The 47,769-nt window shown below is 35.4% G+C and carries 44 protein-coding genes and 4 pseudogenes; 6 read left to right on the top strand and 42 right to left on the bottom strand.

Going from position 1 to position 47,769, the window contains the following annotated elements; genetic code table 11:
• Nucleotides 1–597 (top strand): annotated as a pseudogene (locus V192_RS21370) (SDR family oxidoreductase); the annotation flags it as partial.
• Nucleotides 598–774: 177 nt separating this feature from the next.
• On the opposite strand, the gene V192_RS0118370 reads toward V192_RS21370, so the two are convergent.
• From V192_RS0118370 to V192_RS0118310, 13 genes and pseudogenes are all read right to left on the bottom strand, one after another.
• A complete protein-coding gene (locus V192_RS0118370) occupies nt 775–2,718 on the bottom strand; it encodes a BglG family transcription antiterminator (RefSeq protein WP_158001115.1) in 1,944 nt (647 codons plus the stop codon).
• 31 nt (nt 2,719–2,749) lie between these two features.
• Entirely contained in the window at nt 2,750–3,793 is a 1,044-nt protein-coding gene (locus tag V192_RS0118365) for a tyrosine-protein phosphatase (protein WP_025873722.1), read from the bottom strand.
• A 1-nt stretch (nt 3,794) separates the two neighbouring features.
• Nucleotides 3,795–4,619, bottom strand: coding sequence for a PTS system mannose/fructose/sorbose family transporter subunit IID (locus V192_RS0118360; RefSeq protein WP_025873721.1), 825 nt, complete (start codon nt 4,617–4,619; stop codon nt 3,795–3,797).
• Entirely contained in the window at nt 4,616–5,398 is a 783-nt protein-coding gene (locus V192_RS0118355) for a PTS mannose/fructose/sorbose/N-acetylgalactosamine transporter subunit IIC (RefSeq protein WP_025873720.1), read from the bottom strand. The genes V192_RS0118360 and V192_RS0118355 overlap by 4 nt, the downstream gene beginning before the upstream one ends.
• Complete coding sequence (locus V192_RS0118350) at nt 5,398–5,865, bottom strand: PTS sugar transporter subunit IIB (RefSeq protein WP_025873719.1); 468 nt, start codon at nt 5,863–5,865, stop codon at nt 5,398–5,400. Before V192_RS0118350 ends, V192_RS0118355 begins: the two co-directional genes overlap by 1 nt.
• Nucleotides 5,852–6,280, bottom strand: coding sequence for a PTS sugar transporter subunit IIA (locus tag V192_RS0118345; RefSeq protein WP_025873718.1), 429 nt, complete (start codon nt 6,278–6,280; stop codon nt 5,852–5,854). Before V192_RS0118345 ends, V192_RS0118350 begins: the two co-directional genes overlap by 14 nt.
• Nucleotides 6,281–6,520: 240 nt before the next feature.
• The gene (locus V192_RS0118340; RefSeq protein WP_025873717.1) at nt 6,521–7,399 is read right to left on the bottom strand and encodes a triphosphoribosyl-dephospho-CoA synthase MdcB; all 879 of its coding nucleotides are present in this window, start codon (nt 7,397–7,399) and stop codon (nt 6,521–6,523) included.
• 19 nt (nt 7,400–7,418) lie between these two features.
• The gene (locus V192_RS0118335) at nt 7,419–8,501 is read right to left on the bottom strand and encodes an acyltransferase family protein (RefSeq protein WP_025873716.1); all 1,083 of its coding nucleotides are present in this window, start codon (nt 8,499–8,501) and stop codon (nt 7,419–7,421) included.
• Nucleotides 8,502–8,524: 23 nt separating this feature from the next.
• Nucleotides 8,525–9,115 carry a malonate decarboxylase holo-ACP synthase gene (locus V192_RS0118330; protein ID WP_025873715.1) on the bottom strand — a complete coding sequence of 197 codons (591 nt, stop codon included), beginning with the start codon at nt 9,113–9,115 and terminating at the stop codon, nt 8,525–8,527.
• Nucleotides 9,116–10,797, bottom strand: a pseudogene (mdcD, locus tag V192_RS20695) (biotin-independent malonate decarboxylase subunit beta).
• Entirely contained in the window at nt 10,787–11,086 is a 300-nt protein-coding gene (locus tag V192_RS0118320) for a malonate decarboxylase subunit delta (RefSeq protein ID WP_025873714.1), read from the bottom strand. Before V192_RS0118320 ends, mdcD begins: the two are co-directional and overlap by 11 nt.
• 16 nt (nt 11,087–11,102) lie before the next feature.
• Nucleotides 11,103–12,748 (bottom strand): annotated as a pseudogene (gene mdcA / locus V192_RS20690) (malonate decarboxylase subunit alpha).
• An 8-nt stretch (nt 12,749–12,756) separates the two neighbouring features.
• On the bottom strand, nt 12,757–13,662 hold the full coding sequence (locus V192_RS0118310; RefSeq protein ID WP_025873713.1) for an ACP S-malonyltransferase: 906 nt from the start codon (nt 13,660–13,662) through the stop codon (nt 12,757–12,759).
• 121 nt (nt 13,663–13,783) lie between these two features.
• On the opposite strand from V192_RS0118310, the gene V192_RS0118305 reads away from it, so the two are divergent.
• Entirely contained in the window at nt 13,784–14,671 is an 888-nt protein-coding gene (locus V192_RS0118305; RefSeq protein WP_025873712.1) for a LysR family transcriptional regulator, read from the top strand.
• 102 nt (nt 14,672–14,773) lie between these two features.
• Here V192_RS0118305 and V192_RS0118300 read toward each other — a convergent pair whose 3' ends face one another.
• The 15 genes from V192_RS0118300 to V192_RS0118215 form a co-directional block, all read right to left on the bottom strand.
• Nucleotides 14,774–15,865 carry a M42 family metallopeptidase gene (locus V192_RS0118300; RefSeq protein ID WP_025873711.1) on the bottom strand — a complete coding sequence of 364 codons (1,092 nt, stop codon included), beginning with the start codon at nt 15,863–15,865 and terminating at the stop codon, nt 14,774–14,776.
• A gap of 1,138 nt (nt 15,866–17,003) precedes the next feature.
• On the bottom strand, nt 17,004–17,348 hold the full coding sequence (locus V192_RS22490) for a hypothetical protein (protein ID WP_025873709.1): 345 nt from the start codon (nt 17,346–17,348) through the stop codon (nt 17,004–17,006).
• Between the two features lie 310 nt (nt 17,349–17,658).
• Nucleotides 17,659–18,399 (bottom strand): hypothetical protein, encoded by a 741-nt coding sequence (locus V192_RS0118280; protein ID WP_025873708.1) that lies wholly within the window; start codon nt 18,397–18,399, stop codon nt 17,659–17,661.
• A 10-nt stretch (nt 18,400–18,409) separates the two neighbouring features.
• Nucleotides 18,410–19,363: a DUF5067 domain-containing protein gene (locus V192_RS0118275; protein ID WP_025873707.1), complete on the bottom strand. Its 954-nt coding sequence runs from the start codon at nt 19,361–19,363 to the stop codon at nt 18,410–18,412.
• On the bottom strand, nt 19,356–21,989 hold the full coding sequence (locus V192_RS0118270) for a YfhO family protein (protein WP_025873706.1): 2,634 nt from the start codon (nt 21,987–21,989) through the stop codon (nt 19,356–19,358). The genes V192_RS0118275 and V192_RS0118270 overlap by 8 nt, the downstream gene beginning before the upstream one ends.
• Nucleotides 21,990–22,012: 23 nt before the next feature.
• Nucleotides 22,013–22,729, bottom strand: coding sequence for a signal peptidase I (gene lepB / locus V192_RS0118265; RefSeq protein WP_082266076.1), 717 nt, complete (start codon nt 22,727–22,729; stop codon nt 22,013–22,015).
• 21 nt (nt 22,730–22,750) lie between these two features.
• On the bottom strand, nt 22,751–23,458 hold the full coding sequence (lepB, locus tag V192_RS0118260) for a signal peptidase I (protein ID WP_025873704.1): 708 nt from the start codon (nt 23,456–23,458) through the stop codon (nt 22,751–22,753).
• 24 nt (nt 23,459–23,482) lie between these two features.
• Nucleotides 23,483–24,154, bottom strand: a complete 672-nt coding sequence (locus V192_RS0118255) for a hypothetical protein (RefSeq protein WP_025873703.1) — start codon at nt 24,152–24,154, stop codon at nt 23,483–23,485.
• A gap of 22 nt (nt 24,155–24,176) precedes the next feature.
• The gene (locus V192_RS0118250; RefSeq protein ID WP_025873702.1) at nt 24,177–25,277 is read right to left on the bottom strand and encodes a WxLIP family cell surface protein; all 1,101 of its coding nucleotides are present in this window, start codon (nt 25,275–25,277) and stop codon (nt 24,177–24,179) included.
• 90 nt (nt 25,278–25,367) lie between these two features.
• The gene (locus V192_RS0118245; RefSeq protein WP_025873701.1) at nt 25,368–26,132 is read right to left on the bottom strand and encodes a WxL domain-containing protein; all 765 of its coding nucleotides are present in this window, start codon (nt 26,130–26,132) and stop codon (nt 25,368–25,370) included.
• A gap of 34 nt (nt 26,133–26,166) precedes the next feature.
• Entirely contained in the window at nt 26,167–26,973 is an 807-nt protein-coding gene (locus V192_RS0118240; protein WP_025873700.1) for a WxL domain-containing protein, read from the bottom strand.
• Entirely contained in the window at nt 26,970–27,266 is a 297-nt protein-coding gene (locus V192_RS0118235; RefSeq protein WP_082266077.1) for an LPXTG cell wall anchor domain-containing protein, read from the bottom strand. Before V192_RS0118235 ends, V192_RS0118240 begins: the two co-directional genes overlap by 4 nt.
• Nucleotides 27,267–27,336: 70 nt before the next feature.
• Entirely contained in the window at nt 27,337–30,432 is a 3,096-nt protein-coding gene (locus tag V192_RS0118230; protein WP_025873698.1) for a pectate lyase-like adhesive domain-containing protein, read from the bottom strand.
• A gap of 300 nt (nt 30,433–30,732) precedes the next feature.
• Nucleotides 30,733–31,425, bottom strand: a complete 693-nt coding sequence (locus V192_RS20685; RefSeq protein ID WP_025873697.1) for a winged helix-turn-helix domain-containing protein — start codon at nt 31,423–31,425, stop codon at nt 30,733–30,735.
• 266 nt (nt 31,426–31,691) lie between these two features.
• Complete coding sequence (locus V192_RS0118215; protein WP_025873696.1) at nt 31,692–32,786, bottom strand: tyrosine-type recombinase/integrase; 1,095 nt, start codon at nt 32,784–32,786, stop codon at nt 31,692–31,694.
• 799 nt (nt 32,787–33,585) lie between these two features.
• On the opposite strand from V192_RS0118215, the gene V192_RS21590 reads away from it, so the two are divergent.
• On the top strand, nt 33,586–33,732 hold the full coding sequence (locus V192_RS21590; RefSeq protein WP_158001114.1) for a hypothetical protein: 147 nt from the start codon (nt 33,586–33,588) through the stop codon (nt 33,730–33,732).
• Between the two features lie 4 nt (nt 33,733–33,736).
• Nucleotides 33,737–33,853, top strand: a complete 117-nt coding sequence (locus tag V192_RS22785) for a hypothetical protein (protein ID WP_128080845.1) — start codon at nt 33,737–33,739, stop codon at nt 33,851–33,853.
• 35 nt (nt 33,854–33,888) lie between these two features.
• Here the strand turns inward: V192_RS22785 and V192_RS22680 are convergent, their stop codons facing one another.
• The 8 genes from V192_RS22680 to V192_RS0118175 all read right to left on the bottom strand — a co-directional run bounded on the left by V192_RS22680 (nt 33,889) and on the right by V192_RS0118175 (nt 37,415).
• On the bottom strand, nt 33,889–34,017 hold the full coding sequence (locus V192_RS22680) for a hypothetical protein (protein WP_275574559.1): 129 nt from the start codon (nt 34,015–34,017) through the stop codon (nt 33,889–33,891).
• Nucleotides 34,018–34,206: 189 nt separating this feature from the next.
• Nucleotides 34,207–34,365 carry a hypothetical protein gene (locus V192_RS21585; protein ID WP_158001113.1) on the bottom strand — a complete coding sequence of 53 codons (159 nt, stop codon included), beginning with the start codon at nt 34,363–34,365 and terminating at the stop codon, nt 34,207–34,209.
• 26 nt (nt 34,366–34,391) lie between these two features.
• Nucleotides 34,392–34,655: a hypothetical protein gene (locus tag V192_RS0118200; protein ID WP_025873695.1), complete on the bottom strand. Its 264-nt coding sequence runs from the start codon at nt 34,653–34,655 to the stop codon at nt 34,392–34,394.
• Nucleotides 34,656–34,670: 15 nt separating this feature from the next.
• A complete protein-coding gene (locus V192_RS0118195; RefSeq protein ID WP_025873694.1) occupies nt 34,671–34,982 on the bottom strand; it encodes a hypothetical protein in 312 nt (103 codons plus the stop codon).
• A gap of 19 nt (nt 34,983–35,001) precedes the next feature.
• Nucleotides 35,002–36,360 (bottom strand): Tle-like phospholipase domain-containing protein, encoded by a 1,359-nt coding sequence (locus V192_RS0118190; protein WP_025873693.1) that lies wholly within the window; start codon nt 36,358–36,360, stop codon nt 35,002–35,004.
• Complete coding sequence (locus tag V192_RS0118185) at nt 36,347–36,802, bottom strand: hypothetical protein (RefSeq protein WP_025873692.1); 456 nt, start codon at nt 36,800–36,802, stop codon at nt 36,347–36,349. The genes V192_RS0118190 and V192_RS0118185 overlap by 14 nt, the downstream gene beginning before the upstream one ends.
• Before the next feature lie 221 nt (nt 36,803–37,023).
• Nucleotides 37,024–37,173 (bottom strand): hypothetical protein, encoded by a 150-nt coding sequence (locus tag V192_RS21580; RefSeq protein WP_158001112.1) that lies wholly within the window; start codon nt 37,171–37,173, stop codon nt 37,024–37,026.
• A 2-nt stretch (nt 37,174–37,175) separates the two neighbouring features.
• Entirely contained in the window at nt 37,176–37,415 is a 240-nt protein-coding gene (locus V192_RS0118175; RefSeq protein WP_128080844.1) for a hypothetical protein, read from the bottom strand.
• Nucleotides 37,416–37,709: 294 nt separating this feature from the next.
• Between V192_RS0118175 and V192_RS0118170 the strand changes: the two genes are divergently transcribed.
• Nucleotides 37,710–38,750, top strand: coding sequence for an ATP-grasp domain-containing protein (locus tag V192_RS0118170; RefSeq protein WP_025873691.1), 1,041 nt, complete (start codon nt 37,710–37,712; stop codon nt 38,748–38,750).
• Here the strand turns inward: V192_RS0118170 and V192_RS0118165 are convergent.
• Nucleotides 38,747–41,125, bottom strand: coding sequence for a hypothetical protein (locus V192_RS0118165; RefSeq protein WP_025873690.1), 2,379 nt, complete (start codon nt 41,123–41,125; stop codon nt 38,747–38,749). The genes V192_RS0118170 and V192_RS0118165 overlap by 4 nt on opposite strands.
• 90 nt (nt 41,126–41,215) lie before the next feature.
• On the opposite strand from V192_RS0118165, the gene V192_RS0118160 reads away from it, so the two are divergent.
• On the top strand, nt 41,216–42,121 hold the full coding sequence (locus tag V192_RS0118160) for a tyrosine-type recombinase/integrase (protein ID WP_025873689.1): 906 nt from the start codon (nt 41,216–41,218) through the stop codon (nt 42,119–42,121).
• Nucleotides 42,122–42,709: 588 nt separating this feature from the next.
• Here V192_RS0118160 and V192_RS0118155 read toward each other — a convergent pair.
• From V192_RS0118155 to V192_RS22485, 5 genes and pseudogenes are all read right to left on the bottom strand, one after another.
• Nucleotides 42,710–43,462 carry a hypothetical protein gene (locus tag V192_RS0118155; RefSeq protein ID WP_025873688.1) on the bottom strand — a complete coding sequence of 251 codons (753 nt, stop codon included), beginning with the start codon at nt 43,460–43,462 and terminating at the stop codon, nt 42,710–42,712.
• 68 nt (nt 43,463–43,530) lie between these two features.
• The gene (locus V192_RS0118150) at nt 43,531–45,111 is read right to left on the bottom strand and encodes a J domain-containing protein (protein WP_025873687.1); all 1,581 of its coding nucleotides are present in this window, start codon (nt 45,109–45,111) and stop codon (nt 43,531–43,533) included.
• A gap of 932 nt (nt 45,112–46,043) precedes the next feature.
• Nucleotides 46,044–46,257: pseudogene (locus V192_RS22780) on the bottom strand (aldo/keto reductase); the annotation flags it as partial.
• Nucleotides 46,258–46,259: 2 nt separating this feature from the next.
• Nucleotides 46,260–46,640, bottom strand: coding sequence for a hypothetical protein (locus tag V192_RS0118145; RefSeq protein WP_025873686.1), 381 nt, complete (start codon nt 46,638–46,640; stop codon nt 46,260–46,262).
• Between the two features lie 3 nt (nt 46,641–46,643).
• A complete protein-coding gene (locus V192_RS22485; RefSeq protein ID WP_025873685.1) occupies nt 46,644–47,687 on the bottom strand; it encodes a hypothetical protein in 1,044 nt (347 codons plus the stop codon).
• Nucleotides 47,688–47,769 lie beyond the last annotated feature (82 nt).

Below are 47,769 nucleotides of genomic sequence, written 5' to 3'. Positions count from 1 at the left end.
AAAAATATTTAATCTGGAAATTAAATATTTTTTTGGTGATGGTCTAGGTATGATAATCAAGGAAAAAGGTGCTAAAATCATTTATACTTACCAAAATGATCGTATGAAAAAACAAGCCTTAAAATCGGCTGAACCAACATGTTTATTAGTTGAATGTGATGTTGCTTCTGATGACTCTATCGCTCAAGCCTTTCAGACAATTCACAAAAAGTTTGATAAAATCGATGGCGTTTTCCATGCGATTGCCTTTGCCAATAAAGAAGAGTTAGATGGCAATGTCATCGACATCAGTCGCTCACCACACCATTCTTAAATCCTGGTTCTGAAATCGTTAAGATAACTTATCTAGGCTCAGAAAGAGCCATTCCTAACTACAACATGATAGGAATCACAAAAGCTTCTTTAGAGGCGGCTGTAAAAGATCACGGTCAGCTAATCAAATTATCTGAAGGCCGCACGCCAGATAAAGCCGGTGTTACTATCGAAGAAGTTGGAAATACCTGTGCTTTCTTAGTAAGTGCATTAGCAGCCGGTATCGTAGGTGGTATTATCTACGTTGATAGAGGGTTACCTGAGCAGCTACAAAAAACGTTGTAAAAATACAGACGGTAACAGACTTCTCGGAATCCTAATGTGGCTTCATTGTACAAAATAGCTTCAGCGTTTAGCTTAAATTGCGGTCTCGTCTCACATCACTCCCAGTGATATAACGATACCTAAAGAACAGCAATATAAAATCAACCGATGATTTTATATCGCTGTTCTCTGTGGATGCTATAAGAAAAAATTAGTATAGCTGTCTGTTTTTTCATGACAGAAGCGGATGAGCTTTTCGCGATCTTCCGCTAAGCTATTAATGATATTTAAAAACATTCGCAGCTTTTGTTTATCCTCTTCTATCGCTAAGTGTAACAATAGATAGTATTCTTTCCCACCCAGCGATTGGTCTTCTGTTTTAGGAAAAGAAAAAAGCTGGAAGCTTTCTGTCTTAGCAGAAAGATCGAAGTAAATATGAATTTGCGTGTGTCCTTTTAGCTTGATGTGTTCATAGGTGCTTCCTTCTTGAAAATACTCCTCAATCGGAAAATGCTTAAACTTATACTTTTGATCCATTTCAATAAAAGCAATACTCGGCATGACTTTATCGTAGTCAAAAGCATCTAAAAAAATATGGCGAAAAGAATCTACATATTCAAATTCAGTCATGTCCTCTTCGGCAAAATAAATTGGTGCATAGTTGATATTCATATTTTTCCCATAATTTGAGCATAAATAATAATCGTAGGTTTGTTCATTCAAAAAATCCAATTCGTAGAGAACCCGTGTTTCAATTTTCTCAATGTATGCGGAAAAGTGATGCTGCAGATTAAACTTCAATTGCTGCGTCCCAAGTCGACCATCTATAGCGATAATCGCCAGTTTAAGCTTACGATGCTCCAAAATAATCCGATTAAGTGTGCCTAAAAAGGTACTAAACAGAATATGCTGTTCTCTAACAGAAAACTTATAGCCGTATTTTAAATAAAATTCATCACACAATTTCAGCATATAATGCTCTAATACAGGCTCGTTTTCATAATCTCGGATATTTTCATAGCCTAGATCGATACTGTCAGAGACTTTTAACTTAATTTTCAAGCTGATTGGCAGCATGATTTTCAGTAAGTCTTTAATGCAAGTATAATCGTCAAAAATATCGATTTGTAGATACTGCGAAAGATTTTTTAATAAAAAATTCCTCGTTTCTTCCGCTAATTCCAAAAGACTACCGTAATTTTCTTTGGTGCAATCTTTAAAACGATAAAGATCGGTACTGATAATTGCTAGATACGTCAAAAACTGAATGATTTTTTCGGAAAATTTAAAATCTGAAAATTGATTTCTTAATTTTTGGATAATCTCAACGACTAACGCATATTCTTCGGTATCCCTATACTCAAAATCCAGCTCTGGAAAACCCAAGTCGCTACTCTCCAGCTCAGCATTGTTGTTTCTAAAATAAATCAGATAGACAAAAAAACGCTCCGCGTTGATGTCAGAAAAAACTACTCTAGATTTAATCATGGTTCGATAAAATACTTTCCTGATTTTTTCTTTTTCCTGCTGATGACAAAAAAACAACTCATTGTATTCCGGTATCCCAAAATCTGGATTTGCAACTTTGTTGAAATGCTTATACACTCGAATAGTCAGCATCACTTTTTTAAACGCAGCGCCTTGAATCAGCATCCCATAATGAGGTCGAACCATCAACGTCAAGTCATAATCTGTCAGCAGTTCTTTCACTCGCTGAAGCTCTTTACTTAACGAATTGCTGGTATTGCTGTTTAGCTCTTTTTGAAGAGCTTCCATTTTGACTGGCTCTTTAGCAATCAACAAACGTCTTAAAATATATTGAACTCTCGTATCAAATTCACTATCAATCGTAGTGGATTGATAAATTTGATAAAACTCCTTAATGCTGTTTTCATACTCTTTATCGGTAATTTTTAGCTTATACCCTTTAGATCTTTTAGAGATAACTGTGATGTCAATTTGTGCTAGTTCGTCTTTTAATGATTGAATATCTGTCTTGACCGTTCGTGACGTCACCCCAAGCTCATCTGCTAAGCTGTCGCTTTTAACATAATCTTCCGAACGAAGCAGGAGCAAAAAGAGTGCTTTAAACCTAGCTTTGTTCTCTAGAAATTCCATGGTCTTTGATAGTCCCGACTTCATCTCTGCCCCTCCGTACATTCGTTTTTTATGCTTACTCCAAATATTGATCTTTCATCGATTCAATCATTTCATTCGTTAAACCCAGTTCTGCTACAGCATAGTCTCTAATCGTTCCGTAGCTTTTTTCAATTTCATTAATAGACTCTTCGATAAACTCTGCTCTTGTTTCAATCAAGGAATATAAATAATTTAAAACATCTGGATCACTAGTTAGCTTTTTATAAGCCGTCATCTTCACCTGATTTCGCTCGACACGATTCGTATACGTCAGCATATAATCAGCGATTAAATCTTCTTTAGCAACACCGAGAACGCCTAAAACCAGCATCGCGCCAAAACCAGTCCGATCTTTTCCACCACGGCAATGCTGCACCATCGCCGGCGTTTTCGGATCAGCAGTTATTTTTAACAAACTACTGAAGGCTTCTTTCGATTTTTCTTTATTGACAAAGTTTTTATATTGCTCCATCACGATGTCATAGCGGCTAACTAATTGACCATTTTCTTTTTGTTCGATAATTTTATTAATTAAACTGCTGTCTTCATTATCTTTCGATGATGTAAACTGCGCCGACAACTCGGCCGCATGTGCATTGGGATCAAGCTGAAACGTGTTGACCTCATCTGTAATTTTTTTATTCGGGTATTTTTCAATTTCTTCATCGCTACGATAATCGATAATCGTTTTGATATTTAATTTCTGTAGGTAGCGGATACCACTTTCCTTTGCGTTATGAATATGGTCTGAGCGATACAACATGCCCCATTTTACTGTTTTACCACTATCTGTTTCGTAGCCGCCCATATCTCTAAAGTTATTCATTCCGTCAACTGGAAGTGTTCTTTGCGCAACTATTTTCTCAGTATTCTCACCTTTCAATAAAAAGTACGGACGAAAGTCAATTTCGCCGACATTCACTTCAATAGGATTTTCAGCAGTCTTCAATAAAAATTTTGGCTGATTATCTGTCGGTGTTTTCTTTAAGTATACCTCTATTTCACCACTTAAAAAAGCTGGTTTTTCAATGATAAAAAGATTCTCTTCTGATTGCGTTACTGTATATTCTGCTGTCATATCATTTGCCCAATACGCCAACCATCGTCAAGAGAATAGAAATAACCATAATCCCTAAAATCAACAGCGGTGCGTGCTTTCCATTGGTTTTCTTCAAAATTTTATAAACGACGATAATGACTAATAAGCTAAATAATCCCGGCATAACTTTATCAAACATTTCCTGGAATTTAATGACATTTTCCCCAGCTGAAATTTCTGCAACAATATTTACTTTCACTACCGAAGCAATCAATGCGCCGATAACCATTAAACCTACTACATTAGCCATGTTTGATAGACGTTGTAGGACATTCCCGCCAGCGCCATTAATCATTTCCATCCCTTTAGAATAGCCTAAATGAATACCATAATATTTAGAGCCAACATTCACAACATTATAAAGTAAAAACATCAAGACGGGACCTAGTAGACTACCATTTAAGGCTAAAGAGGCACCGATACTTCCACAAATCGGTAGCCAGGTGAATTTCAAAATACTATCGCCAATTCCGGCTAGTGGTCCCATTAAACCTGTTTTTATCGCTGTAACAGTTTCTTTTTCGTCTTCTGTCGTGGTTTCTTCAACTGCTGCTGCCACTCCTAAAATCAATGCATCCGCATTCACATGACTATTAAAAAATTCAAGATGTCGTTTCATCGCTTTTTTCTTCAGCTCATCTGGCTCATCAGCATATAGCCGTTCTAAAACAGGTGTAAAGCTAGATAAAAAACCAATCGCCTGCATTGACTGAAAGTTATTCGTTACATTTAATAGCTGCATCCGCCAAAATACGCGATTTAAATCTTTTTTCGTTATTTTATTCGTTACGTCTAAATCGTTCATAGATCGTAGTCCTCCTCATCATCACTCATATCTCCACCAGCATTTGCTTGAACAGTGACAACTTTTTCTTGTGTTGCCAAGTCATAAATCAACGCAATCGGCAAGGCGATTAGTGTAATCGGCAATACGGATAAATCTAAATACACGGCTAAAGTAAAACCAGCAATCAAGAATGTCCATAGCTCACCTTTTTTAAGCATCATTAACATTAACAAGCCAATCCCAACTGAAGGAATGATTGAGCCTGCCACGCTTAAGCCGTTCATAATTGACTCTGGCAAAGCTTCTACGATTTTATCAATTGCTCCGGCACCAAAATAGATTGCTAAGAATGTCGGTACTGCACGAATCATGAATGCAATCATCATCGGAATATAATTTATCTTGAACACTTTTTTGAAATCACCAGTATTGGCAATTTTATCTGCGATTGGATTTAAATAAACGATCCCTGATCTGTATAAAATCAATAATTGCTGTGCAAGTAAAGACGTCGGTACAGCCAATGCAACAGCTGTCGCTGTCCCACCAGATGCGATTCCAAGAGCTGTTCCAATCGCTGTTCCTGAGATAATATCTGGAGCTGAATAGGCACCAACATTTCCGACACCCATCCACATAACTTCCAAGGTTGCACCAATCACCAAACCTGATTTAACATCTCCCATGATAAAACCAACTACCGTCGCAATTAACAACGGTCTTCTGATCATCTGGGTCCCAATATCATCGATGGCACAAATTCCCGCCCAAGCGGCAACAAGTAATGCTGTCAGCATCAGATAACCTCCTTTAAATCAACTTTGTCATCGTTCGGTACCATTTGAACTGTAATTTCCATTCCTTGATCCAGCAAGCCTTTAAACGCTTCTTTCTCTGTCGGCGTAACAGCTAAAGCTTTGGTCAATCGTTCTCTACCTTCTTGATAACGCATACCACCGATATTTAATTTATCGATTGGAACTCCTGCATTCACAGCTGTTAAAACGTCGACGCTTGAAGAAAACAGCAGCATCGTTCTTCTCGTTATTTCTGTGGTCTTGATTATTTCACCAAATTTTTCAATTGGAAACGCTTTGACCTTAATGCCTTGCGGCGCTGCCATCGCTAAAATATTTTTCTGTGTTTTATCGTTAGCGATCTTATCGTTTAAAACAATTATTTGTTCGATATTGTACATATTGACCCATGTAGTTACTACTTGACCATGAATTAAACGGTCATCTATTCTGCTAAAGCAAATCATCTTCATCATCTTCCTTTTCTAAGTCTTTATTTGTTCTGATCGTAACCCCTTGCTCATAAGCTGCCATAATAATTGCATGAAGCTCATCCAAGGTTTTATGACGATTCATCAGCACTTCAAGTAAAATAGGTAAGTTCATTCCTGAAACAAGCATCGTTTCTTCTTTAGCAAGTAAATATCCCGCTAAATTTGCCGGTGTACCGCCGATAATATCCGTTAGTATCAATAACCCTTTAGTTGTATCTAGGCTTTCAACCTTTGCTAACATTTCCTCTTTTAATGCATCTACTTGATCTACTACAAAAACGCTAAGTGTTTCATAATTAGTTTGTGTTCCAACAATCAACTGGGCACTTTCAATTGCCGCTTTACCGTAATCGCCATGACTCATAATCATAATACCTAAATCATTCATTTCACTTTCTCCTTTCACTTAAACGACTGTGCGTTTATTATGTTTTCATTTTAGTTTCAATGAAAAGCGTTTTCAAGTTCATTTTTTTCACCATATATAGTGAAATCACATAGAGGTGTTAGCTTATTTATGCTATATTTTCAATATACAAGACACAGCGTCTTGTTCTTTCTATTTTTAAGTTAGTTTAAATTTAATACCAAAAAAGCAAAAAAAAACTGCGTAAGCACCTCTTTATGATTAGCTACTTATGCCGTTTGTTTTTTTATTAAGCATCTCTAAAATAATTTGATCTTCTTTCAATGATTGGATAAACATGCTGGCAGCTAATAAATCAGCACTGCCCCCTGGGGAAACATGGCGCTCTTCACAAAAATCAACCAACTGAAGGAAGGCTTGATTAGGCAATCCTTCCTGATTTGCATTCTTAGCTAAAGCTTGAATTTTTTCCAAAGAAGCTTGGTCGCTTCGATACAAAATACACGTATCATCAAGCGAAGCAATAATGGCTAAAAGCATATGCAAATAACGGTTTTCAGGCACTTCTGACGAATGCTTTCGATACTCTTTCAACGCTATTTGAACATGCGGATACCCCGCCAGCGCTTCTCCGTAAGCTCCTGATACATTAAATTGCTTTTTCACTTTCAAGCCATGAGTTTCTTCTTTTTCATGATAGGCTGTATCAGGTAAAGCGGCTAATTTAGCCACTTCCGAGAAAAAACACTTCCTATCAAGCTGAGTTTGTATACTGAATTGATTCGCAGCAACGCTAACTAGTAAGCCCAGTGCCCAAATAGCCCCTTTGTGCGTGTTGACCTGATTTGTTGCTTGATACATCGCAGCCTCAGCTTTGCGACCAATTTTAGCAATTGCTTCTCTTAGCCCTTGATTCAATGGACGGTTCCAAGCGGCTTTCGCCATTTCATAAAAATAAGGTGTCAGACTATGAGCGGATTTAATAAATAGCGCATAGTTCATATCATCATGCGCCCCGCTATTTTGACGATCTACTAAGCCCGGTTTCGGTGTTAAGCTGGCTTCTTCAATCAACGCTTTTTCCACCATTTTGGCTAACAGCCAGCAAATAGATTCACTTTTTTCACTAGATACACTCATTGTCAGAACGCCTTCTTTTTTATTTTTTAGCTAAGCCTTTGATCCATGACCAGACGCTGTGCAGTAGGTAGCTGAGTAAAAAGGCACAAGCAGCCGTCGTTAGATAGGCTAAAACAATCATAATTCCTGATGGTAGTTTCAACCAAGTATCTTTAAATAGTAGCAATAACGTTTGAAAAACAAACACGTTGGCCAAATAGGTCCGATACGCATAGGTTGACAGCCATTTGAAAACAGGTAAGCTGGGTGAATTTTTCAAAATCATTTTTGAAGCAAATAAAATTACTGAAAGAACAATTAATAAACTGTACAAGCTTTGAACTGTATTTAAATACGGCGCATTAGCGAAGCTAACCTCACCTGACACTGATAACAGCCCTTGGATCGCAAACATAGTCAAGACTAAGGCAACAGGAAGCAGTGCATAACGAAGCTTATTCAGCACATTGTACAGTACTTCATGATAACGAAAAGCAGCTGCACCATATACACCATAAATCATAAAACTCAAAACAAACCGATCTAACAAATACCAATCCTCATGATGTGCACCAGTCAAGACCTGATTTTGATAAAAAAGATACCATAAAACATACAACACTGTTGCTAAGAAAAGAACGGGCAACACCCTTTTTTTCTCAAACACTTTGTAGCCTAGCCAAACAAAAAACGGCATGAATAATTGAATCTGCAACATCATTACCGTATACCATAAATGTGGTCCGCCATCACCTGTTACATACTTCAATAAGAAGGAGCCTGCGTCTGTATATGGTGCCTTTTGCTGAACCGCTGGAAAAACAAACAGATAGGCTGTTGTCCATAAAACATATGGCACAACCAGCTCAAAAAATTTTTCCTTTAAGAACTCGACATAGGTTAACTGCTGACTTGTTTTTACCATATTATAAACAATTGCAAAAATAAACATCGGTGCCGTGTATTTAACAACCACATAAAAAGCACCAATAAAAGTAGCTGTCGTTTCATTCGTTGTATTTGCCAGCGCAAAGGTCAAGATTGTCTGCATCATTACCGCTGTTACAGCGAATACTTTTTGAAAATCACTTACATTGATCTTGATTTCTTTATTTTCAAACATTTTTTTCCCACTTTTCTCTGTTTTTACCACAGCTTATCCGTCAAGATAGGCCCCGTAATCGTCTTCAATAGAATTTTTTTATTGGGGTTTTGTAGATATTCTTTTAAGGAAAAACCACCTTTTTTTGTAATAACCTGCGTATCCCATTGTGAAAAAAGGCTAAGATTCTGCCGAATCACCTCTAAAGGCAATTCAGCAGACTCTTTTACATAAATCAATACATCTAAGTCACTAGTTTCTTTAATGGTAGGATAATCTGTAGCTAGCTCAAAGCCTAAGCTGCCGCCAACACCCCACGTAGTCTCCTGCAATAGTTTTCTTGCTTGAATATACGCTTGGTAAGCTGAAAAATCAGCAACTTCCTTTTGGCGAAAGCTGTCCTTTTGAATCAGCTCCCACGGATGAATGACTTCTTCCACTGCCGTTACAGGAAGTTCAAACGCAAACCGTTGATTTCGTTGCTGTCCTCGTAAGCCGACAGGAATCACTTTCTCGTTTACCACAGCCCGACGTACGGTAGCATATAGTCTATCTGTTGCTTTAAACCAATCTGGCCATTCTTTCGTGGACATAAAGGAGGGATGAATGCGAACAATATCGTGTGCTTCTATCATCTAAGCATTCCATTCTTCCGCCATTTTTGTACGGACTTTATTTGTTTCTACACGCCCATTTTTGACAGCAATGTCATTGGTATAACGAGCAGTAAGCATTGTATCCGCCGTTTTTCTGACGTCTTCAATTGCATCATTAACAGCTGCTATAACTTTTTCAACACTTTGTACTGAGGTTTCTTGACTAGTGATTTCATCTAAGAAGCGATAGACAGCACCAAGCTTATTAAAGCTGCGAACATCGTAAGCAATCGCTGGTACTTTTTCGGCTGCCGCTTCAATTTCTTCAATTGAACGATTCGTGACACGACCGGCACTGGCTTTAGACATCGCTTGAACGCTAATTTCATTACTGTTTAAGGCAATTAAACGAGAAGCCTGCAAGCCATGAGCCAGGAACGCACCAGAAATCGCATTTCCAGCAATTACACCGATAATTGGATGACCTGCTTGACGTAATTTAGCATAGCCCGCAGCGCTATTCGCTAACGCAACGTGAATACCGATTAATTCTTCGTTGTAGCCGTAAGCTTGACTTGGTACATCGATCACTGCAATGATTGGACGTTTCACAGACTTGTCTTTATCCTCTTGATAAACGGCTTCAAGAATTTGCCCCATGCGGAAGCCTTCTATTAAACCAACCTCACCATTGCGAACCCGGTACATGGGATTTTTTTCATCTGAAATAATGCTAGTAACAACTGCTTCTTCTACAAATTTACTTGAAGGACCATAGTAAACTGTACTAACAGACGATTTTGGTTGATGGTAATCTGATAACGCTTGAAACCAGTTGTAACCCACACTATTGCTGACTGCTTCTTGTGTTTCAGTTACAATCGGAAGCGCCACTTCTTTCATTTGATGATGTTTCAATGCTTCATTATACGTTTCAATAGTCATTGGTTTAGACAAATCAAGTTCTGAAAGCAACGATAGGTAAAAAGCAGAGCTTTCACTTCTGTGGCTGTCTTTGCGCTCTTTCATTTCTGTAACGACAGCTGCTCGAATATCTTCTACTGAATCAGTAACGATTTCATCGACAATTCTGGCATTTAGACGTTGACGTGAACCAATTGTATTCCAAATTAAATCCTTATCACTGGAATCAAATTCACGGGCACCAGCTTCTTGCTCAATAACTTCCGGGCCATTTAAGCAACTCTAGCTTTTTTAGTAGAAATTAGATAGCTCATTAACGCAGACGTAATTGACATACCGCCGAACGAGCCGACACGACCGGGAACTACGCCGATTACTGGTACATATTTTTTCAGCGCAACAATTAGATTGCCGATTTCAGAAATTGATAGTAAACCGTAATTCGCTTCTTGTAAACGAACGCCGCCTGTATCTAAAATCAAAATAGGAATAAGTTCATTTCCTGCTTGATTTTCTTCTAAAGCATGTGTCAAGGCTGCAATGATTTTGGCACCAGAAACTTCACCAATTCCGCCACCTTGAAACTTCCCTTCTGTCGCAATCACAACGACAGCTTGCTTATTAATAGTTCCGCGAGCAACAATAATTCCGTCATCACTTTCTGGAACAATTCCTTGCGCTACTAAGTTTGGCGCGATCATTTGATCGAAGGGATCAATCAATTCACGACCGCTGTTTTCATCTAATAATGCATTTACGCGTTCTCTTGCTTGTAGTTCTACAAAACTATTTTTCATCTGAAATTTCCTCCATTGCTTGCGTCAAGCGTAAGTAAACGACTCCAGGTGTTGCACCAAAATCATTAATTACAATATCTGACAAAATAGGATACCGATCAAAAAAGCGGGTTAAAACGTTTTGCCATATTTCTTGGAAGCCATCGCTTCCTGTACATACTTGAACGGTTGATTCTGATTTAGTTGTTGGAAACATAAGGATCTCTAAATCACCTGAACCAACGACTCCAACGTGAATTTTTTCTTTAATTGGTTTTGTTGCTGGATATGTGTATGATAATTGTTCCATTTTTATTATCTCCTTTTTATGACCAAGTTCTAAATTTCATTGGCGGTTCGTATAAGCCGTCTGACCATTCAATCAAGTCATCAATTGTTTGAGCTGCTAATAATGAACGTTTTGCATCGCTACGTTTAATGCCTAAATCTTCTGGTAACTTAACGATTCCAGCTTTCCGAAGTTCGTCTAAGGATTCTTTGGTGCTTGTCATACCAAGTGGTGTGACGCCACCGATGGCTGCAATGGCTGCTTGTTTTTCTGCTTTATTTTTTGCTTTAAATAAATAAGCGATTCCTTCTTCTGTCACAATATGAGTGGTATCTTCGCTGTAAATCATTACAGGTGCATTAGCAAGACCTGCCTGTTTTTGAACCTCAAGTGCATCAAGGGTTTCAACAAATACTGGTTTTTTATTGGAGCCATAGGTTTCAACCATTTGAACAACTAACTTTTGCCCTTTGCCTAAAGGATTATTTTCATCTCTTAATGATTGCCAAGCTGGCGTTGAGTGACGTCTTCCACCTGGGTTATGTCCCATATTTGGCGCACCACCAAAGCCGGATAAACGACCCTTAGTTACTGTTGATGAATTTCCTTCATAATCTAATTGCAAGGTCGAGCCGATAAACATGTCAGCTGCATATTGCCCAGCAGTTTGAGATAACGCACGATGCTGCGCATGGTTCCGTCTTTTCCGACGAAGAAAATATCGGGACGAGCTGAAATATATTTTTCCATACCGACTTCGCCGCCGAAGCTATGAATACTTTCAACCCAGCCTGATTCGATTGCAGGAATCATGGTTGGATGTGGATTCAATACCCAATTTTTGGCGACTTTGCCTTTAATTCCCAGCGTTTCACCATAAGTTGGCAACAATAATTCAATAGCTGCTGTGTTAAACCCAATCCCATGATTCAATGATTGAACCTCATGTTCAGCATAAATTCCTTTTAAGGCCATCATCGCCATTAAAATTTGCAATTCAGTAATATTTTGAGGATCACGGGTAAATAAGGCTTCTAATTGATAAGGCTCATCAGCTGGAACAATTATATCAATCCAATCAGCTGGAATATCAACACGCGGTAATTTATCCACCACTTCATTTACTTGAACGAGAACAATTCCGTCTTTAAAGGCTGCAGCTTCAACAATTGTTGGTGTTTCTTCGGTATTGTAACCTGTATAAAGATTGCCGTCTTTGTCCGCTTTATCGGCTGCGACTAATACGACATTTGGAATCAAATCGACAAATAATCGTCCGTATAATTCTAAATACGTATGAATATCACCTAATTTCATCGTACCGTTTTCAATCATTTGTGACACACGAACACTTTGCGCTCCAGCGTATGAGAAATCCATTTTACTGGCGATTCCTTTTTCAAAAATCGTTAAATGTTCAGGTCGAGAAATACTAGACATGATAATATGCAGGTTATTGACTTTACTTGTATCAACTTTTTCTAAATTTTTTGATAAAAAGCTGGCTTGTTTTTGGTTATCGCCTTCTAAAACGACTTTGTCACCTGGCTGAATGACTTTTTCTAACACCTCTACAATTGCTTCTGTCGCAACGTACTTCCCTGTCATTAAATCACTGATACCAGCCATGATTTTCGCCTTTTTCTCACGTTTGCTGGCCCAATTTCTTTTTTCTTTTTCCATTATCAAATTCATCTCCATTTTTCATATAGAAATACAGTATCTTCAATCCCATGCTGCTCGATATTAATGGTGCGGATTTCTTCACCAAATTTATTTTGATACAGCTTCGTTAAGGTATTACCTGGTGGAAATTCAATGCCAAGCGTCATGCCTAATTCTTTTGAAACATCCATCATTTGATTCCATTGAACTGGATGTGCAATGTTCGTTAATAAGTCTTGCTTGATTTCTGTAATGTTATCTGTGGAACGACCATCTATGTTTTTTAAATATAAACAATCCGGAGCTTTAAAATGCAACTCGTTGATATATGGAGTAAATTTTTCCACCGTTTCGTCCATTAGTTGACAATGAGAAGGAACTGGAACTTTCAGCAGCTTTGCTGTTTGGGCTTGCTGTTTTTTTGCTTGATTCAAGGTGTGCTGCATTCCTTGAAGGCTTCCCGAAATCGTTTGTTGTAGCGGACAATTTTCATTAGAAATATACACTGGCTGCGCCTCATCAAATGTTTCTTCAACTAGCTTTGTCACCTCGGTTCTCGTTAAGCCACTAATAACACCCATGCCAAAGCCTTCTGGATACGCTTCTTTCATGAGACAAGCCCGATGGTAAACAACCGACAGGACTTCTTCAAAAGTAATCGTCTTACAGGCAAGTGCTGCTGCAAAGGCACCAATCGAGTGCCCAGCTACAAGTTCAGGCTGAATTTTATTTTTTGCCATCTCATCAATAAAGTAGGCCGCTTTGACAATGAGCGCTAATTGAATAAACACAGTATCTTGATATGCGGCTTCTGTTTCGATCAGCGCCATACCTGTTACCTCTCGACATTTATCCAAATAAGCTTGCGGTACTTCTTTCAGCATGCCTAAACGCTGACTGCCTTGACCTGGAAATAAGAATCCATTACTCATGCTGCACTTCCTTTCAAAGGATTTACTTTTTCTACAACTATCTTAACGGATATTTGCTATAATGATAAATATCTATATAATAAAAACCTATAACCAAAAGGTATCAATGGAGGGAAGCTGGATGAACTACCTACATCTGCGCTATTTTAAAAAAGTTGTTGAGACCAAAAATATCACTCAGGCAGCCAGAGAACTTTTCATTTCACAGCCTGCATTAAGTCGTGCTATGAAGAATTTAGAGAAAAGTTTAGATTTGCCTTTGTTTACTCATTCTGGTCGAAATATCGAATTAACTGTCTACGCAGAAACCTTTTATCCCTATGTCCTTAAAAGCTTACAGACGCTTGATGAAGGCTTACAGACTATTCATGCAATGAACGAAAATACGATTTCCTCCATTGTCCTTTATCCAGAGGTGGCGTCGATCTCCATTCCTAGTTTGGTGCAAAACTTTATGAAAAAACATCCGAACATCCAGTTGACTATCATGCAGCATGATGCCTTTCCCGATTACCATCAGCAAGATGTACTCATTCTCACATCAGAGAAGAAGAAAGGGCTAATTAATATCCCAATTATCACGGAGCCTATTTTTATCGCCCTACCTAAAACACACCCACTGTCTAAAAAAGAAAAAATATATCTTGCGGATATTTTGCCGTTGCCGTTAACTATGTTGTCGAAAAAAAATGCCTTTCGAAAAACCATTGATCAAGCCGCTGAAGGTAAAGATATACAGCTTTCGATTACATCAACAACCGATGATCCAGCAACCTTGCGTTCCTTACTACATCAAGGCTTAGGTGTTAGCTTTTTCCCTACCATTTCTTGGTCGTATGAGGCGGCAGATTCCTTTTCTATCAAACCGATTGAAGACTTTCCTATAGAAAGAACAATCTATCTTGCTTCAAATTTATCAGAAGATAATCCTTTAGCGAAAACAATCGTTACAACCTTAGAAGAATTTTTTTATGCTCAAAAAGAAGCAAAAAATGAGACAGGAGCATAACTCAAAGAGTTATGTCCCTGTCTCAAGGAATTCAACTAAACGGTGGGAGTAAAAACAATTTGTTCAGAAATAAGCTTCTGTCCCAAGCTCTGTCCCATTTCTCTAAATAAATGATAAATTAATATTTTCATTATCCTTAACGATTGCTTCAACAATTTGGTACACCGCTACAACGTCATTTAAGCTAACTAGCTCTACAGGAGAATGAGAATATCTACGAGGAACGGCTAAGGTCCCTGCTGGCAAACCGCCGTTAGCTCTTGTTAACGCTGCACCATCAGTTGTATAGCCACCACTTACAATAGCAACTTTTTGCAACGGAATCGATAACCCTTCCGCTTTGTTTTCAATTACTTGACGAATTGCAGGATGAATAAAACTAAAGAAGCGATCTCCAACACCATCAGCCACAGGTAAGCCTGGTCCTTGATTTAAACGAATCGGCAATTCTATTTCCGTGTTAACCTCTGGCGTATCCCCGCAAGGAATCGTATCTAATGCAATTGCATAATCTGCCGGCACACGATAAACAGCTGTTTCCGCGCCATATAAACCAACTTCCTCTTGGACTGTAAAGACCCCGTATAAGGTTCCTGCAAAGTCTTCTTTTTTTATATTTCGGAATAATTCAACTAAAATGGAACAGCAAATTCGATCATCTATCGCTTTTGTCGCAATATAATCATTATTATGCATTTCCATAAAATCACTGGTCCAAATAATTTGATCACCAATCCGAATACCTGAAGCTTCAACTTCTTCACGAGAAAACATCGCCACATCTACATAACATTCAGAAGCCGATTTTACGACTTTAGCTTCTTTAGGTGATTGAAGATGCCCTGGCTTATTCCCAATCACTCCGGGAATTTGATTTTTTCCAATCACTACTTTTCTACCCGGCAATAAATTATCTGGAACACCGCCGATTTTTTCAAATAAAATAAACCCATTCGGCAAGATGTTTTTCACAATCAAACCGATTTCATCTGTGTGAGCCGCAAACATCAAGTTAGGTCCTTCTTTGTATCCTTTTTTAAGGGCAATGATATTTCCTTTAAGATCCACACTAACCTCATCTACATAAGGCTCAATCAATGCTAAAACAGCTTTAATCACCGGCTGCTCTTGACCTGAACCGCCATTGACCTGTGTTAATTCCTTCAGCAGACTTCTTAAATTTTCTTTTACCACGTTACATTCCCCTTTCTAAAAACCTCACACTTTTAGTTTAACAGTTTTCCTACTACCCTATAAATGCTTCTTTGGTTTTTATCAATACCAATCTGGTTATGTAATTTTTGACTTTCCTTCATTTTTTTTCGTTTCAATAGAGAAAAAAACGTTTAAACATGATTAAAGAATTTAAAAATAGCTTTATGCAAACTTCATTTATTACAACTGTTTGGAGCGTATTATTAGCCACTATCTTTTTACCAAACCAATTAATTGATGTTACTTATGGATTTGGAGGTCTAGCGCCTTATTCGCTACCACTCTTTCAATTTGTGCACGCATATATTATCGCAATAGTATGATTAACCTTGTTTAGTCACATATGCGGCCTGTCACTTTTAGTCTAATTTTTTGACTTAATGACCGTTCTCACCGCTTCTTTTTTTAGAATTAACTTTTTGATCATATTTTTCCTCCAAAAAATCATAACATTAGAAAAAATAATCAAAAAGAGATAGATTGAAATAGTGAGAGCGATCATTTCTTTAGACTGGTTCCAAATTGGTTTAATAACCTGCTTATGAGAGTATTTTGTATAATAGCCAATTGTCGTGTGCAAAATTAAGCCGATACTATTCAGCCATCGAATAATATTCAGCCAATCTAAAAGTTTGAGACGCTTTTTTGGTGGTTCATGAACCCGATTAACATAGAAAAACATACAGAGAATAAATATATTTAAAAACACGGGAATAAACCACGAACGCGTAAAATCGACAGGATAGAATAAATAAGCTATGCCAATTGTTAAAAAACACATTAAAACAATATCTACTAACGCACCTAAAATCTTATGCTTTTCAAAAAATAATACATTCTATTCCTCTTTCTTATTCTTTATAGAGTTTAGCTATTTTGATTTTGATTCTTTAGAAGCTGCTATTGAAAATAGGAAAAACGCTCCATCCAGATGCCCGTTTTTTTTACAAATTCAATTAGATAAAAATAAAGAGCCTGTTCTAGACAAGCTTACTTTACAAATACTAATAGAAAAACTATGAGACTGGGACATAACTTTAAGAGTCACATCACAGCCTCAAGGAGTTCGAATAAACGGTGGAAGCAAAAGCAACACTTTTGCCCCAACTGCTTTTCTTTAATTGTATACAGAGCTTGAACTAATAGTCAGTATAATTCCAAAAACCAAAATGATCCATGTCCAATATTTATTTGGTATGAAAAATAGAGATGAGCGATCTTTTACTTGAATCCGTTCACCAGTTTCTTCATCAATAAAAATTTTAACGTTGTCTGAAATAAACTTTTTTGTAAATAAATGATTGACAACTGCCACAACGACTGTCATTACTACTCCTTCTAAGATATATCCCGCTTTATACCCAGTATCTATAGGTAGAAAACCAAAAATCACAGTAGTAACCATCGCACCTAGAATTAACGATAAAAATACTAATCCGCCTTTACCTTGCCATATGATCAAATGAACACTTCCTTTTTTTAATACATATAATATTATCTCTATTAAAGTTAGAAAGTCAATATACTTTCAAGCTATAATTTATTTAGTTTATCCCTACTATTATACGTGACGTTCGTAGTTTCTTACGTTGCGTTTCAACTCATTTCTAGTATTGAAAACCGACTTGTCATTGCTTGTTTTAATAGCATCATTTACGTCAAAAAAGGTGCCCTAAAAGCGTATATTCGACTTTTAGAGAGCTGAAATATAACTCTTCGAATTATATCTCAGCTCTCTGTTATTTATACAAGTTAGTTTTCCCAAATTGTATTTATTCTCTCAAATCGGTGATTGTCATGTAGATTTCTGATAGTTTACTATCTTCATTGTAAAAAACACTTAGTTTTTTATTAAATATCGCTTTTTTCTGTGCCATTTCTGTGTGATTGTAGATGATTACTTCTTCTTTTTTTAGCTTTTCTGGATCGGCTGTCGCTTCTTTAAATTTTTTCAATAAATCATCCATATCCTCAAGCTTCAAGCTAGCACCTAATTTATTCAGGGTTTCTTCTAAATCCTTGCCCTTAAAACCTTCTGTTGCTACTGAATTGAAGATTTCAACACTGTTGCTCTGCAATTTCACCTTATCCAGCTCTTTTAAATATTGGTACTTAGCGGTAACTCGACCATAGGAAGAATATTGCCCTGTAGTATCTTTAAATTTAATTAAACTGGAAAAAGAAAACTCCGTACCTTTAGCTAGCAACGAAAATTCTTCTGGCTCTTGTGCCACATCCGGAATCAAAAAATCTTCTTTAATGATTTGACGGGTATCATTGAACACAGGTACCACTTCTAAATCGAATTTATTCTTTAAATCTGTAAATGCTTCTTGTCCATTTTTCAGCATATAGTCATAGCTGCCAAACTGCTTGAAACGCTCTGACCACCAAATGAAACTTTCATCTGATTTAGGCAGTTTTTCTTCTACAGTTGAAGCCTTTTTAGCACTGCAGCCAACTAAAAATAGCATCAAGCTCAGCAGCAGTAGTCCTTTACTCACTCGTTTCATTTAGTTCCTCCTATCGCTCAATTACCCACTCTATCGGCTCATTATTCTTTTGCTGGTCAGAAAAAATTACAAGCTCAGCTGTTTCTGAAGTCAACGCGTATACAACTGCACTTTCCACAATGTCCTCAGTCGCTAAAGATGCTTGTCCTTGCTCCATTAAATAGCTTAAATCAGCATCCTCCGTTGTTAATTGCGTGACTGGTTCTAGCGTTTGTTTAGCTTCGGTTACAGTGATCAGCTTTTGCCATTCAGTCAAAGGAACCAGCTCAGCTTGGCTTTTATTCGTAAAAACATATCTAATAATCAAGTGCTGTTTTTCAATTTTGTAGCCTGTTATTTGAATAGATAGCTGCTCATTTTCAATTTGCTGGATACCATTTTTACTAGTATCCTTCTTTTCTTCTGATGATGATTCACGCTGTGAGCCACTACTTAATTGCTCTAAGCTTTCAACTGATTTTTTGAGGGTTTCTTGTTGCTGCTTAGCACTACTACCTTTTGGGCGATAACATTGAATATTGATCAGCTGCGTCTTCGTTGAGATAAAATACATATCCAGCCAAACTGCTTTTCCATCATACACACCAGGCATTAAATAATGAATTGCAGGAAAATCCTTGACCTTGAATTCTGCTACTGTTCCTTTTTTCACATCGTAATGCTGATTAACTTTTTGATCGGTCGCATCCTTTAGCTGCTTTTGATTCATTAAGGGGCTAGATTCTCCACGAATAAATAAAACAGCTCGGCTATTTGTATCCACTGCTCCAAAAACGGCGGCTTCATTAAAAACAGTTTGATACTCCTCTTCAGCTTTCCAGCCACTTGGCAATTGAAAACGATATTCACTATTACCGACTGTAAAATAATCCGCATCTTTGCTTACCCCTTTGCTTTGACAACCACTCAACAACAAAATCAAAAAACAAAAACCAATCACGTTTACTATCCGCTGTTTATTCATCTATCTGCTCCAAACTATTTTTTTCCTGATGCTTCCGTGCCAACCTTTGTTGTCTATTTAACCACCAAAGATAACCACTAAAAAGGAAGAGACAGCTGCCAAAAATACTAGCACCAATTACAAAGCCTTGTGGTAAAAAGACAAACTCAATTTGATGCTTACCTGCTGGAACTTGCACCGACAAGAAGGCCTCTTTAAATGCTGTAACATTAGCTTTTTCACCATCAATCAGCACTTTCCAGCCACGATCATAAGGAATTGTCGTCAATAATACTTGATCTTTTACCAATGAAACTTCGGCGGTGGCTCTTCGCCCAGTAGTTTGCATGTCAATGCCGTTTTCACGAATTTTTTCTACTGCGCTACTGAAGCTTTCTGTATCTAAAAATACTGCATCTGGTTTAAACAGCATTAGTTTTTGATTGTCGCCATCAGAAAAAGTCGTTGTAACTTTGACTGTTGTGGTTTTTTCGTAATAACCTAAATTATAGTATTGTCCTGTATTCACAAGTCCTTTTTTGCGCTGAACCCCATTTACACTAACATTGATTTTTACACCCATCGCATCCGAAAAGTTTTTAGGAACCAAGCTAAGGTAGCCTTGTGATTTTCCTGGGACTGTCACTAACCAGGTCACCTCTCTAGGCAAATTAGGTTCAGTTTCACCAATTGTTACACCATCGTCATCTGACACAATCGCATTATTAACGGACACTCTCGTTGCTTCACCAAAGCTGAAAAATTCACCGCTGGTTCCGGCAAGGTGATTGAATAATTCCGTCTGATTTTTGACTGCCTCCGGCTCGTAAATACCATTATCTGTCATAAAGCCTAATGGCAAGGCGTACTGATTTTCATAAAGACTGTAATTTCCAGCATTTTTGATTTTTTTATACCCAAATTTCATAATATCCTGCTCAGCTAAATTATATTTCATGCCAACTAAAGCATCTGCTAATAAGGTATTATTCATGTATTCGATATTAAGATTGGTCCCATTTGAGCGAAAGCCTAACGCATTTAAATACTGGGAGGAGTTTCTATTACGAATTGACGAAAACATTTCTACACCATGATAGCCAAAATTAAAGCTTTTATTTGTCGTTTCTCCATCTAATTTTTCAGTGCGGAAGAAGCTCGTATTTTGTTGCTTACTGAAATCAACTAATTCTTTAATTTCAGCATAATCTTCGGTATACAATGAACGAGCAGGGTAATTCCAGTCAACAAGAATCCCTTCCACCATGGCCTTTGCGTTGAAGCCCGCCTCGCCAATCATTAAAACGAGAACAATGAACGGCAGCCATTTTTTCCCCTTGTTCGTTGAAACCCAAAACAGCCAAATACCTGCATAAATAATTAAGAAGACAAATGTGATAATTAAAGAGTTCATTGTAATAACATCGTAGCGTTTTTTATTAGAAAGCAGCATAAAAATCAAGAAAACCCCGCCGATTCCAATCACGCCGTTCACTAAACGATTACTTTCAGAAGCTTCAAATTTTTCTAAGCCATAGCCTGCAAGTAAAATCAGTAAAAATGAAAATAAAAAGCTAAAACGATATAAAAACATGTTAGGAATGTGCATCCCATGCCAAAATAGGTTTAAGGGATAGATATAGACGCTGGCAATCAATAAAGCGAATAGACTCCCGTAACCTAGCTTGTCTTTCCATGAAATGTGTTTACTTAAAAAATAATAGACACAAAAAATCAAAGGCACTAAGCCGATATAAATAAATGGCATACTTTCATATTGAGACGTATCATACACACCAACCATACTTTTAGCGACAAAATCCCATGCACCAGTATCTGGAGTCAATAATGTATAAATACTACTAAGATTTTCACCATTATTCTTTAAATCGAGAAGCGTCGGTAAAATGGTCACCATTGAAGCTAATCCTGCTAAAACAGATGTAAACAAATACATAGGAAACGCCCATTTTGTCTGATTGGCTTTTAAAATCGTCCGAATAAGGGCGTATAAAAAGGTAAAAACACCAATCATAAAGCCCATGTAAAAGCTTGTTAAAAACAGTAATAAATAACTAACAAATAATAACGTAGGCTTTTTTTGATCTAAGACTCTATGAATCCCTAACACAATCAACGGCAAATACACAAAGGCATCCAGCCACATAATCACTTCTGAATAACCAACAGTATAAGACATTAAGGCATAGGCAACGCTTAATCCAACAATCAGCCATCGATTTAACTTAAAAGTTGCATTGGCGAAAAACCAAAAAGATAAACCAATCGCACCAAATTTAATAATCGTTAAAAAGTAAAGTGCATCCGGCATATTACCATTATCAAAAAAAGCGACCAATGGTGTGAATAGTCCATTTAAATAATACGCCGCTAACGCCCAATAATTTAAACCCAAAGAGCCTGACCAAGTATAAAAAATACTCTGCTTTCCTTGTAATACATTATTAAAACTAGCATGAAAATTTGCATATTGCGCAAAGGAATCTGTCGCTAAAATACTACGTTCACTGCCAGGATAAATCCCAATCAGCCAATAAACCACAATCATAACCACAGCTGGAATGCTAAAGCTTAACAATATAGTCAAATAATGCTGTTTAGTAAATGTCCAAATTTTTTTCATCAATGCTCTCTCTTTCTCTCAACATTTTAGTGAACCATGCCCATTTTATTAAAGGGATAATAGCGATAAAGCACCACGCCTTCAATCTGTTTTTTATTGATTAAACCGTAGACACGACTATCATCTGAATGCAGTCGATTGTCTCCTTCAACAAAGTAATAATCCTTAGGAATTCGTTTATAGCTGACTAGTTCATTGATGACACTGTCAGCGATCAAACTCTTAATGGTTCCATCAATTTGATCGTTAGCTAAGTCAAGGTCACCCTTCGTTTCATTTTCCTTCGGTAAGAGAAACAAGGCGTTTCCTAACAGCTGAATCCGATCACCTGGCATGCCAATTATTCGTTTCAAGTACGATTCTTTCTTACGATTTTTAGGTTCAAAAGTAATAATGCTGTATCGTGTCGGCTCACTGTTTTTAGCAATTAAAATACGATCTTTCGTCTGAAATGTTGGCTCCATCGAATGACCATCTACACGATGCGTTGAAAAATTCCAGAAAAAAAATACTACGGCTATGAATAAAACCAGCAAAGCAGCATTTCCTTTAAGATTGTCAATAGAAAAAAAAGTTTTCAGCTTTTCTTTCAGTGTTGCAGTCTTTAGCTTATTTTTCTTTGGTTTAACTTGCTTGCGTCTTTTCCCGGCGGCTTTTTTTCGTTTGTTTTTTAATCGTTGCGCTGTATTGACAGACTTTTCTTTGATTTCAGCTGTCGGCACATTCCTTCGTTTTTTCATCATTTTTCCCTCTGCTCATTCCTGTTAAAATTGGCGCATATCATATAATGGAAAAATCCTCGCCTTAATGACACCATAAACCTGCTTTTTTTTAACAAAGCCAAAATAACGGCTATCTGTCGCGTATGTCCGATTATCACCTAAAACAAAATAGCTATCTTCCGGTACTTTTTTCATCTTCGTCACATTGATTAAGGTGAAGTCTTCTGTTGGAGCTGCCTCTGCGAATTCATTGCCTTGATTCGAAAGAAAGCGTTCTGGAATTTCTACTCCATTAACTATAAGCTCGCCATTCTTATAAGATAGCTCTTCACCTGGAAGGCCGACTACTCTAAGTGCTGAGGCTTCTTTACCAGATCTTTTGAACAATATCAAACTGAAGCGCTTGATCTCGCTTCGCTTAAAAACAACGATACGATCTTCATCATTTAAAACCGGAGTCATTGAATAACCACTTACTTTTGCCAGTTTAATCGTAAATAAAAAGACCATGCTTAAAAGAACAAAGGAAATACCCAAGCTAAAAAGAAGCTGCCTCACAAACTGTTTATGCTGCTTCGCTTTAGCTGATTTTCGGGCTTTCGCACGTTTTGCTTTCTTTCGCATGGTGGATTTTGACGTACGTTTTTGAGTGTTTTTTCTAGACACAGGTTTAGCAGGATACTTAGTTGAAATGGCTTTTTTCTTTTTTCGATTCGCTTCCTTTAATAGAACCTTCTTTTTTTTACCCATGCATTAAACCTCTAATTGTCTTTGTTATTTTTTCCGCTGTTTTAACGCAGCTTCATTTACATTAAATCGTTTAAATACTTTTTTCTGACTCTCTTGAACTTTTTTTATATCCTTTAAATACGTTTCAACTGTTTCATTATTTTCCAGCGTTTCAATACTTTGAGCATTCAGGTTTACACCAAGCTCCCGCAAAGCTGTGTAATGTCGATTTAATAGCAATTGTCCGTCTTCCTTTAGTGTCAATGCTGATTTACGCGCACCATAGCTTGCTAAGCGAGAAGAAATTTCCTTGATATTTTTCATTGATTTTTGTGGATTCTCTCCTGTATTTACATTGTTTATCTGAATCACAGCATCTTCAAGTAAATAATAGCTCTGTACTAAGGCACCAGAATCTTCTCCTTGTAAATGATTTTGCTGATAATTACGTGAATAAACACCACTGCCCAACGCAATTATTGTCAAAATAAGAAATAGAAGTGTCTTTAGCCCTTGTCCTTTGCGTTTTTTCATCAGTTGCTTACGTAAGCGTAGAAACTTTCGACGCTTTTTTTTGTTTTTGGGCGCCTGTTTTTTCTTCATCTGCTTATATGTACGATTCGTCCATAGAAACAGGACTAAAAAGACTACTGTAAACAGGAAAAAAAGAAGCCCGCTAGAGAGTAAAATAACAAATGACCAGTCTAATATCCCCATTCTTCTTTCTTCCTTTCAATTTTTACGATTTCTTCTTCGCTTTCAGCTTTTTCTTTCTGCGCTCTTCTTTGGCTTTCACTGCTTTTCTTTTACCCACTACACGAACGATGACAAAAATCACAACGATAAACACTAAAGCGCCACCAACACCTAAAGCAACCAACAGCCAGTTGATGCCTTCTTCTTGGACTAACTCAACATCCTGCCCATTATATTTATCTGCTTCTTCATCTGTAATAGTGAATTCTTGATCCCAGTTCCATTTTTTATCCCCCGAGCTAGCAACAATCTTTGCCCGATAATCTCCTGGCACCATTTTTTCTCCATTCATAGCCACTGGAAAATCCAATAAGCTGTTCGGAGCTACGCGCATATCTGCTTTTTTCGTTTCATACAATACTGTATCGGCAGCTTTTTCCATAATTTGAACTTCTAGCGTTAAATCATCTAGATATGCTGCTTCTACATTCGATAAATTCACAAAAATACTGTTTCGATAATTGCTTAAGCCTGCATATACTTTGTTTAATTCTAAATTAGGTTTTACTTCAGTATCTGTTTCAGTTAAAAGCATTCCAATCATAAATGCATATTCATTAACAACACCTGTTAACTTTTTCTTCGCTTCTTCATTCACTTTTTCTTTTAATTGAATCCCACCAGAAATTACACCATCATAGCTTACTGCCGGCATTGAAATGTCAATTTTGACAGGTATCGTACTTTTAGCTGGTATCGTTACTGTTTCAGGTGCTTTAACAATATCTACGAAATTATATTTTAATGATTTATCAATATCTAATTCACTTGGTCCGTATTCAATCACACCATTATTATTGGTTTTAGCTCCATTTAGTGATACGACAATATCCTTGGGACTTTCAGCAGCATTCGATAGCTCGATTTCAACAGTTTGTTTGGCTCCAGGTGTCATACGTAAATCAAAATAGCCCACCTCCGGGTTAATCTGATTTTCTGGTTGATTAACTTTATACGTGAATCCCAACCCACCTCCAGCATTTTGTTGTTCAGAATTATCTGCATATGTAGGGACAATATTTAGTCCCACGCTTCCTGCTATGTATAAAATGACTATAACTATTTTTATTAATCGTGTCTTCATCCTCATCGTTCCTTTCGCTCTTCATAAAATAGGTTCATCGGCTCATAAAGCCGATGAACCCTCCATACGTTAAAAATTTACTATGCGTTATTAGATAACGTCAGATAAAGTCCAAGTGATTGTTGCTTGGTAATCACCAGTACCAATAGCTGTAGATGTTGGAATGTTCAAAGTAACTGCTGATTCAGCTGGTTGTACTGCATCGCCAACTTTACCAAAGTTTAATTCAAACTGTCCGTATCCTTTACCGTTTACACCTGAGTTGTTGATAAACTCAACTGGTGAACCTACTGAAATAGTTCCTCCAGCATTTTTAACACCATCAGGATCTAATACAGCATCACCTGTTTGTGTAGTGTATACGCTTGTATAGTTGATGTTTGCGCCATTTAATTCAACGCCAGTTGCTGTTTTAAAGTTTTCAGTTAACTCTGCTGATAATTTGTAGTTGTGTGTTGCAACAGCACGTAAATCTTGATATTTAACAAAGTTTTGTACTTGGAATTCAGGTGCATCAGCATCTACACTACCTGCATTAGCTGCAAAAGGTAATGCATTATAATCACGTTTTTTAGAAGCTGTTAAGCTATCGTGTGAATCAAAGTCTAAAGGTGTTACAGCGATGATCCCAAATTCTCCTGGGTTTTTAACGTCTGGAATGTTAGTAATTTTTGTTCCATCGCTTACGCCTGGTTCAGTTGGAAGAACATCTTTAGTATCTGTTCCGATTGTGAATTTGATTGTACCAGCACCAGAACCTGTATCTTCTACTGCTTTCGTTGTGTTTGGTGCAGCTAATGCTACCCCAGCTAGTGCTACTAAAGTAGCTCCGCATAATTTGTGTGTTAATTTCATTTGTGTTTCCTCCTAAGTTTTTGTTTGTATCAATCTATGGTAACTCGGCTAATGTCCAAGTTAGCACCGTGGAATAAGCGACCGGATCTTTTTTCGTTGTACCCGGTACTGACAACGTAATTGCATTATTCTCATAAACCTGCTTGTTAGCGAATGTTGCGTCTAGAAGTGGTTTTCCCTCTAAATCATTTTTAGGATTTAAAGTATTCGTCAACTCATTGGAATTTTCATCAGAAGCTCCAAATGAAATTGACCAAGTACCTGAACCAGCTCCTGTACGTGCCTCAGCTAAGTTATAAGTAGCACCAATATTATCTAAACGAATGACTTCTTTAGAAACAGACGGTGCTTCATCTGCTCCCATTGTAGAACTCACCCACGATTTATCTAGTGAAAGATAGGCTCCATCTAATTGGCTGTTTGCTGTTTCCGAATTTTGAAACTGTGTTTCTTGTCGAACTTGCAGCGTCCAGCCTAAAGCTGCTCCGCGATAATCAGATACTTGGATAAAGTTTCCCCTAGCCGCCGTATCATCATGAAATAGCTGAGCATTAACTGGATAAACCATGTCTTTATCAGAAATTTTATTCAAACTAGTAAAACGGAATTGAGGAACAAAATCAATTCTCAGCTTGCCAGTAGTACTCGGACTTTCCCCAGGATCAGTAACGTTTCCTGGGTTTTCTGGATCTTGAACACCGACATCATCATAATCACCTGTAAAGCTAATCGTGCCTTTACCAGATCCACTATCTTCTGCAAAAACTGTTTGATTGGCTGAAAGAAGAGCCGTGCCGCATAGCGAAACCAGCAGCATTGCATTTAACATTGCTTGTTTCATTCTTTCGTCCCCTCCTTTTTGCGTTTAAACAGGAACCAGAACACAACGATTAAGACTAGAGCTATACCGCTGATAGATAAACTACGTTTAACCAGCTCACCTGTTGACGGTAATTTCCCTTTAGGCTTGATCTTTGGTTCTTCAACCCCTGCGCTTGAAGATGATGTTGATGGTGTTGGTTCAGACGGTGCTGGCGGATCCGGAACTGCTTCCTTATAAAATCCAATTTCCCCATTCGTTTGAACGGCGCCACCTACTCCTTCTTGAGCAAAAGCAGGTTGACTAATTGTCATTAATAATCCCACCCATACAATGGAGGTTAATAATAAGTTTAGTTTTCTTTTCACTTTCATTCCTCCATCATTAAGGTGTATTACTTAGTGTAAATAATAAGGTTGCTCTATACTCACTGGTTGCACGATAATCGTTTGCTTTCAGCGACATTTTAAAGCCGTCACCTTTTTTCTTCCACTCTTCTTCACTGACATCATAAACACCTGTTACAGCATTTTTATGTGCCAAAATGACTACTGGTTCATTCAATCGTAAAACAGACTCAGTCGATCCAGCTTTATAAAGTAGCGCATTTGGTAATTTCAAAGAGGTATCCGTTTGAGAAGTCATGACTTCTACTGTTTTGACAGATAATTCCCAGGCAGCCGGTACAACCCGACTATCACCAACAACAAGCGGCTTATCATAAACTGGATTATCCGCTGTAACCGCACCGTAGCTTCCGGTATTTTTCAGCCCAAAATCAATTTCATCTGGTGTGGATGAAAAATAAAGGATCCCCCCAAATTGGTAGGTTACTGCTGAACCACCTTGAATCACTTCAATCCCAGTTTCTGGGCTTGGTGCTGAAGTCAATTCATATTTACGATCTTTAATATCTACTAAAGCAGCTTGAACTTCCGCTTGTTGAGTCAAATCGATTTTACTACCAATTTTCCCCGTAATTACAATCGGTTCGTGTAGCTTAGAGCCTACTTCATTGACAAAGCTAACCGTTACATCCGCTTCACTTGGAATCACTGTGACATTAATTACTTTAGTAACTGCTGACGCGCCTGTTCCGTAACTTAACGTCACTGGATAAGTGCCTAAAGCAGGCTCACCGTTTAATGGATTAGGCAATTTACTTGTATCGATCGAAACATTGCTAACATCCATCACACTACCTGGGAACACATCCCATAAGGTAACTTCTGCGCTGTCTCTAACTAATTGCGTTAGCTCAGTAGCCGTTTTAGGATATAACATATTCTCTACTTCAAAGTCTACGCCTCGAAGAGCATAGCTTTTATCCTTACTTACTTCTGTATCTGTATCTTTAATGAAAATTGGTACATCAACAGTTGTACTGTGCTTCGCTTCATCAGTAACAGTTACTTGGAATTTTGGTAAAACAGGACCCATCACTGTTAAATCCGGTTTAGGTACTGTACCGTAATCAATCGTCATTTTAGGCTTAGAGGTATTCAATGATTTATCCCAAACATTCGTTACCATTGTATCTGCTGTTGGAAATTGAGCTATTGGAGTATCTTTATCGATAATCGTAATCACAGGATCCGCACTCGGATCGGACACGTCCACTACCTCTGTTTTGACTGGAGGAGCTGTACGGAAGTCATAAAATACTTCTACATTAAGACTTGTGTATGGTTTAATGTAAGCCCCCGTTCCATCAGCTCGATCAGGAATTGGAATTGAATAGTTGCCTTGACGGTCAGCAACACCAGTTAAGACTTTCTTCCCTTCACCATCATCGTAAGTTATCACAACATCGCCATCTATCGTAGCTGTTCCGGTAATCTTATCATCTGCATCATTTACACCATTAACGGTTACTTCAGGTGTAACTCCCATTGAAATAACTTTTAAGGCAGTAAAGTTCATTGCTGCTGAATCAATCGTTAACGGATTTGCATTACTAACAACAGTTGTATAGTTGGTAGGACTTACTTGTGTAACGTCTGCTGAAAACGTGATATACGATCGATCTGGGAATGAAAAATGATTATCTGGTGTAAAATTGACCTTCCCAGTCGGAACATGACTACTCCATAAATTCATACTTTCTACCTCAGCATTTAAATTATTTGTATAGCCATTCAAGGTAGAACTCATAATTCTCCCTTTTGGGTTATAGATAAGAACACTCTTTGCCTTATCTATATTAATTCTAGAGCTAGAGCTATAGAATCGGAAGAATTCATCCGCCTGACCAGCACTTGCTGACTCATTGTATAAGTAGAAACGTGCGCCTTCTGCCACATTAATATTTCCCTTCATTTTAAATGAAGGTAATGCATTATCTGCCGCATTAGACGAGGTCGTCCGAGTAATCTTCAACGACGCATTTTTCGCCACATCAATTTTCTTCAATGCACGACCAGAACTCGCAGCATCATCTCTGACTAAGCCACCACCGGTAACGATGTCGACATTGGCATTCTCTTCAATTTCAAAAATCCCATCTTTACTTTCAAAGTAGAAGAAGCTGCGGCCAACCGAGGTGATTTTAACATCCGCATCTTTTTTGATTCGGAAATGACCATCAACACCACGAACATTCCCACCAAATCCAATCCAGACGATACTATGACGACCTTCATGAAATAGGTTGAACTTGCCATAAATTTCTACATAGTGACCTTCAACGAGCTCTTGTGTTTCAGTAGATCCTGCTTTAGTAGGCGGAATAGTAATATCCATATTGTTATATTCCGTCGTTCCATTCAGATTATGCGTAATTTGCGGTCCGTTATAAACAACGTTTGTATAATTTAAAGTGACACAATACGAGGAATCGTTTACGTTAATTGGTCCATAATAGTTATACCCATCAATCTTGATATCCTCTAACCCATAACTTGTCACTTCATTTTGAGTAGTTGTATTGTTCACAAAAATATTATCCCAGCCACCAGCTGTTTTTGATTCCGTTAATGTATGAATTTCTCCAGTTGTTGGATCCTTACCCGAAATCTTCATATATTTTTTAGCATAAGGAATCTGAGCTGAGTTAGTGATCGTAATATTACTAGCCATGTAAATATAATTGATATTGACATTTAAAATCGCCGTTCTCATTTCTGCCCAAGTCTTTACAACTGCGGTATTGGTTGCCGTTTCTGGAATGTCTAAATCACGAAACATCGGTTCATTTACATCTTGACCATAATTAATATTACGTCCGTCACTGTATTGCGGATAGGTTGCATCTTTAGTACTTACCTCTTTAGTCGCTACTTCATTGGTCTCAGATACACTCTGATCTGTTTCAGTCGTCGCTTCAGTCGCTTCGTCTGTCACTGTTGTTTTATCTGATGCTTTGGTACTTTCTTCATTAACGCCTTCATTAGCTGAAATTGAACTACTTGAATAATAGGTAGCTCCTGCTAAAAGTAAAAAAGTAACTGCTCCAAATAATAACCAACTTTTTTTCTGCATTATTTTTCCTCCTTTCCTCAAAATTTATATGTATCCTTTTTTAATTGAATACAATATATTTCAATTTCCCAACCTATCAATTACTTCGTCTCACACATGTATTCTGAAAAACAGCATACACGCACATGAAAAAAATTATGTAACTTAGCAATCAATACGCCGGGAAAGAGAAAACCTTTTTATTTTTCTCTTTAATACTTCACAAAAATCATCCAGTATTTACTCATTCAGTATTACTGTTGTTCAGTTTCTTCTTATAATAAAGTTAGTTGAGTTAGTAGGAATTTCCTACCTGCTTTTTTACAGGTTCAACATGTAGCCTTTTGACCGAACAGTTTTTATGTATTGATGTTCACAACCCTCATGTTCAAACTTTTCTCTAAGTTTAAAAACTAAGTTCGTTACGCGATAAAGTTTCTTGCCTTGATGATCGTTCCAAACATTCTCATATAGCTCATCATAGGTAACAACTTCCTTGATATGTTGATATAAAAATTCAAGTGTTTTATATTCTAATCTCGTCAAGCTGATTTCATTATCATTGCCTATCTTCACACTAAAATTCTTTGGTACTAGTTGAAAAGATACATTCTTTTTTTTAGTTTCATCTTCTTTTTGTTGAACCATTTTGATTGTCTCAAGCCGCTGCAATGTATTCTTTATGATCAAGGAAATTTCTTCTTTGTCGACATTATAGTTAATTAACCCCGCCGCACCTAGCTTCAAATAAACAAGTCTCGTCGTCTGTGAGGTCTTTTCAATTGAAGTAATAATCCACACTGGAATATCCGAAATTTTTTTTATCTTTAATAGAACATCACAAATTTTGCTCATATCCGTATGTTTACTATCTTCAATAACTAATCCATCTAATTGATCCAGATCACTTAAATCATTTTCTATTAAGTGAATTATTTGATAATCATCTGTTGCTAATTTCTCTTTGCTTTCAAATTGCTCTTTTGCAATGGTTAAATAGCCTAAATTATACATAGGTTTCTTTCCATCCCTTCCTTAATAATTGATTGCACACCAAATAACACTCGTATATTTTCCAATTTAAACAAAAAAATAGTAAAATAATTATATAAAGAAATAGTATTGACTTTATCTTCTTTTCAACAGAGTCTTTTTCTCATTTCTTCATTTTCTTATTTGTATTTAGAACAAGTCAGAACTGATCAAACGCTTGATCTAATTGGTTATATCCGATTGTTGACGGCTTTATTGACGGCTTATTTTTTTGAAGCTACTATTTTTTAGAAGCTTGAAAGCTTTTCAATTGCTCTTATTTCTTCTTTTAGTGAAGAATGGGTGTAAATATCCAGTGTCATTTTTACTGAACTATGCCCTAGTAAAGAGCTAATACTGGCAATTGTGATTCCAAATTCTAAGCATCTTGTAGCGAAGCTATGACGTAAACTATGGAAGCTAACTCCTTTAATTTTTGCTTTCTTAGCTAACCGCTGGAAATGATAGCTAAGTAATCGTGGTTCAGTCCATTTATTTTTTTTGCCAAAAACGTAGTCACCTTGTTTCTCTTTTCGCTTAGATAATAGCAATGCCTTTAATTTTTTAGACAATGGTATAACTCGTCGTGACATGATTGTTTTAGGACACAGTTCGATAATTTTGGTATACCCATTCCCCATTGGCAAGCGTTGGAGTGTTCGATTAACGTGTATTTGCTTTTTAGAAAAATCAATATCTGACCATTTCAGACCACTGATTTCTCCGATACGCATCCCAGTTTCCAAGGCCATTAATATAGGTAGTCCTTCAGTATCCTCTTTGGCTACATCGCTTAATACTCGTTGCTCTTGTTGATCTAAGGCTCTTGCTTTAGAAGTCATAGCTTTAGGCAAACGGATATTATCTGTAGGATTATTGGTTATTTTATTCTCTAAAACTGCGTGCCTAAAACAGGTTCGTAAAACTCTAAATACGGCATGAACAGAGCTTGGTTTCAACTTTTTTTCCAGTATACTAAACAATATTTGAATATCATCTTTCGATATATAGGCTAATTTTTTATCACCTAAAGCAGGAAGTAGATGCAGGCGAAGTTTATTTTCATAGCTGACATAAGTACTTGGCTTAGTACTAGGAACGACACTTCCATTAAGCCATTCGTAAGTCCATTCACGAAATGTTCCTGCATAATTCCCTGTATTTTGTTTCTGCTCATAAGAAAATTCCAATTTTTTCTTTAGTAATGATTGTTTAACTTCTCGATACTTTTTACCATAAATATAGCCATAACGAATGACACCACCTTCTTTACGTTCTTTAATATAACGACCTTCCCAGCGTCCATCTCTTCTTTTATAAATATTTTCTCCTCTACGTGACATTATAAAACCTCTTTCTTAGTTAAAATTTTTGACGGCGGCATTGACGGCGAAAAAGAATAATCAATTATGTTTTTTTGATTAAAATACAATTTCATAATTCAAATTTTCCTCTTTTTTCTCATTTTTTTATATAATTCGTGAAAAAAATGATATTGACTTGAGATAAAATCGAATGTAGTATGTAAATAGTAAATTGATATTTAATTTTTTCACAAAAAACTTCTTGTTCTAAATACAAACAAGAATAACTTCAATTAAATAGTAAATCTAGAATTTTTCCACAAATTACATTTTAATATTTTACCCTAAAAAAATATAGACTTTTTCAGGTTTATATTGAAAACATTTCGGTTTTATACAATAACATTGAATATAAAAATTAAATTCATTTTAAATAAACAAATTTTAACAAGAAATAGTTCAATCAAGAACTTTGCAAAAAATCATCTATTTGCAAGGTTATTTTGCTTACCTTGTTTATTAGCTCTATTTCTCTAACTACATTAACTATTCAGTTTTTTTTATATATACACGAGGCGTCTTCAAAAATAGGCCGAAATTCACAAAAATAGGAAGAAATTTTTTTATACATTCCTTCTTATTTGCTGAAAAATCCTAATATTCGGATTTTTCACATTTATTACTTTTATAATTTATTTTAGTTCCTCTAATGGATCTCCACTTTTTTAATTACATTTCATCGACTAATCAGACTTTCACAAAAAACAAATACTTTTTCTGAATTATTTGTTTTCTATAACAATGACAATAAAAAAATTCTATACGAAAGGTAGCTCTTGTGAAAACAACTATTAAAATTGTTTATTCGACAACTGGTAGCACGTTTTTTACTATTCACCAACTGGCACCGACAGTTGAAAAGGGGCTTGGTCTCTTAAAAGCAGAGCTTTATCTACACGGAAAACAAGTTTATTCTCGTGTCTAAATCTATGCTGCGAAATATCGAAGCAATTAAAGCTATTTCTCCGTCGCTTAGTGGACGCTTTGAAGCCTTACTGCTTAATCAGGGAAAGGTGGCAATTTCAAGAAATATGTCTTTGAATTAAAAAGAAGTCAAAAAGAAGCTAGGAATTACAAAGGATTATCCCAAGGAAGTTCTTGTTCCTTTAGTAATTTTAGTGGTATCTAGTTTGTTTTTTTTAGTATCGCACTTCGTTACTTTGTCGTTCACTTCATTCGTGATGTAACGACTTTCTTTGTTATCAAACATTCTATTTCCCTCCTTACAACACAAAAATAGACCAACCATCGATTAAGATGATTGATCTTCATGAATATAATATATAGTTATTTTTAAGCTAGATACATTTCCTTACAACTGATTTACATCGTTTTCCTTAATAATATGAAATTTCGGGTGTATTCTCGTACTTCCTATCCCAGGAATCAACCACTTTTTTCATTTTTTTTTAATTCTCTCTATTTCTTCAAAGTGTTTATTGGCTTCTTTTTCTGGTTTCAACTGGCTTGCTAAACTTTTGAGTTGGGCACTCTGTCCAATTTCACGAATCTTTTGACGTTGTTCTTCCTTGCGCAGTTCTAATTCTTTATCATCCACTAGAAGCATACCTTTTTCTATTGCAATTAAAATTTATCTAGCATTTTTCCTTGTTCATCTAAAACTTGTGTTACTTTCTTTCCAAACTGCCCTTTTACTGTTTCCCCTAGACCACTTGTGGCAGAAGTAATGGAACTTTTTGCACTTTCTGATTCCGTTTCTCCAGATTTTTTTGTTTTTTTCACAAAACTATCTTTTTTTTGAACAAGTGCCATTGCAGTGGCTTGAGCGCTCGTTTTTTGTAAATTCTTTTTATATTCTTTTAATAATTTTTCGATTGCTTCTAACACGTAATCATACTCCTTTTACGGTTTAGTTTGTTCTTGAAGTTTTTTACGATAGGCTTGTTCTGCTTCGTCTTCTTTTAACGAAAGGGTCCGTTTCTCTCTGTCTAATTCTGAGAAAAAGTCTTCTTCAAGACGTGATAGCTCACGTCTTGCCCATTCCATAGGCTCATTTGTTTCACCAAATCGTTGTACTTGCCGTTGCATTTCAGAATAGGTATCATTCGTTGCTTGTTCCGCTTGTCGCCTAATTCTTGTCAATGCGTCAGATTCTTCTTCAAGTTGTCGTCTCGTTTGTTGATAATCCGCTAATGCTTGCTCTTCTTGATCCATACTCGTATCTCTCCCTTTTTTAGGCAAGTTGTTTCGCTAACTCTTGATCTCGTTGAACTAATTCGCCTATTTTGGCAGTAATGTCTTTGGTTAGGGTACTGAATTTACTACTCATTTGATGCGCTAAACTTAGTTTTTCTTGAAATTCTTGTGAAGGGATCGTCACCATTGTTTGTTCTGTACAATCCATGACTTGCATGGCTACTAGCACTTCTCCATACGACAATTCAGGACAATTTCCTTGAATCGTGGAAAGTCCCTCTTGCCACAATTCTTCTAACTCCTTAATCGCATCTTTATAGAGCTTTACGACGTTCTCCATTGCTAGATCAAATTTTGAAGACGCAAGCTCTACAATGGTTAGCGCCTGACTATCATCTAAATAAATTTGTTCATTTCCAGATAAACCGCCACCACTAGCAGTAAATTTTTTACGTAAGACATTCAATTTGGTAAAACTATCAATTTGAGTTTGAAGCCACTCATTTTCTTTTTTTAATTGTTGGTACTCTTTTTTACTGCCACTTTTATGTACACCATACTGTTCTAATCTGCGCATTTGCATATTATTTTCAACGATGCTTTGCGCTAAAAGAGTTTGTTCAATCGAAATACCGCCATTTAAATCTGAATAAACCACGATATCTCCGTATTTGTTAATATAATTCCCTTTTTTATCTACTTGAAATTGATCTAATGAATGTCCGGCTGTTCTCCACCAAGGGTTATCGATACCGATACTCAAAAAAGGGATTTTTTTCCGTCCGTCTGTCAACACACCACTTGTTACGGCATCCGTTGTATCGAAAAGATTCACAATCGTTCCTTTATACTGTTTAATCTGTTCATCCGTTAAACCTGATCCAGCAGCACCATAAGTGAAGACATTGTAGCCTAATAATATCGCAACATAAATGGCTTCTGCCCCACCTAATGAATGTCCATTCGTACCGATGGTAAAGCCGTCATTTTTGGGATATTTCCGTTCGATTTCTCTAGCGTATTCTACAGAGGTATCAAAAGCCCCTTCGGGTGCTTTTGCGCCTAGAAAAATTTCACCAACGTTTGTTTGCCAATCTCGTTTAGTTGAGGTACCTGCATAAACAATTGTGACGTCTTTTTTTACGACCGATTCCGGATAGCCAGGTACCGTTTTTAAATCGGCATCCACTTTATTTTTATACTCGTCTTTAATTTCTGCCACAGCCATCGCTTGCATACTATTTTTCCGAGGTGCTTGATCTATCTTTAAACTGTCTTTGTTCGTGTCAATGGTGTCAAGAACAATATAATCAGTGTCCTCAATTCGTTTGTCTTTTTCCACTTTTTGTTGTTCAACATCATATACTTTTTTTGATAATGTTCTATACTGATCCATTAATACCTCCGTCATAGTATATAACAAGATTTTTTGGAACATCTAAATTCGTTGGATTCTCTTTTTTATCAAGATAAAAAGGACCATCTCCGTCATTTGTCCCCACACTATATATTAATTTGTTTGTTTCAGCAGAAATTGTATCTAAAGACGTTTCTTTTTCTATAACATTATTTATCATATAATTCACCTTCAACGTTTTCATAGGACCTACAGAAAATCCTGTAAATTCAATTTTTTCGATATCCGAGTATTCTTTAAGTCTGTCTAATTTATCAAAGTATTCTTGCTCCGTTATACTTCCTTTTCCTTTGTCAAATTCTTGATAAATTATAGCTACCTTTTCTTCGTCCCTTGTATAAAGTCGATAATTGTTATACAAATAATTGGCTAAATCTGTTTGAATATCATGTAATTTTGCTAAATCTTTTTCTCTTTTCATGTACCATGCTCCTCCAATTACTACTAAAATTATTATGGCTAAAACTATGTTTTTTTTTGTTTCATTCGTTTCTCCTTAAAGTAAAAGTAATCTAATTATAACATAGCGATTAGATTCATAAAACCACGTAATAGGGTGTCACCGGAAAATCAATACAAAAAATAGCAGTAGAAACCCGAACAACTATAAGAAAAAAGTAGTTGTTCGGGTATTTTGTGTAGTTAAACAGTGTTTATGATTCGCTTGTTACTGTCTTCAACAATAATTCCTTCACTATTATTAATAAAACAAAGATTTAATTGTTCTGTATACTGTGCTTCTATATACTTGGTAACTTTACTAAAAGGAATGTCTTTATAGTGTGGTACCATAATTATTCCACCCCTTTATTGTTGTAGATAATGTTTTCTTCAGCCATTTTTTTGTTAGTGCTTTTTTCTTTTCGTTCTAAAATATACCCATTTCGGTTATTCATAGAATTGAAGCTGTACAACCATTTCCCTGTTTCTGCAGAAATGGTACTTAATGACGTATCGTCTGAGTACACATCATTGATTTTAAAATCAACGACTAAATCTTTCATTGGTCCAACAGAAAATTTAGTAAATTCCACATAACTAGGCTAATCCAAGCAATAATATATTGTATACTAAAGCGTTTTTTATAACGCTTATACCAATTTGTTGAGATGGAACGGTTTTCCCTTTTCGCTTTTTTCATTGTCTTCCCCCTAAATACATTCAGATCAAGAATATTACTTTAATATCCCTCGACAGGTTCTTCCTATTCTGCCCCATTATCCATAACTTAATAATACCTTTCTAGGTATCCTAAGTAAATGATATCCTTTCCTAATCTATGTTTATTAAAAACCTCCAAATAATATTAAATTATTTGGAGGTTTTTTATGGATTATTCAAAACAAATCAAGCTTTTAGAAAATGCAATAAATAAATCGATAGAACTCAAATCTGACTATGTAGTTCTAATGGTTAATACGCTATTTGACGAAAACATAAATATGTTATCTGCTTCTGTATCAGAACAAATTTCGGTTTCAGATCTATCTTATAAAGATTTACTGCAAATAGAAACTAATTTCAGAATGTCCTGCGAATACTATAGATTTTATCATAGTGCTGCTGAGTTTTTAGGTTCAATTTTACTTGGCGAGCTAGATGTTGAAAAAAAATTATTATTATATGCTACTACGCACATTGATAAGACAAACAATGGTCGTTCAGTATTACCACTTATTGCTAATAAACAAAATGTGATAAGTCTGACTGGAGATACATATGCTCTTACAATTACAAAAAATAAGCATGATTATTTTAGAATACTTGAAGGAATAGTTCCTATCCCTGTAACTTACAAATATGAAGAAAATAAAGAATATTTATTGAAATATCCCGCTATTGTAAAACCAACATTAGAATGTTGTGCCAAAGGAGTTACTTTAGTTTCAAATTTTAATGAACTAGTAAAAGAATGTGAAAAACTTACGAATAATTTAAATCAAAATATTATCATTCAGGAATTTATTGATGGTATAGAAATAAATGTTCCCATACTCAAAATGAATGAAGAGTATCTACCATTACCTCCGACAGTTATAGCTCCAAACAATAACTGCGATATTTTAACAGAAAAAATAATTAAAGAAAAAAATTATCATTATATTGAACCAAAGGACCAAGGTTACCCGTTGACTAGTGACATCATCAAGTTAGTTCATAAATATAGTATACTGATTTCTAAGCAATTAAATCTAGGTGGGCTAAGTAGAATTGATTTCCGTCTAGATAAAAAAGGAGAAGCTTATGTTTTTGATATAGCCTCTATTCCATATTTAACTCAATCTGATGCTTGTTGTCTTTCTATAAAGCATTTATTTCCTGAAAATCCATTAGCATTATATCAAGCACTTATTGGGTCAGTTCTTTAATTGACCCAATAAGTAATATTAGAAACAAGTAAGGGACGAAAATAAATATCAGAGTTATTTTTCATTGATCCAGCAGAAGCTGGATCTCTCATTGATTTTCGAAAATCAGTAATTTTCCTCTCACTTTTTATAATTTCATTTATTGCCTCTTCCCTTTTTTGCACAAAAACTTGATCAAAATTAGGTATTCCAGCATTAATCAATGCTTCAATTTGTTTGGAAGATTCTTCAACTTTAGTTGTGTCGTCATAGCTATATGCTAGTACTCTTTTATTAGTAGTTAGTAAATATTTATTATAATTATTGATTCCAACTGTCGTTAGTTGTTCATCAATAAGAAATAAAGCTTCGTCGATTTGGTCTGAATTTGCTAAAAACACTGCGTGATTTGACAGATGGATATTAGGTTCATGCATCTTTTCAAAGATTTCTTCTGTATTAATCAGATACGAGTTCCCTTCTAAAATGGGTTTAATCTCTTTATTTTGAACATAGTCAACTACTAATTTATTATGTTTTATGATGCCCCAATGACTGGAAATCCTTTTGTCAGTTATAAACTCAATTGCTTTTTGCAATACTTCCTCACAAACGGAATAATTTTTTTCCCATAAATTTCTACCTGAAAAATTACACGCTGCTCTCAAATATTGATTCGGTACGTTTTCCCTATGAAGGAGAAGCGTTTTATAGCTTTTTTCAAATAAAGGCATCTTATCTTCCGGAATATCAATCATATCTATTTTACTTCCAAAAATAGCTTGTCTTAGCTGCCAGAAAAATCTATTCTTTTTACTCCCAATACGAATTTGTTTTGAATAGAAGTCTAGAATTGAGAAATAAGTTTTCGCAGCCGTGTCTGTATTTTCTTTCAATCCCCAGCAATCCCAAAGAAAAAATTTTGCTTCTTTTAAGCGCATAGCTAATTCAAGATTACCCAATTCAAGTATAGCATCTATATACTTCTCAATCTCTATAAGATCACTTTCTTTTAGATACTTTCCTCTGTCCTTCAAGCGACCTAAACTTAGACTTCGAAGATAAATTAATTCTGCCCAAATTTCTGAATAATCGAAGTGGTTAGGATGTACTTTTAAGAATGAATCCAACACCTCAAAACAATCAAAATATCTTTCATTTGTATAGTAACTATAGGTCTTCTTAATAATAGGCAAGTAATCACTTGAATCTTCATTATTTATAAAATTCAAAAGCTCTTCAGAGTATTTAGAATTTAAAACGATATTTTCTCTCTGAACATAACAATATGCTAGAACCCCATTGATTTGTACATCATCCATATTTCCTAGAAGTTGATTATAATGGAATTTTTCAAGATAATTCTGAGGTGTATGGATTTCTAAATAATTTAAATAAATATCAGAACGATTTTTTTTGATGTACGAAGGCGTTACCTGTTCAAGTTCAGCAGATACTTCTTCTAATAACGTGACGATTAAATTATCTTGACTGTCAGTAGTCGTTTGAATAAGATCCAATTTTTCCAGACGTTTTAGATGAAACTCTATCTCATCAAAAGTGTACTCTGGAATACTAGCATCAAGTTGCATCAAATTAATTGATTCGTCAAAAAGTTTCAGCGTTTGCAAAATAATTTTTTTAGTGATATTCCCGGCAATTGTTTCATGAAGAGTTTCTTTCAATGATTGTATTTTTATAGCCTTCAACGCTCCAGATTGATTACTCAATCTCACCTCTCGAACTTTTTCATTCGTACCTAATTCATTACGATCTTTCTCAGTGAAGTCTTGCATAGTTAATATTTTAGTTGTTTTCCAAGGTATAATTTGTTTTTGAAAAGAAGGACTTACAGATAGATCGTCATTGGCAATAATTAATACTTTAACACTACTATTTGTCTGATTAGAATAATCTATTATATATTTAAATAATAAGAGAGAACTTAAATCATAGTATAAAAGTTCATCAAAGACGAAAAACAGATGATATTTTTGGGCTTCTGATAGTATTAATTCAAGTATTTTATTCATATCTGATTTAGTCGCCTTGTTAAATAAAGCATCAACAGTATTTGAGAAGTCGATATTACTTGAAGGAATAAAAAAAGAAGCAGCAGTATTAAGCGCTGAATTCGTAGAATCTTTCACAAAATTTTTTAAAATCTGTCCCTCTATATTGAAATCATCTAGAAATGCACCAAATTCTTCGTGCATTTTTATATAATTTCCCTTAATAAAAAATTTTTTATAATTAGTCAGATGAATTTTTTGCCCTAATACAGATTTTCCAATACCAGAGTGATCTCTTAAAATAAGCATATTTTCATCTTGGAAGCTCTTTTTTATAGTATCTATAGTATTTTCTTGAAATTCTAAGCACTTGATATTTTTCAAAACTAAACCTCCAAATAATTTAATATTATTAGTAGTTTTATTATATCATAAGTAAGATATAATAAAACAAACATTTTGTAAGGAGACATAATGAAAAACTATATTAATAAATTTATTGAACACAAAAAACTACAAAATTTATCAAAAAAAACAATAGCTGCCTATTCTATAGATTTAAACCAACTTAACCAGTATCATACTGATTCTAATACTACAATTAATCAGTGTCTATGTGAGTATATTCAAGTTCTGGTTCAAACAGATAGATATAAATCTAGTAGTAAAAAAAGGAAGCTTATTACAATAAAAATGTTTTGGCAGTTTTTAAGAAGGCACCATATTATTGAACTTGACGAATTACCTCAAGTGGATATCCGAAGAGAAAAAAAGCTTCCCAAAACATTAAGTAGCTTAGAACTAGAACAATTAATAACTACCGTTGATAATCATATTCCATCTACACCAAAAAAAAGAAGAGATCATACTAGAGATACAGCTATACTAGAAATTATGATCAATCTGGGCCTGAGGATCAGCGAAGTTAGTAATATAGATATTACTGATTATAATGAGGGGCATTTGGTTATTCATGGTAAAAATAATAAGGAGCGGCTTCTTTTTTTAACTAGTCATTTATCAAAAAGAATTATACAAGACTATTTAATTATTAGAACAGAATATAATCCTCTAATTAGTGAAAAATCATTATTTCTAAATAAGTATGGCCAAAGATTATCCATCTTTGGTATTTCCAATATCTATAAAAAATTTAAAAATATGGCTAAAATTAATTTATTATCTACACCTCACTACTTAAGACATTCCTTCGCCACTCAGCTATTAAATAATGGCGCGAATCTAAGAGATATTCAAGAACTACTTGGGCATTCTAATATTTCAACGACTGAAATCTATACCAGTGTTTCATCTACAAGAAAGGAAATCGTTCTTTCGCGTTATGGTTTCAGAAGCAATATACAAAATACTAAAAATTAAATAGTAATTTCTAAAGTTTTTATGCACTTTTAAAACACCTCCCCCAACTATTGGTGTGAGGTAACTGGGGTCCCATTACTTCTCACATTTCATCAATATTATGTCAGGAATCAAAGGTTTTCTAATTCTTTCTAGTAATTACGCAGTCCGTTCCCAATTTTTATAGCTGGTTCTATAGAAAATAGCAATCATCCATTAAGACGATTGCTATTCAGTATACATACTTTTTTCACTAAAATTTATTCTCTATTAAAGTTCATATAACACTCAATACCGTATGATATAGAAAGTTCCGTTAGTTGCCACCACGTAATTTTACATCAGGCTCAATTTCATCGAAAATACTCGTGAATGTTGTTCTAAAATCATCCGATAAAATTGACATAAAAAATAAGCAGTTGAAAGATTATTTTTCATCTTTCAACTGCTTAACATCATCATTAATGTTCACTAAGCTATTGACATTACATTCTACATCAAGTTCTGTCCTCTATATCAATAATTTTATGTTACATCAACTTTCTTTTTATGATAAAACAACATTTAACGCACTATCTTCTGGTAAAAATTATTACTAAAAAATCTATCCTATTGCTCTAATACAAATCGCGTACTTTTAATATATTTCGTATACTTCCCTTCTACCTCTAATTGCTTGCTCTCTTCCCAGCCATCACCATACACATGGTCTAACCGTCCTAGATCGTCAAAGGTAAAAACCAGACTTACTTCATAGCCGTTCTTCAAAAATAATGTTGGTTCACCATCTTTCAAGCCACTACTCTTTTCCATATCCATGTAGAGATCTGTGTTGATTAAGTCTTTGGACATATCCAGTGATAAGCGATCATTTACTAATGAGCGGAGATTATCACTAAAATACTCATCATATTTTGCTAGATTTTCTTGTTTTTCACTGGAAAATAATATATATCGAATAAAAATTTTTACCGCCTCTTCGTAATCAACCACTTTAAGAGGTGCATAATAATTGTTACCTTGGAAATTCCAACTATCACCAACTAATCCATTGATTTTTGGTTCATTATCTCCAGGATAAAATCTAAGAGTACAAAACGGAGCATCTTTATAACGAATATAGACTATTTCTGAGACATCATTATCCGCTTTTCCCTTCGTTATAAAAGAGAAATCTGACATAGAACTATTCACATAAGGTTTAGCTGGAACAAAATCAGTCATCCGTTCTCTTAATAAATTATCATAAGTAAAACTAACTTTAAAAATGTCTTTCAATAACTGGTTATTTGTACTATAAAAAATGTAAATAAATCGTTCAGCTACTGAACTAAACGGTATATCTAAATCATCAAAATTCACTGGAGTAAATTGCTCTATTCGCTCCCAGCCTTCTCCATAAATTTGATCTATCTTCTGGTTGTAATCATTTATCCTAAGTAGATTAATAGGTTCGTCACGATAATAGATAATGGTGTATTCTGTTGATTCATTTTTTTGATAGTAAAATCACTTAATGTTGCCTGTTCGAATTTTGGTTGCGCATTTAGCTGTGATGCTGCTTCAATTGATACATTTTCCTCCATATAATCAATTTGAAACTGTTTCTGCTGCTCTAATTGTTTGGTTAGGTAAAAAGCATCAATAAATGTTCGCTCGATTAATTCCTCATTTAAATCTTTTTCTACATAACTATCTTCTTCATCTTCCAACGAACTAGCTAGCTGTTCAAGAAGTTTAGTTTTTGAAACTGTATGGGAGGTATTAGGACCAACATTATTAAATAGAGCAAATATGAAAAACATAACGATCAGAACAAGTGAACAGAAGAACATTATTTTAGAAGCTTCACTGCTCTTTCCTTCCTTTTGTTTTATGTTTTTAATTTCATTTTGTAGGTACAAATAGTCTTGTTTATGTGTACTCCATAACTGTTTCTTCATTTCCTTTAAAGCATCATCCAAATAAACTATTTCTTGTAATGGAAGCTTTTTCCACATCTCAAAAGCTATTACGTATTTATGTTGGAAAAAAAAGACATACCCTTCCAACAAGTAATAGAGCTGTTGAGGGATAATCAATTGAGCCTTCTTCCAGGTAATCGTTTCTTGGACTACTTGACTAGCTTGATTTTTCTTTAGCGCTTGAATATATTTTTTTAAAAATTCTGTTGTCTCATTTTTTTGATTCTCTTCAGTGGATAGCAGAGCATGTTCAATTTTCGTTAAAATCATCTTATTTTTTATATTGCCATGATACAATTTTAAACTAGTCAGAACATACAAATTTGAAAGATCATTATCATTCGAAAAAATAAGCTTCGCTCTGTCTAATTTTTTCTCGATTAAATGGACATTTGTATCACTTTCAAGCATACAATAAATAGAATAGCGTAAATTGAAATATTCTTCTCGACTGTTTTCATCAATATCTTGCGCTACTTCAAATGAAAATGGTGGAACATGATATATTTTATATTTTAAAGCGACAAAGTCTCGGTATACATAATTTTCTTGTCCAATTTCATCACGAAAATCTAATAAATCAAACGTATGAAATAAAAAATGAATAATTTCTTTTGCTATAATTGTAAAGTGATCTACTAGAAACACTTGAATGCTATACGTATTTGCCATAAATTCATCAATAGGCCATTCATTGCTTGGTTCTACTAGCTTCTTCCAATGAGCTAGATTATAAAAATAATCTTTTTCGTCAACGATTCGTTGTAGCTTTGTCGAAAAAGGAATATCAAAAACACTACCATTCCCTTGATCATCTGTTTGATCTTGTCTCGCTATCTCCGAAGTTACTCCTTCTTTATCTTTTATAAGAATTCCATCAGCGGATGCTTTCGCTATCGCTAACGCCGTATCAAAAGCTGATTTCAATGCTTGAAATTCTTCTGGTTGTTCATCAGGAATGATCAACTTCAACTTTTTAGAATAAGCTTTCTTTATTTTTCTACTATCTGTTGTATATTCAATTTCTAAAACTTCCCATGGATTCATATACACTTATCACCTTCAAAATTAGATTTCTAGTATGTATTGATTTTTTTTTTTCGAGGACTTCCTTAAGCTCTACTGTCAGCTTTTATCTGGGAGCTTGTTTCACTTCTACAAAAAATCAATCCAATTTCGCCACCAATACTTCATTTCCTAAATTATCCTTATTCTATATTTTGAACTCTCCATTAATCTATTAAACTATCTAATCCATGTGAAACTGTCACCGACACGTTAATTACGTTAGTACTAAATTAATAGGACTAAAATACTATGCTCTTTGTTATAAATTAAGGCAATAAAATTATACCATAGGAATTTTTTAGCTTTCGTCAAATTATTTTATTTCTTTAAAAATTATTGATAATGAAGACTTATTAATGATTTCCTTCTAATCAATTGGGTAGATAACTTATCTGCTTAGATCTTGATCTTTTATATTAAAGAGAATTTTATCATGCGAAGCTGTCATACCATTCGCCTCACTTATTGTTATTTCATGCTAGTTTTTTGGTGTTAGTATTCTAAATTAAACACAACTATTTTTAGGGATAGGTAGTCAAAAATCATTTCGCTTTAATTTTTTTTATCATTGGATAGCCAGCAATACAGTTGGATTTCTTTTGTACTTGTTCGTTCACTCCTTGAAACACAAAAATAGTGATTGGACACAACTCTCTGAGTCATATCCCAATCACATAGGATCTGTATAAAAGGTGGGAGCAGAAGCAATCTCTACGCTTCGATCACATCAAATTCTAAGTGCTAAAGCACTAAGATTGAAGGCTTCGGAAATAAGCCGAAATTGCTGTAAAACACAACAAGGAATGAGTTGATGTTGCACAGTACCTACTTGGTCACAAAAATTTGAAGAACAATTTGCGTAAATTCTCTCTTATTTCTCGGGGTTAAACACTTCTATCCCATCCTCATTTTTAAATGTGTCCTACTACTTTGTGAGGGATATAAGGTTCTTCTAGGTAAAGAACATCTTCTGGGCTTCTACGGCACCCACCGCTGTTTCAATATGATTCATTTTAGTTGCCCCAATGACGGTGCAACTACTGGATTTTTTGGTAGTAACCATCTTAAGGCAATATTCACTTTATTCGTCTCATATTTTGCAGCCAATTCAGCAACTTTATTGACATTTATCCACTTTTCAAGTATTCTATTTCTTCATCTGACCATCTTTCATGAAGCTTTTTCTTCAATTCATCAGACAATTCAAATATATCTAGCCACTCAGAACTTTGTCTTACACTATAAATGTTCCACAAATCTTTATTATCAATATTTAATATTTTTTTTCTGAGAAGATAAGCCTTTTCTTCAATCTCTTCATCAATTAATCCATTCTTTTTCAGCTCAATTAAATTATTTTTACTAAAAAAAGAAGTAACACCCACAATTAAATCTTCAAAAATAAATGTTTCTATTTCTTTATCAGATAAATTTAAAATAAACAGGCCACTTTTATTCAAAGTATCTATAAACCAATCAAACTTTCCACCTAAAGATAGTTTTTTCAACTACTATTCACCTCCAAACTTTATAAAAGTTGCTTTATCATTTGAAAAATCTATATAATCTTCTCCAACAATTTTAACTTTATCGGTGTCTCCCGTTGAAAAACCATAATATGAACCTCCATGTATTCCGTCGCCGGGGTGATAGAATACCATCCCATCACCATCATTAGTAAACTTCCAACCAGTACCTGCTGAACCATATGACGCTTCAGTCCATCCCTCTCCTAGGATAGATTTGATTTCATTTTTAGTACTTCCGTATAATCTTTCAGGATTAGAAATAATATCTTCTAACGAGTTAGGTTTCCAATTAACTTTTCCAGCACCATATTTATCTTTAAAGTAATCATTCCAGTCTTTTCCAGAGACAGGATTCTCTGCGCCAAAATCTGTTTTAGTAGGGTTAGTCCCACTGGTTTTCTTAGGTGTATTTTTTTTGTTGGACGTTAACCCTTTCCCACCATAATAAGCACCAATAGCAACTACAGATATGGCACTCAATACGGTTGACCACCGTTGGGCCTTTTCTAAATCTGTTAACGGTTTCCCTGTTTTTGCATTAATTCCTGTACGTAATTCTTCTGCCATTGTAGCAAAATAGTCGTCCAGTATACCATTTTCTTTCGGATTCATCAAAATTGCAAGATAGTCTTTGTATGTCTCATTAAATTCAAAATCTGCCTGTGATACTCTTAACGGATCTTTTACCCACATCCATTCATAGACACCTGGTGCTATCTGAACACGGACATATCTTCTCCCTTCCATAGCTTTTTTAAATTTAGCCGCATGCTCTTGTTCCATTTTTTTTGCTCTTTCATCCCATCGACTAGAAATAGCTTTTGCCCAGTTCATATCTAACTTACTGATATCAAAAGTCCCTGTAGAGGCATTCCACGCTTTACAATCCTTTACTTGATTAATCGCTGTATTCAATTCTTGTTGAGAAGAATTATATTCACTAAAAAAGCTTGTTGACTGAGCGCTGTATGCCCGTAATTTCTCCAGTTTTTCTTTTCTCTTTTGCATGGCCTCATAAGCGTTCATAGAACGTCTTTCTAAGTCTGGTCGAGGTCTTTTCGCATCCCGAATCAAGTCTCAATCGTGTGTAATAACTCTTGATATTGAT

Origin of the sequence: Enterococcus crotali (genome assembly GCF_000633635.1) — a bacterium.
Classification (GTDB): domain Bacteria; phylum Bacillota; class Bacilli; order Lactobacillales; family Enterococcaceae; genus Enterococcus_L; species Enterococcus_L crotali.
The sequence above is the reverse complement of the archived record's forward strand: the minus strand, read 5'-3'. Positions and strand labels throughout refer to the sequence as shown.

Coding starts and splice junctions, on each gene's coding strand:
- V192_RS0118370 (WP_158001115.1), bottom strand. CDS start 2,718: ATGAAGTCGGGACTATCAAAGACCATGGAATTTCTAGAGAACAAAGCT.
- V192_RS0118365 (WP_025873722.1), bottom strand. CDS start 3,793: ATGACAGCAGAATATACAGTAACGCAATCAGAAGAGAATCTTTTTATC.
- V192_RS0118360 (WP_025873721.1), bottom strand. CDS start 4,619: ATGAACGATTTAGACGTAACGAATAAAATAACGAAAAAAGATTTAAAT.
- V192_RS0118355 (WP_025873720.1), bottom strand. CDS start 5,398: ATGCTGACAGCATTACTTGTTGCCGCTTGGGCGGGAATTTGTGCCATC.
- V192_RS0118350 (WP_025873719.1), bottom strand. CDS start 5,865: ATGATTTGCTTTAGCAGAATAGATGACCGTTTAATTCATGGTCAAGTA.
- V192_RS0118345 (WP_025873718.1), bottom strand. CDS start 6,280: ATGAATGATTTAGGTATTATGATTATGAGTCATGGCGATTACGGTAAA.
- V192_RS0118340 (WP_025873717.1), bottom strand. CDS start 7,399: ATGAGTGTATCTAGTGAAAAAAGTGAATCTATTTGCTGGCTGTTAGCC.
- V192_RS0118335 (WP_025873716.1), bottom strand. CDS start 8,501: ATGTTTGAAAATAAAGAAATCAAGATCAATGTAAGTGATTTTCAAAAA.
- V192_RS0118330 (WP_025873715.1), bottom strand. CDS start 9,115: ATGATAGAAGCACACGATATTGTTCGCATTCATCCCTCCTTTATGTCC.
- V192_RS0118320 (WP_025873714.1), bottom strand. CDS start 11,086: ATGGAACAATTATCATACACATATCCAGCAACAAAACCAATTAAAGAA.
- V192_RS0118310 (WP_025873713.1), bottom strand. CDS start 13,662: ATGAGTAATGGATTCTTATTTCCAGGTCAAGGCAGTCAGCGTTTAGGC.
- V192_RS0118305 (WP_025873712.1), top strand. CDS start 13,784: ATGAACTACCTACATCTGCGCTATTTTAAAAAAGTTGTTGAGACCAAA.
- V192_RS0118280 (WP_025873708.1), bottom strand. CDS start 18,399: ATGAAACGAGTGAGTAAAGGACTACTGCTGCTGAGCTTGATGCTATTT.
- V192_RS0118275 (WP_025873707.1), bottom strand. CDS start 19,363: ATGAATAAACAGCGGATAGTAAACGTGATTGGTTTTTGTTTTTTGATT.
- lepB (WP_082266076.1), bottom strand. CDS start 22,729: ATGATGAAAAAACGAAGGAATGTGCCGACAGCTGAAATCAAAGAAAAG.
- lepB (WP_025873704.1), bottom strand. CDS start 23,458: ATGGGTAAAAAAAAGAAGGTTCTATTAAAGGAAGCGAATCGAAAAAAG.
- V192_RS0118255 (WP_025873703.1), bottom strand. CDS start 24,154: ATGGGGATATTAGACTGGTCATTTGTTATTTTACTCTCTAGCGGGCTT.
- V192_RS0118250 (WP_025873702.1), bottom strand. CDS start 25,277: ATGAAGACACGATTAATAAAAATAGTTATAGTCATTTTATACATAGCA.
- V192_RS0118245 (WP_025873701.1), bottom strand. CDS start 26,132: ATGAAATTAACACACAAATTATGCGGAGCTACTTTAGTAGCACTAGCT.
- V192_RS0118240 (WP_025873700.1), bottom strand. CDS start 26,973: ATGAAACAAGCAATGTTAAATGCAATGCTGCTGGTTTCGCTATGCGGC.
- V192_RS0118235 (WP_082266077.1), bottom strand. CDS start 27,266: ATGACAATTAGTCAACCTGCTTTTGCTCAAGAAGGAGTAGGTGGCGCC.
- V192_RS0118230 (WP_025873698.1), bottom strand. CDS start 30,432: ATGCAGAAAAAAAGTTGGTTATTATTTGGAGCAGTTACTTTTTTACTT.
- V192_RS20685 (WP_025873697.1), bottom strand. CDS start 31,425: ATGTATAATTTAGGCTATTTAACCATTGCAAAAGAGCAATTTGAAAGC.
- V192_RS0118215 (WP_025873696.1), bottom strand. CDS start 32,786: ATGTCACGTAGAGGAGAAAATATTTATAAAAGAAGAGATGGACGCTGG.
- V192_RS22785 (WP_128080845.1), top strand. CDS start 33,737: ATGCTGCGAAATATCGAAGCAATTAAAGCTATTTCTCCGTCGCTTAGT.
- V192_RS22680 (WP_275574559.1), bottom strand. CDS start 34,017: ATGTTTGATAACAAAGAAAGTCGTTACATCACGAATGAAGTGAACGAC.
- V192_RS0118195 (WP_025873694.1), bottom strand. CDS start 34,982: ATGGATCAAGAAGAGCAAGCATTAGCGGATTATCAACAAACGAGACGA.
- V192_RS0118190 (WP_025873693.1), bottom strand. CDS start 36,360: ATGGATCAGTATAGAACATTATCAAAAAAAGTATATGATGTTGAACAA.
- V192_RS0118185 (WP_025873692.1), bottom strand. CDS start 36,802: ATGAAAAGAGAAAAAGATTTAGCAAAATTACATGATATTCAAACAGAT.
- V192_RS21580 (WP_158001112.1), bottom strand. CDS start 37,173: ATGGTACCACACTATAAAGACATTCCTTTTAGTAAAGTTACCAAGTAT.
- V192_RS0118170 (WP_025873691.1), top strand. CDS start 37,710: ATGGATTATTCAAAACAAATCAAGCTTTTAGAAAATGCAATAAATAAA.
- V192_RS0118160 (WP_025873689.1), top strand. CDS start 41,216: ATGAAAAACTATATTAATAAATTTATTGAACACAAAAAACTACAAAAT.
- V192_RS0118150 (WP_025873687.1), bottom strand. CDS start 45,111: ATGAATCCATGGGAAGTTTTAGAAATTGAATATACAACAGATAGTAGA.
- V192_RS22485 (WP_025873685.1), bottom strand. CDS start 47,687: ATGAACGCTTATGAGGCCATGCAAAAGAGAAAAGAAAAACTGGAGAAA.